The sequence below is a fragment of the Tropicibacter sp. S64 genome, from assembly GCF_049803835.1.
Lineage (GTDB): Bacteria > Pseudomonadota > Alphaproteobacteria > Rhodobacterales > Rhodobacteraceae > Pacificoceanicola.
The window spans coordinates 1-56,989 of sequence record NZ_JBNAGK010000018.1; the positions used below are offsets into that span (position 1 = coordinate 1).

Sequence of the window (56,989 nt, forward strand, 5' to 3'; positions counted from 1 at the left end):
TCAGGATGCGGACCATGGTGCCGTCCATGACCTTGGTCTGGTCCGTGTGGAAGACCGACGAATGCGGGTCATGGTTGAAGTCGGAGCTGACGAGTTTCTTGTCGGTGTAGCCGAGGATGCCCTTGAGCGGGCCGTCGGCGGCATCGCGGATCGCGTCGTTGATCTCCTGCACGGTGGTCGCGCGGGACGCCTCGAAGGTCAGGTCGACGACGGAGACGTTCGGCGTCGGCACGCGGATCGCGACCCCGTCGAGCTTGCCGTTCAGTTCCGGCAGAACCAGCCCCACGGCCTTCGCCGCGCCGGTGGACGTCGGGATCATCGAGAGCGCGGCCGCGCGGGCGCGGTAGAGGTCCTTGTGCATGGTGTCCAGCGTCGGCTGATCACCGGTGTAGCTGTGGATCGTGGTCATGAAGCCTTTCACGATCCCGACGGTATCGTTGAGCACCTTGGCCACCGGCGACAGGCAGTTCGTGGTGCAGGAGGCGTTGGAGACGACGATGTCGTCGCTGGTCAGCACGCTGTCATTGACGCCGAAGACGATGGTCTTGTCGGCACCGTCGCCGGGGGCGGAAATCAGCACGCGCTTAGAGCCATTCTCCAGGTGCGCCTTGCACTTCTCCTTGGAGGTGAAGATGCCGGTGCACTCCATCACCACGTCGATGTGGCTCCACGGCAGCTCGGCGGGATTGCGGATCGCGGTCACCTTGATCGGCCCGCGGCCCACGTCGATCCAGTCGTCGCCGGAGGACACCTCGACCGGGAAGCGGCCATGGACGCTGTCGTATTGCAGCAGGTGGGCGTTGGTTTCGACCGGGCCGAGATCGTTGATCGCGACGACCTCGATGTCGGTGCGGCCGGATTCGATGATCGCGCGCAGGACGTTGCGGCCGATGCGGCCAAATCCGTTGATGGCAACCTTGACTGACATGGAGTTCTCCCTTTGTGCCAAGTGGCGGTGCGGCTGTTAACGCTAACAATCAAAGCCGCGACGAAAAGTCAACGCCGGAGCGCCACAGCCTCGTGTGTTTTCAAGATTTATGCCGGGATGTGTAACAGGAAAGGCCGCGATCGGAAACAGAGGCGTCTCAGCGCCAGAACGCCAGCCACTCGATCAGGTCAAACATCTTCTTGGCCAGGAACAGCAGGTGTTCGCTGCCGTACATCAGATAATCGACGCCCAGGCCGCCGAGGATCAGCGCTCCGAGGACGATGGCGAGTGTATTGGTCATGACGGCTCCGGCGGGTTGCCCTCGTCTTTGCCAGAGCAGGCGCGGGCTGTCACGCCTCCGCTGCGATCTGCGCGGCTTTTTCCGCCACATTGCCCGGCTGCATCAGGTCCTCGACGAAGAGACCGAGGAGCGCGCCGCGTCCGCCGACACCGGCCTTGCGGTAGATCGCGCCAAGCTGCGCCTTGACCGTGCCCTCCGCCGTGCCACGCAGGGTGGCAATCTCGGCGATGCTCATGCCCTTGAGCGTGAAGGTGGCCACGTCCGCCTCTGACGGGGTCAGCGACCAGCCGCGAAACCGGGCCTCCATGATGTCATGAAAGGCGCCTGCCGCCACGGAGAGTTGCGCCTCGAGATGGGCCTTGCGCCGCAGCAGCCGGACGAAGACGCGGATCTCAACCGCCACACCGGCCAACAACCCCAGCGCGGCACAGGCTTCGATGATGAAATGCGGGTGATTGAACGGCGGCCAGGACAGTTCGAACCCGTCTACGGCGACATCAGACAGAAAGACGATCGCGCAAAGCAGCTGGCCCGCGATGAGAATCGCGAGGCCAAGCATCTTGTTGTCCGGTTCGGCAGTCATGACTCGAAGGTTACGCCTTCGGGCAGACGTTTGACACCCGTGACCATGGCACGCGGCAAGTTGACGCCGGTGCGGCGGCTTTCCCAGATCACTGCAGCGACATGCATCACGACGCTGATCTCGGTCCAGGTGACGAGGGCTTCATGGGTTTGCTCGACCCAGTCGACACCCCAGAAGGTATTGGTGGTCATCATGTAGCCGGTCAGCGCTATTCCGGCGATGCTCAGAAGCAGGTTGAAGATCATAAGCCCGCCCAGCGGGGTATGGCCGCGATGCGCCCTGCGCCGGCCCGCCGCCATATCGGCCATTTGTCCGAAGATGCCGGATCGGGTGGGCCAGAAACTGGCGAACCGCGCGGTCCAGGGCCCGATGATCCCCCAAACCAGCCGGAAGGCGAGCAGCCCGGCGATGGTGTAGCCGATGATTTCGTGCAGATCGCTCTCGGCGTCGGTGAACAGGGCATTGGCGGCAAAGAGCCCGACGAGGCTCCAGTGAAAGATCCGCACGAGCGGATCCCAGATGCGGTGGTCCGTCATGGTGTCGCTCCTTGGCATGACTGTGGGAGAGGGTGGCGGGGCAGAGTGCCCCGCCAGAAGCCTGTCACGCACGAGGGGGTGACCGTGCGGGACTGTGACAGGCAACCGGGACCCCGGGTCCGGCGTCAGACTCAGTTCTTGATGCGCACCACGTTGAAGTCGGCGTCGAGATACAGCTCGACGCGAGCGCCATCCTTCAGCGCGTAGACTTCGATCATGCCGTCTTCGCTGTCGATCTTGCGGACTTCATAGCCCTCTTCGGTCAGCTTGGCGCGAAGGGCGTCCTGCTGTTCCACGCTCAGGTCGGTGGACGCGAAGGCGGCACCGGCGCCGAGGGACAGGGCGAGGATCGAGGCGGTCAGAATGCGGGTCATGGGGGAACTCCTGATTGGGTTGCGGTCCGGACGGGGTGTCCGTGACTGAAGCCAACCTGCATCCGGTCCGCCGTGTCCTGCCATTCGTCTTCCGGCACAAACCGGCGGCTTTACCCGCCGGTTTGCGTATCTATGCCTTTGGTTTATGCCTGATTTCGCTCAGGTTTATGCCGCCTGGACGCTGGCCGAACGGGTCAGCATGCCGAACAGGTCGCGCGGGTCATCCGGGTCCGCAAGCAGGTCCAGCGCCACCATCATCCCTGTCTCCAGCGCCTTTTCGCGCACGAACCGCAGGGCGCTGAAGTCCTCGATGGCAAAGCCGACACTGTCGAACAGCGTGATCTGCGCCGCGTCCCTGCGCCCTTCGGCCGCTCCGGTCAGCACCTGCCAGAACTCGGTGACCGGGAAATCACCCGGCATCTGCTGGATCTCGCCTTCGATTCGGGTCTGCTCGGGGTATTCGACGAAGACGTCGGCGCGGGTCAGAATCTCCGGCGCCAGCTCCGTCTTGCCCGGGCAGTCGCCGCCGATGGCGTTGATGTGCACGCCGGGGCCGACCATGTTGCCCGACAGGATCGTCGCGTTCTTCTTGTCCGCGGTGCAGGTGGTCAGGATCTGCGCTCCCTCGATTGCCTCCTCGGCGCTTTTGCAGGCGATCACGCGAAGGCCGGTCCCTGCAAGGTTCGCGGCACATTTTGCCGTTGCCCCCGGATCGGTGTCGTAGAGACGGACCTCCTCGATCCCGAGCATGGTCTGCATGGCGAGGCACTGGAACTCGGATTGCGCACCATTGCCGATCATCGCCATGACCTTCGAGCCTTTCGGCGCCAGATGTTGCGCGGCAAGCGCCGACATGGCGGCGGTCCTGAGCGCGGTCAGCAGGGTCATTTCCGACAGCAGGATCGGATAGCCGGTGTGCATATCCGCCAGCAGGCCAAACGCCGTGACCGTCTGCAGGCCTTCACGCGTGTTCTTCGGATGTCCGTTGACGTATTTGAAGGCGTAATGAGTCTCATCCGCGGTGGGCATCAACTCGATCACCCCGACATCGGAGTGGGCGGCGACGCGGGGCGTCTTGTCGAACTGCTCCCAGCGGCGGAAATCGTCTTCGATGGCACAAGCGATCCCGGTCAGCATCTGCGGCAGGCCGACGCGATGGATCAGCTGCATCATGTGATCGACGGAAACGAACGGCACGAGGGCCTTGTCGGAGGGCATCATGGCGGTGTCCTTTCTAAGGGTCAGAGGCTGCGCGGCGTCGGTCGGTCAAAGACCTTTCGGCCCAGTCCGGAGGCGCAGAGGTCGACCATCAGCTGCGCCGTGCGGCCGCGCTCGTCGAGCATCGGGTTGAGTTCCACGAGGTCCATGGATGTCATCAGGCCGCTGTCGTGGATCATTTCCATGACGAGATGCGCCTCCCGGACGGTGGCGCCACCCGGCACCGTGGTGCCCACTGCGGGGGCGGCGGCCGGGTCGAGGAAATCCACGTCGAGCGAGACGTGCAGCATGCCGTTGGCCTCCTCCACGCGCTTCAGGAAGGGTTTGAGCAGGGCCGTCACGCCGAATTCGTCGATCGCCCGCATGTCGAAGCGGTGCACTTTCGAGGCTTCCAGCGCACCGCGCTCCGCCCCGTCGACCGACCGCAGGCCAAGGATGCAGAGGTTTTCCTCCGGGATCGGGTCATTTACGGGCGGAAATTGGTCGAATCCTGCACGACCTGTGACATAGGCCAGCGGCGTGCCGTGCAAATTACCGGATTCCGTTGTCTTGGGCGTGTGGAAATCGCTGTGCGCGTCCAGCCAGAGAACGAACTGTGGGCGACCCTGCCTCGCCGCATGGGCTGCGACGCCATGCACCGTGCCAAGGCTGAGCGCATGGTCGCCCCCCATGAAGATCGGCAGGCCCCTGGTCATGGCAGCCTCCGCGGCCCGGCTCAAAGCCCCAGTCCAACCGACGGTCAGGCCCAGCTCGTGCAGGTGATCGTCCGTCAGATCGCAGGCGTCCGGTGTCACGTTGCCGAGGTCATGGGCCGTATGACCGAGGTCGCGCAGCGCTTCCGGCAGGCGGGCAATGCGATAGGCGTCGGGGCCCATGAGGCAGCCCTTGCGGGTCTTGCCGCTGTCGACGGGGGCTCCGATCAGAAGGATGTCCAGTGTCATGTTGTGATCCTGTTTTCGCGTTGTCTGTGATAGTGTCTGTGCAAAACGCGCAGGAATTAAGGGTTCATTTTGCCCGAAACGAGAGTATGTTTGCCGAAACGGAGGGAGAAATGGCCGAACTGGATGACGTGGATCACCGGCTGATCGCGGCACTGCGCTTCGACGCCCGCGCCGCTCTGTCCGATCTTGCGGTGCAACTGGGGCTGTCACGCACCACGGTGCGCACCCGCATCGAGCGACTGCGCAGCGCCGGGGTGATCGTCGGGTTTTCCGTTGTGCTGAAAGACGATCTCAGCGCCGACGCGGTGCGGGCGCTGATGATGATCGGGATCGAGGGGCGGGGGGCAGACCGGATCAAACGCCAGATCCTCGGACTGCCCGAGGCACGTGCGGTGCATTCGACCAACGGGCGTTGGGATGTGATCGTGGAACTGGGCGCGGCCAGCCTCGAGGCTCTGGACCAGGTGCTCGACCGCATCCGGCGATTCGACGGAGTCTCGACCTCGGAAACGTCTCTGCTGCTTTCGACACGGCATCCCGGGCGATGAGCGCGCCGATTTTCATCGGCTCGCGCATCTACCGCGGCTCCAGCTACGGACGCCTGCATCCGCTGTCCATCGAGCGGGTGCCTGCGGTCACGGATTTGTGTCGGGCCCTCGGATGGCTGCCAGATGGCGTATACCAGACATCACCCCGGGCAAAACGTGCGGCATTGGCCCAATTTCATACCGAAACTTACCTCGATGCCCTGATCCGTGCAGAAAGCGACGGAGCGGTCAGTGACGCGGTCCGCGAGCGGCACGGTCTTGGCACGCTGTCGAACCCGGTCTTCCCCGAGATGTTTCGACGTCCCGCCACGGCGGTCGGCGGCGGGCTTTTGGCGGCGGATCGTGTGGCCTCGGGCGGCATGGCCTATAATCCCGGCGGCGGGACCCATCACGGTTTCGCCGATCGCGCAGCAGGTTTCTGTTATCTCAACGAGCCGGTCCTGACGATCAGGCGCCTGCTCGCCATGGGTCTTTCCCGCGTCGCCTATGTCGACATCGACGCGCACCACGGCGATGGGGTCGAGGCGGCTTTCGTTGGGTCGGAGCGGGTCCGGCTGATCTCGGTGCATGAAGCACAGCGTTGGCCTTTCACCGGTGGGCTGGATGACGATGCGGGTGGTGCGGCAATCAACCTGCCGGTGCCAAAGGATTTCAACGATGACGAATTCCTGTTCGTTCTCGGTGAATTGATCCTGCCGCTGGTCGAGGCGTTCCGGCCGGAAGCGATCTTTCTCCAATGCGGCGCAGATGCGGTTGCCGAGGATCCGCTGTCGCGTCTGTCGCTCTCCAATCTCTGCCATCGCGCCACGGTGCGCGGCCTTCGATCCCTGTCGCCGCGGCTGATCGTGTCCGGCGGCGGGGGATACAATCCGTGGTCCGTCGCGCGTTGCTGGGCCGGGGTCTGGGCGGAGATTGCCGGGATGGACATACCGGTCCTTCTGCCCGAAGCCGCCCAGACTGTGCTACGCGGACTGTCGTGGTCGCGGAAGGGGACGCCGTCCGAAGCAATGCTCACGAGCCTGTCGGATGCACCACGCGGAGGTCAAATTCGGCACGAAATCCGCAAGTCCGTGCATCATCTGCGTGCGCGGTGGTCAATTCAGGTATGAAATCGGGTGTTTCGCGAACGATTTGAGCGGGTAACGGGAATCGAACCCGTAACTAAAGCTTGGGAAGCTGCCGTGATACCTTTTCACCATACCCGCGCTCGCAGGACGATTGTCTATCCGCGGCACCTGAGCCGTGCAAGAGCCTTTGCGCGTCGTTTCGCAAAATTCGCTCAGCCCCGGCGTCGACGCCGCCCGCCGCCTTCACCCCCGCCGGTATTGAAGCTGACGTCCGGCAAGGTCGCGATAGAGTGCAGTTCCGGGAAGGGATCGGTGGCGTGCGGGATCGCATTGGCGTTGACGAAGTGCTCCTGGAAGCGCGGTTCGATGGCGGTTTCGACCTTGGTGATCTCGCGCACGACCCGCTCGATTTCGCGTCGGGCGCCGACGTTGCACAGCGCGATGCGCGCGCCGGTTCCGGCGGCATTTCCGGCACTGGTGACCTTGTCCAGCGGCACGTCGGGGATCATGCCGAGCACCATGGCGTGCAGGGGCGAGATATGCGCGCCGAACGCGCCCGCTAGCACCACGCGGTCGACCTTGTCCACACCGCGCTCGTCCATCAACAGGCGGGCCCCGGCGTAAAGCGCAGACTTGGCCAATTGTATCGCGCGGATGTCGCCTTGGGTGACGGTGATGCGCGGGCCGCCTTCAGCGGTGCCGTCGTGAATCAGGTAGGCGTGGGTGCGTCCCTCGGGAGTGCAGCGTTCCGTGCCGGTCTGTTCGGCGGAGCCAATCAGCCCCTTGGGATCCAGAAGCCCGGCGAGACGCATTTCCGCCACGGCCTCGATGATGCCAGAGCCGCAAATGCCGGTGATGCCGGTTTGCGCAGTTTCTTCCCAAAATCCGTCTTCATCTGACCACTTGTCGCAGCCGATGACCCGGAATCGTGCATCTTTTGACACGGGATCAATGCGGATCGCTTCGATTGCCCCCGGTGCGGCGCGTTGACCAGAGCTGATCTGGGCGCCCTCGAACGCCGGTCCGGTGGGCGAAGAGCAGGCCAGAACGCGGGTCTTGTCGCCGAGCAGGATCTCCGCGTTGGTGCCCACATCGACGATCAGCGCGAGGTCCTCGCTCTTGCCAGGTTCTTCCGACAGGGCCACGGCGGCGGCGTCGGCACCCACGTGCCCGGCGATGCAGGGCAGGACGTAGACCTGGGCCGAAGCGGGCAGGGCCGCGAGGTCTAGGTTCGCCGCGTTCATCGCCACCGCGTTGGATGTGGCCAGCGCAAATGGCGCTTGCCCCAGTTCCACCGGGTCGATGCCGAGCAGCAGGTGATGCATGACCGGGTTGCAGACAAACACCGCTTCGACGATGAGCGACGGATCGATCTCCGCGTCCTTCGCGATTTCCACCGCCAGAGTGTTCAGCGCCTCGCGCACGGCTCGCGTCATTTCCAGATCGCCGCCGGGGTTCATCATGGCATAGCTGACCCGGCTCATCAGGTCCTCGCCGAAGCGGATCTGCGGGTTCATGATGCCCGAGGAGGCGGTGACCTCGCCTGTTTCAAGGTTCGTCAGATGTGCCGCGATGGTGGTGGAGCCGAGGTCGATGGCGAGGCCAAAGAGGCCTCCCTCATGCAGCCCCGGCCAGAGCGCGGTGATGCGGGGCGGGCGGTCGTCGCCTTTCCAGAGGGCCACGGTAACGCTCCAATTGCCCTTGCGCAGGACTGGCTGAAGCCTGCGCAAGATCGGGAAATCTGCCGTCACGTCGTCGATATCCCATTGCGATTTCAAGGCCTTGCGCAGCCGTTCGAGATCGCCGGTCGGCTCGTGCATGTCCGGTTCCTGCACCTCGACATAATAGAGCCGCGTCGCCGGGTCCATCTCGATGACCCGGGCGGAGGCCGCCTTGCGGACAACCTGCCGATGCACCTGGCTTTCGGGTGGCACGTCGATGACCACGTCGCCTTGCACGGTGGCCTGACACCCCAGACGGCGACCCGCCTTCAACCCGCGCTTGTCCTGGTAGCGTTGCTCGACGCTGTTCCATTCGGACAATGCCGTGTCGGAAACGGTCACGCCATGTTTGGGGAAATCGCCGAACGCCGGCGTGATCTGGCACTTCGAGCAGATGCCGCGCCCGCCGCAGACGCTGTCCAGGTCGACGCCAAGCTGCCGTGCGGCGGTCAGCACCGGCGTGCCGAGCGGAAAGCGCCCGCGTTTTCCGGACGGGGTGAATATGACGAGGGGGTCTTTTGCAGTCATGTCATGTCTCGCGCGTTTGGCCGGACCATAGCCAAGGGCGCGGGAATGGGAAGTGCGCACGCGTCATATCGCGGCCAAATCGCGCCATCCGTGCCGGAAATCCTTCTTAACCACGCCTTATTCATCCCGGAGGATACTGAAAACGCTGGCAACACGCAGGAGCGGAGCGATGAGCGAAGCGCTGACATTCATTCTCGAAAACGCAGGCAGCGTGGCGCGCTATGCGGTGTTGATCGTGGCGGGGCCTTTCCTGTTCAGGCTGGGGCGGGCTTTTCTCAGCGGTTTCTGGCGGTCATACACGGACGGGGCGCTGGCCAAAAAGGGCCGTGCGGCCTTCGATATTCCGACGCGCGACGTTCCGGAAGACAGCGCGGCCTCCCTGCGCATCGACCAGATGTTGGAGGACGCGTGGGACGCGCGGGACTGGGTGCGCCTCGGCAAGACCTTGCGCGAGATCGAGCGGGAGCCGTTCGATGTGGGCTATGGCATCAAGGCGCATGATTATGCCGCCGATCACCTCATCGAGCCTTTGCTTGACGCAGGGGCAGACCTGCCGGATGTGCCGATGGCGGAGGATTTCGGGAAAGTCGACGCGGAACTCGAAAAGATCCGCACGATCGCTATCACCAACCCGCATGTGCCGATGCTGACGGTGCTCCTGTGCCATGCGCTGACCCGCGCGGCGTGGATCGCACACGGGCAATTCTACGGCCGGACGCAGACGGAGGACGGCATGGCGCGGTTCTACCAGTGGAGCGCGGAGGCGGAAGGGCTGATCCTCGACACCGGGCGCGACCCAACACAATCGCCGCTGCTGGCGCAGGCGTGGTATCACTGCGCGCTGGCACATGACTTTGAGGAGGCTGGGCGTGAATTGCGGCGGCGATGGGAGGGCGTGTTGAAGGCCGATCCGGCCAATCTGGCGCTCTGGGAGGAACACGCGCACCACATGCTGCCGGGCTGGTACGGCTCGGAAGAGGAGGTGGGCGCGGTGGCGGACCGGGCGGTGCGGATGACGGAGCAGGATTACGGCAGCGCGATTTACGCGCGGATCATGCTTTCGGTCTGGCCCTGTATCTCGCTGCTGGACGTGCCGGGCTACACGGGCGAGCGGTTCGATCAGGCGATGGACGAGGACATCCGGCACGCGGGTGGCCAGCCGCAAGCGAATTTCTACGCCATGTGGTTCTGGCGCAATGGCCCGCGCAGCGACACCGTACGGATTTTCCGCGAGCATCTGGACGAGGTCTATCTCGACATGTGGCCCGAAGGCGCACCGCGCGACGCGCTTTATGCGGCCTTTGGAATGGCCTTCGGCGGCAAGGCTTCCGGGCGCGGCGGTGAGGCGATCGACGCAGGGGATGCGGTCGCCGCTTGAGGTTGCCCAAGGACGGTGGCCGGCTTCGTCGGAGTGACAGCCGCCGGGTCACAGCCCGGTCATTCCTTGCCAAGCCATCGCAGGATTTCACCCCGGTTGCCGTCGAGGTCGGGCGCCGGGCCACGGGTGGTCGGGTCCGGGGCGTCGGACAGCTTGATCGGGTTGCCCGCCGCCTTGTAGGCCGCGCGTCCGTTCTTGTCCAGGATGTCCACCACCATGTTCCGCGCCAGGATCTGCGGGTCCTTCATCACCTGGTCGACGGTCTGGATCGGCCCCGTCGGGATACCCGCTGCGGTCAGTTTCGCGATCCAGTGGGCGCGGGTGTTGTCAATGGTCACCGCCTCGATCAGCCGTTTCAGCAGACGGGCATTCTTGCACCGCTCCGGGTTGGTGGCAAAGCGCTCATCGCCGATCAGCGGCAGGTTCAGCGCCACGCAGAGCTTTTCGAACAGCTTGTCATTGCCCGCAGCAATGACGAAGAGCCCGTCCGAGGCGTGGAAGGTCTCGAACGGCGTGATCGACGGATGCCGGGCACCGGAGGGCAGCGGGGCCTTCCCGGTCACCGTGGTGATGGCCACCGCGTGTTCGAGGATGGCCAACTGGCTGTCCAGCATCGCCACGTCCACCTTGCGTCCCCTGCCGGTCTTTTCCCGGTCGTAAAGCGCCGCCAGGACCCCCTGCGCGAGGAACATCCCCGCCACGATGTCGCCGATGGAGGCGCCCACGCGCACCGGGTCGCGGCCTTTTTCGCCGGTGATGCTCATCACGCCCCCCCGGGCCTGAACGACCATGTCATAGGCCGGGCGTTTGGCGTCCGGGCCGGTGTGGCCGAACCCGGAGACCGCGCCGTAGATCAGCCGGGGAAAACGCCCGTGCAGGTCTTCCCAGCCATAGCCCATGCGCTCCATCACCCCGGGGCGGTAGTTCTCTAGGATCACGTCGGACCGCGCCAGCAGCACCTCGAAGATGCCGCGATCCTCCTCGTTCTTCAGGTCCAGTGCGATGCTCTTCTTGCCGTGGTTGATGGCGGCGAAATAGGCGCTCTTGCCGTCCTTGAACGGCGGGAAGGCGCGGGTGTCGTCGCCGCCACCCGGGCGCTCGACCTTGATCACCTTCGCGCCCATGTCCGCGAGAGTCATGGAGCAATAGGGCCCGGCCAGCACATGGGTCAGGTCAAGAACGGTCAATCCGGCGAGGGGCAGGGCCATGGCGTGATTCCTGTTTGTCTTGTCTTGCTGCTCGCTGCCAGAAGACAGTGACGCGGGCGTGACGACAAGGGGAACCGGCGCACTCGGCGGCAATTTGCGGCAGGCTGCTCAGCCGCTGACCGCTCTGCGTCGCAGAGCCGCGAGCGCTCCGAACGCCATCACCAGCATGGGCAGGGACGCGGGCAGGGGAACCGGGGCGACGACGCTGTTCAGGACATTGTTCAGGAAAGTCATCGCAGAGGCGTTCGGGGTGCTGCCCCAGACCGGGTTTTCGTCGCTGAAGAAAACCACGTACCCCTGTCCGTATTGCGCGCCGAGCACCGCGCCGCGCCCGGCGACGGTGGCGAAGACATCAATGCTGAGCGGCTGGTTGTTCAGATCGCGGTGCGCCATGTTCCAGGTGAGATAGGAGCTGCTGGACGCGCCGAGCAGGCTACTTGGGGCCACACCGGCAAGGAAAGGATGCGCGATGCCGGTCCAGTTGCCGCCGGAGTAGAATTGCGAAATGTAGTTGAAGCCGAACAGGCCGGACCAGCGGTTCAGGTCCGTCGCATAATTGCCATTGCCGCCGAACTGTACATAGATGCCACCGTCGCTGACCCACTGGCGCAGGTCCGGCACCTCGCTGCCCTGCGGGTAGGTTCGGCTCACGGGCGCCCCGGCCCGACCGTGCATGAAGACATCTATGCTGTCGAGATAGGCTGGCGTGAGGTCCCGCGCGGCGCTGGCGAAGTCATGCCCCTGACTTTGCAGGCCGGCGACCATGCCGGAATAATCGCCGCCGAGGATGGCATCGCCGTAAAGTCGGTAGCCGTCGAGCGAGCCGACGGTCGCAGCGTCCAGATCGGTTGAAGAGAGTGCGCCGACCAGCAGCGCGGCGGACAGGAGCCGTTTCAAATTCATGCGAATAACCCGGTACGTATCAATTGCGGCACTTATAGTCGCAATTGATACATCGGGTCAAACTCCCGAAGCAGCGCGCCGCGCGTGGAACACAAATCCAAGCAGGTTCATCAGGAGTTGCGCCGCAAGGATGCTGGTCGAGCCGGTGGGGTCGTAGTCCGGGGCCACCTCCACAAGGTCGATCCCGACGATCTCGCGGCCCTGCACGGCTTGTTGCAGCAACTCCAGCACCTCGTAGTAGAGAAATCCGCCATGGCTCGGCGTTCCGGTGCCGGGAGCTATCGACGGACAGAAGGCGTCGATGTCGATGGTGATATAGAGCGGCACGCCCTGCGGGATGCGCGCGGCGGTCTCGGGAATGCCCAGCCTGCGCACCTGCCGGACCGAAAGGATGTCGGAACCCATGCCCCGCGCTGCCTCGTAGCCCTCCTTCGCTGTGCTCGACACGTTGCGGATACCAACCTGCGTCAGGCCGCTGACCCAGGGCTTCTCCGCCGCCCGCCGCATCGGGTTGCCATGGCCGCGCGTCACCCCGTGGCGCTCGTCGACGAAATCGAGGTGGGCGTCGATCTGGAGGATGTGGAAGGGGGTACGCCCTTCATAGGCCTCGATGCAGGGGATGTTCACCGAGTGATCCCCGCCGATCACCACCGGCAGGGCCCCGGCCCTGAGAGCCGCCTCGACCCCGGCGCGGATGTTCGCGTGGCTCCGGAGCGTGTCCGTATGCACGATATCCGCGTCGCCCATGTCGACGATGCGCACCTCCTCGCCAAGGTAAGTGACATCGTCCTCGTGGTCATACGCCCCCGCATGACCGAAGGAGAACAGCGTGGACGCCTCCCGCACCCCGCGCGGCCCGAACCGCGCCCCGGCCCGCCACTGGGTGCCCGCATCGAAGGGCGCCCCGAGCACCGCGACGTCCGCGTCAAGGGTTTCCCAATCCGCCACGTAGGGCTTCTTCGCAAAGGTGCAGATCCCTGTGAAGGGCAGGTTCAGCCGCCCCGTGTCATACCCGTGCATGGCCATCGCTCCTGTCAGATGTCTGTGCGCAGAGTGTGCCGGGGATCGGGCGGAGGCAACGGCAAAACCCTTTGGTGCACCGCCGGTTTCATGGCATGTCTGGGTTCGGGTCGGAAAGCCCCGGGGAGAAAGCCATGCGCCTGCTGTTTTTCATTGTGTCCCACGCGGTCATGCTTGGCCTCGGCTTTGCGCTCGGGGTGTATGTCCTGCCCATCCTGACGGCACCGGACTCGCCCGATGCGGCCATGCTCGAAGAGAAGGCGCGGGGCGCAGCCTATCAGGCCACGCTGACCCGCGACCTCAAGGGCAGCGATTTCCTGCATTGGGGCGAGGGCACGATCAGCCTGACCGAAACGGAAATCGTGCATGAGGGCGCACTGGCACCGGGGCCGGATTACAAGCTCTACCTCGTCCCCGAATTCGTGGAGGACGAAGCCGGTTTCGAACGCGTGAAGGCGCAGGCGCTGCGGATCGGCGATGTCAGGACCTTCTCCGGCTTCGTTCTGGAGATCCCCGACGGCGTGGACCTGACGCAATACACCACCGTCCTGATCTGGTGCGAGGCCTTTGGCGAGTTCATCACCGCCGGGACCTATCGCTAGGCCGGCCTGCGACAATCGCGAGAGCGGCACCGGATCGCGGCTTTCAGCCCTTTCCCCTCCCGATGATCCATGCAATAGGGACGTGCCAACCGATCCCCTCCCAAGGAGCCGACCCCATGGAGATTCGCGAGGCCCTGACCTTCGATGATGTTCTGCTTGTTCCCGGTGCGTCCGAGGTGCTGCCCAGCACCGCCGACACCCGCACCCGGGTGACGCGTTCGATTGATCTCAACATTCCGCTGCTGTCCTCCGCGATGGACACGGTGACCGAGGCCCGCATGGCCATCACCATGGCGCAGGCGGGCGGCATGGGGGTCATTCACAAGAACCTTTCCGCCGAGGAGCAGGCCCGGCAGGTGCGCCGGGTGAAGCGTTTTGAGAGCGGCATCGTCTACAACCCCGTGACCCTGACCCCGGACCAGACCCTGGCCGATGCCAAGGCGCTGACCGAGCGCTACGGCTTCACCGGCTTTCCGGTGGTGGACAAGGATCACAAGGTTGTCGGCATCGTCACCAACCGCGACATGCGCTTTGCCGAGCATGACGAGACCCCGGTCAAGGCGATGATGACGCATCAGAACCTCGCCATCCTGCAGGAACCGGCCGACCGCCAACGAGCGATTGCCATGATGAAGGAACGCCGGATCGAAAAGCTGCTCGTGGTCAACGCCAGCGGCAAACTGACCGGCCTCCTGACGCTGAAAGACACGGAAATGGCCGTGGTCAACCCGACCGCCTGCAAGGACGAGCTGGGCCGTCTTCGGGTCGCGGCGGCGTCCTCCGTGGGGGACAGCGGCTTTGCCCGGACCGAGATGCTGATCGATTCCGGTGTGGACATCGTCGTCATCGACACCGCGCATGGCCATTCGCGCGGCGTGATCGAGGCAGTGACAAGGGCCAAGACGCTCTCAAACGGCGTGCAGATCATCGCAGGGAACGTGGCGACGGCGGAGGCGACGCGGGCGCTGATCGACGCGGGCGCGGACGCGGTGAAGGTCGGCATCGGGCCGGGCTCGATCTGCACCACCCGCATGGTCGCCGGAGTCGGCGTGCCGCAGCTGACCGCCATCATGGACTGCGCCCAGGCAGCGGGAGACGTGCCGGTGATCGCCGACGGCGGCATCAAGTTCTCCGGTGACTTCGCCAAGGCCATCGCGGCGGGCGCCTCCTGCGCCATGGTCGGCTCGATGATCGCTGGCACCGACGAGAGCCCGGGTGAAGTCATTCTGTACCAGGGCCGCAGCTTCAAATCCTATCGTGGCATGGGCTCGCTCGGTGCCATGGCGCGGGGCTCCGCGGACCGCTATTTCCAGAAGGACGCGGCCTCCGACAAGCTGGTGCCGGAAGGGATCGAGGGTCAGGTGCCGTACAAGGGCTCGGCGGGCGCGGTGATCCACCAACTTGTCGGCGGCCTTCGTGCGGCCATGGGCTATACCGGCAATGCCACCATTGCGCAGATGCGGCAGGGGTGCCAGTTCGTGAAGATCACGGGGGCCGGGCTCAAGGAGAGCCACGTGCACGACGTGCAGATCACGCGCGAAAGCCCGAATTACCGGATCGGGTAAGGCAGCAGGCGCGCGGTTCGGCTGAAGCCGGCCGGACCCGCCGAAAGGTTCCGGCTTGCCGGCTGACATGGCCGGTCGGGCCGTTCGGCTGGAACTCACAGCAGGCCATGCCCTGTGGCAGTGCGGTCTCGCGGACGGACATCTCGCAGGGAGCCGCCAGGACAAGGGTTGCCCGGCCGGACTACTTGGAGGCGCGGCCCATGAACGAACGCCGGTTTCGCTCGATGTCCCGACCGCCGTTGCAAGGCGATGGCCAAATGGGTGGTGCGTTACAGTGCCGCCAGCATTGACCTGACCTGTCGTGCGGTCAGCATCAGTGAGACGTGCCATCGGTGTCAGCCGACGCTTGGCGGTGAAAAAGAGCTGATCGCCGATTGGAACCTTGCTTGGACGACGGCCAGTGGACATGGGTCCATGGTCCGTGCTTCCCGCACCCCGGGGAACGTGAAAGGCTTCGGTTGGAACCACAAGCGCGTTTGCCGATCTGTTGCGATTTGGAACGCGCCATGTGGCTTGAGCCGCGCAACCGGCGGCCTGGGGAGAAAACGCGCCTCTGACGGTTCGTGAAGACCCGAACGAAGTCCTGTCCATGCATTGCCCGGAAGCAGAGACCAAGCATGAGCGAGTGGGATTTCATGCGCTGTTGGCCGGTCCTTCCGCACTTGGAATTGTCTGGATGACGTCAAGCGCGAAGCTCTGGACATAAACGAAAAACCAAACAAGGAATACAGTGGAGCGCCCCGATGCATCAACTGAAGGGCGCTTGAATTCGACTGACGTGCCCCCGAAAAAAATGGCGGTATTGCCGAGTGAATTAGCCGTCCAAGGCTGCAAGCAGGGCCTTTGCCATCCTTCGGCTCTGGGAGGCACGACAGTTTTCGGGGTCCGCTGCACAGGTGCGCTCGACCCAGGATTCAATCGCATTGGCGGTCTTTTCACCATAGTCGCCGTCCACCCGGATCCCGCCCAGACGGCGCTGCAGCGCACGGATCGTGTCGGCACCGAAAACGTTCTGTTCCAGCCACCTGTGGGTGATGTTCTCCTTGAAAGGGCTGTGGATGGCCGCCATCAGGATGGCGTCGACGGTCAGCGAGACGGGCCTGTCCTGCATCGGCTTGCCACGCAGGGCCACTGCGACGTCGGAGCCGACATTGGTGCGCGGAACCGAATGCTCGCCGTTCGCGGCGTACTCCAGCAAATCCCGGATCACCGCGATGGCCTCGGCGCGGGACAGATCGTCCCCCTGATAGCCGTTGTCCCACAGAGCGTTGCGGGCCTGGATGGCCCGGGGATAGAGCACACCCTTGTCAAGAAACGTCTCGACCAGAGACGCCTCGTAAGGATTGAGCGTCCTGTTCCAGATACTGGCCCCGAATATGCCGCCGATCTCCCGGACGGTGCCTTCATCCGCCTGATCGACAAGCGACGCGATGTCCTCCCGAGTGATGCCGAAACAGGAAGTCTTTCCGGGTTTCAGGCAGGTATCGAAGAGCGGCGACCGGAACATGAAGATGACGAGATCGGGATTTTCGGTGGCTCTGGCACGGTCGATCAGGTCTGTCATCGTCTCGGTGCACAGCTCCGATTGGCAGTCCGCCAGCCGATAGGGCAGATCGCCAAGGCTCAGCAGGTCCGCGTCCTTCAGCGTGTCCATGACCTCGCGAAAACGGACCGCGGAGGTCTGCTGCATCTCGGGATAGAGGACATTGATGGCGAGCAGCGCCAGGGCGACCCGGCTGCGTTGCCAGATCTGCTCGCCCAATTCGACGGACGGGAGCGCGGCAAACCATCTCTCGGCGTAGTCCTTGCACCGGTCCGAATTGATTTCACAATAGTCGATGTATTCCACCACGACCGGCGCACCGTTCGCCGGGGGCGGCGGCTGCATTGCCGGATCCGGTTTCACGAAAATCTCGGAAAACATAGCCTCGATCCCGCTTGTCCAGGCATCGAAAGCGCGGTTGTCGCCTTTTTCAAAGGCTTCGGCGAGCAGGTCCATGCCTTCGAACACGCAATCCGCCTCTGTCTCGCAATCAAGGTCGTGATAGTTCCAGACCAGCATTTCGCCGGCTTTGCGCAGGTTCCATCGGCGCGTCTTGCTGGCGTCGCGGTGCAAGGTGAGGGCGGTCTGCATGCAGTTGTCCTTGCAGAACGCGCCGAAAATCTCCGGGTCGATCTGAATCCCGGAGGCACGCAGCGATTTGCCCCAGTCGTCGTCCGGTGCATTCTCCTCGGCAAGATAGGCGGCGGCCTTGCGAAAACAGGGATCGGGATCGTCCGTGCACCCCAATTCCTTGGTTCGGTACATGTTGGCCCAGGCCATTTCGAGATAGCCGTACCCTTCACCCGCGTCCGCGAGCGCCTGATAGCCCTCGACGGCGAGTCGGACGCAATCGCCGTTTGCACTGCAGGGCAGGACCTCGGCCCATCGCTCCTCGGCCCGGATATTGGCGAGTTCCCAGTAGGACCAGACCGATGCGCCATTGTCGATGGCCGATTGCAGGGCAGAGACGGCCTCCAGAATGCAGGTTGCCGGGTCCGCGCAGATGGCCGGGTCATCGACATTGCGTTTCAACAGGCGCCCAAGGCGGTACTGCGCCCAGGCGGTGTTGTCCGCCGCCGCCGTGCGGTAGGCCCCGACCTGAAATGTCAGGCATGTCCCGGTCTCGTCGCAGGGCAGGGAGATGCGCCCAGTTTCAGAAAGAAAGGCGATATCGGCATTCGCCGCGGCAAAATCGTCCTCGTCGATGAGGATGCGATATAGCGCGAGCGCCTGTTCGTCGCAGGCCTTCCGGTCGCCGCAGACCGGCAGCGCGGCCTCGTTGTAGGCATAGAAGTCCGCACGGGTCTCGCGGGCTTCGGCCCGGTCCAGCAAGGCGAGTTTGTCGAGGAAGCCAAGGTAGAGCGTGACACAGGCGTCGCCGTAGGGGCAGGGACCATCGTCGTCGACGAGGAGATTCCTGATGTTGACAATGGCGTGCGCGTGTCCGAGTTCCAGTGCCTCGGACAGGGCCGAAAACGTCTCTTGGAAGGTAATGGACAGGTCCTTGTCTTCCATGCCAGCCTGAAGGGCGCGTCCATATTGATAGGCGAGCCGCGCGGATGTCGGAGCATTGTCCAGATCGGACTTGCAGGCCGCGATGGCCGTCTTCGCATCGACCTCCTCCAGCGTTCGGCCAATGGACCCGGGGTGGCGGCCCGGGTCCGAAGCATTCGCCGCTTCCAGATCGCATCCGGTCACATTGGTCGGCCAGATGTTCTTGCCGGTCGGATCAACCGGGCCGGTTGGTATGCCGGTCGATTGCTGCTCAATGTCCGGAGTGATCCCTGTTTCCGGCGGATCCACGGGCCGCATGGCCATGCGCAGGTACTGCGGGATGATCTCCATGCGCAAGGCAAGCATCATGCCGGTTTCCGGGTTGTACCCCGTGAAAATCCCGACGAGCGTGCCGCCGATGTACAGACCTGAACCGCTCATGCTGCGAATGCGGTTCTCATCCGGGCTAAGGTCCTGGATCTTGAACCGGAGCCAGTGCGGGTCGATTTCCCTCAGGCTCGCGTCTACGACCTTGTCGATGCCGTCCCGTCGCGTCCTCAACTCCAGAGAGACGTTCTTGTTCAGGGCATCGCGCAGCACATCGGCATAGGCATTGGCGGGTACGGGAACCCATGTCGACGTGCACGTCACCGGCCTTTCCGTGCCTTGAATCCGCGCCCAGGCAATGTCGAAGTCCTCGTAACGATCCTCGATTTCCACACGGATGAAGCCGCTGTTCCGGGGCACCCGGATATTGGCGCGATCCGTGGGTGCTTCGACGGGTGAAAAAACATGCAGGGGCGCCAGCACCCGGCATTCGTCCTGGTATTTGAAGAGATATCCTATTCCGATCTTGTTCCCGGAATGCACTTCAACCCATTCGGCCCGGGCCTTCGTGGCCAAAGAAACTGTACAGATCAAAAACAGGAGAATAAGCTTTTTCATCAGCAACCGTGGCAAGTGGAAATGCGACCATCTTCGGAGACGATTTCATGTTATGCGATTCTTTGAAGATTTTCACCCTGACAATTCTCGTGGCGACGCCCGGACTTGCGCAGGATGGGGGTGCTCCGACCGGGCTGCGGCCAATCGGGGCGGCCGAGGAAGACTGGTTGCCCACGGTGAATTCTTCCGGGGCGCTTGTCGTTGCGGTCCGGGCGCTGCCTGTGGCAAGTGCAGCGAACAAAGCATCGACCGCGCTCGTTCCGGCCCGGTTCGCGGGGCAGACGCTGTGTTATTCCATGCTGGGTGATAACGGGCGGTATTACGGATCGCAAACCCTGGAGGTCTTGCAGGACTGGACCGGAGGCACGACAGCCGTGCCGGTCAATACCAGATATATCGAGAGCCCCAAGGTGCTTGCGGGTTTGTCCCCCGATCTGAGTTTCGGATATCTGATGCTCGGCGCCTGCAATACCGAGGTCGGAAACCGCGTGACGCTGGTCAGCAATTGGGGGCAGGCGCTTGTCGGAGATCCGAAAAGCCTGCAAATCTTCATCGACGACGACGACAACCGCCGTCTGAAGGCCCGTGCGATGCCGGGCCTTCCCCTGGTCGATTGCAGGCGTTCGGTGGGCAAGAGCGCGATTTACAAGTTCGTCTGCGATGTCCCGGTGCCGCCGGAGGCATCGGGGGATCTGGAAATGGAAATCCTGCGCTATGACACGGACATGGATGCGGATGGAAATCCGGTCGAAACGCGCCGCCGGTCGATCTTTCTCGATGTTGCGCTGAAATGACCGAAACCGCCGCGCACGCCCCGATGATACTGAAAGACAAACGGTTCCGGGCGCTGGTCCTGCGGATCGCGCTTTTCCTGATGATAACCGTTCCCTTGTTCGCGCTGTTCTTCCTGCCGCGGGAGACGGCGGTCATGGTTCAGGCGGATACGCAGGAGCTGGGCATCGTGCTTGCCGCGTCCCGGGAAAACCAGATCGCTCTGCCCGCGGGATGGAATGAAAGCGCCGGGATGACGCCGCTCGAGGCGGGGGACATGCTGGTTCCTGCCGGTGGCGCCCGGCTGACACTGCGGCTGCGGCGCTCGGGATTTCTGGCGCTGATGCTGGAGCCGGGACCCCGAAGCAGCCCTGGAGACCCGCTTGGCACGCTGGACGGTGCGGCGATTGCCGAACCTTTGGTGCTCATTTTCAACCCGGATGGGATCGCCGCCTTTGATCCGATCGAAATGTTCGGCGAGGTGACGCTCGGCACGGTTGTGACGGATACGTCTGTGTCCTACCTGAGCAGCGGAGATTATGTCTTCTGGGAGACCGGTCTGCTCAGTGAAGCCTCGGACCCGGTCCGGACCGGCAGCTTTGCCATCGGCAGTCTGGTCGAGATCCAGGGCCGCAATGGCGACCCCTTCGAAGCCCGGCTGTTCGTGGAGCCAGCGGGCAGGCGGGGCGAGGACGATGTCGGCATGTTCGCGATGGTCGACACAGGCTATGGCGCTCCGCGGCTCAAGGTTCATCGCAGCCGTTTGGACAAAGCGCTCGATATCGCGCCGCGCTGGACAGATCGCGCATTGTCGAGCCCTCTGTTGCTCGGATTTTCGTCAACCTTGGCGGCCATTCTTCTGGTTCTGCAATTGGTCGGGTTCCTTCGACCCGACGCGGAGAACACTCTGTAAGCGTCGAGAGTCATCGTCGACGTCGTCATGCAGGCGCGCCCGCGCAAGCCTTGCGACATCGCCACACTGATGCTCTTGGTTCACTGGCATATCAGCCAAACTGACTGCCCGGCATCTTCGGGCAACATAGGTGGTCTTGAATTTCCTCCAGATTGCCGCCGTGCGACGTGATGGCGCTCGTTTCATTTCGGGCGGCGAGGTTCAGGTCCGAAGAGCGTCAATCAGACGCCTATACCGGCGCCATGATCCCATCTGTTGGGTGCGTTTTTCGGTGTCGTGACTGATCCGGCCATCAACCCGTCTTGGGCTTGGCACCTGGCCCGAAATCCCGCGACCACCTCTGCGGGTTCGGTCGCCCCGGAGCGTATCATTTCGCGCGGTATGTACCGCGAGACTCGACACTCAGGGCAGATCTCGCTGTTCTGCTTCTCCTGAAGAAAACGCCCGCCGGATCTTCGAAATCGTCTTCAATACCAAAATCCCGCACGGTGCTCCCCGATGTTCTCGGAGGCATCTTCACCATCAGGGCAAGGGGGGCAGTTCTGTATGCCGTTCACCCCGCAACGGCGGAAATCTTGCATGTCTGTTCAACATCTTAAGTGCCGTAGCCAATCGGCAGACCGCGCAAGGCCGGTAGCGCAACCGGAAACAGTCAAGTCTACGCTACAAAGGCGATTTTCTTCGCCAATACGTCTGCAAAGACCGGCGGAGTCCGATAGGACCGGCAGGACCGTTCTCTCATCTCTCTCGGGATATGGTCAACCCCGGGTGTCGGGGAAGGAAATGTTGGCCACCTGCTCGGCGATCGGATCGGTCGAAAGCGGGTGGCTTTCGCTTTCATAGGCGTCCGCGTCCTGCATTTCCTCCCACTGGCCGCGGCGGTAGACCTCGACCGCGTCGAACTGCGCTTTGTAGCCCATCTTCTCCGAGCCGGGCACCCAGTAGCCAAGATAGACGTAAGGCAGGCCCGCCTCCCGGGCGATGTCGATGTGATCGAGGATCATCCAGGTGCCGAGCGAGCTTTGCCGCAGGGACGGCTCGTAGAAGGAGTAGACCATGGACAGCCCATCATCGAGCATGTCCGTCAGGCACACGGCCTTCAGCGTGTCATCCGCGCTGTCGATATATTCGATGACGCGGCTGCGGATCGGGGTTTCCTCGACCATGGCGGCGAATTCGAACACGTCCATGTCCGCCATGCCGCCATCGGCGTGCCGCGCGTCGAGGTAGCGGCGGAACAGGTCGAACTGCTCCTCCGTGGCCCAGGGCGAAGTGGCGCGGCGAGTCAGATAGGCGTTCTTCTTCAAAGTGCGCTTCTGGCTGCGCGAGGGCTTGAAGCGCTGCACGTCGATGCGGGCCGAGAGGCAGGCGGCACAATCGGAACAGGACGGTCGGTAGAGCACGTTCTGCGAGCGGCGGAAGCCCTGTTTCGACAGAGTGTCATTCAGCTTCTGCGCATTGTCCCCCTGCAGCGCCGTGAACAGTTTCCGCTCCATCCGGCCCTTGAGATAGGGGCAGGGCTGGGGCGCTGTCACGTAGAACTGCGGGGCAATGGGAAGAGAGTGACGCATGGGCAGGGAGACTCGTTGATTGAGCCGAACGGTAACAAGGAAAATTTTCTACGCCAAGCCCCCTGACAAGAGGTAAACCCCGCCAAGGCGGGGTTTCTCTTAAGGTTTGGTTAACCTTTGTCCCGTGTCCGGGGATCAGGCGCGGCGATTGAGGGCGACGGCGTTCATCACCATGTCGGTCAGGCCCTGGCCGCGTTCGGTGAACAGCATCATCGCGATGGAGATCAGTTGCAGCGGAAAGACCGCGAGGGAGATCGTGTAGCCGAGCGTGTGCAGGAAGGCCTGGCTCAGGTCAAAGCGCTGGCCACGGGCGTCGCGGAACTCGATGGCCATCATGCGCATGCCCCAGGTTGCAGAGCCGCCCGCGATGGTCGCGACCCGGTAGAGGAAGCTGACGATGGCGAAGAGCGGGGCAAAGACGAAGGCCGCGAGGCCGACGGTAAAGATCAGGATCGGCACCATGAAGATGCAGACGATGGCAAAGTCGATGACCCAGGCGAGACCGCGCTTGATCGCGACGCCTTCGTAGAAGGCGGCCTGGCGGTCCGGGTCGGGCAGGTGGGTGTAGGTGTCGCTGTACATGGTGATCCTGAATGTAGGGGGTAGGGCGGCCCCATGGAAGGGGCCGCCGGACAGATGCGCCGGATTACGCGTCTTCGGTGTTGCGGGCCTCGTCGGCCATGCGCTTTTCACGGTCGTCCATGAACTGGTCGAACTCGGCCTTGTCCTTGGCGTCCCGCAGGCGCTGCAGGAAGGCTTCGAAGGCTTCCTGCTCGTCCATCAGGCGGCGCAGGGTGTCTTCCTTGTAGGCGTCGAAGGCGGAGTTGCCGCTCGACTTCATGCTGCGGAAGCCGTGGTAACGGTGGGAATGGCCGTGCGAGCGGCAGGACTTGTTGAACATGCGTTTGCTCCAGATCATGTATGCCAGAAGGGCGAGGCCGACAGGCCAGAAGAAGATGAAACCGAGTACCATCGCTGCGATCCATGCGCCTTTACCGCGCTGATCGAGCCAGGCCTCAGCCCGCGAGAACCAGCCGGAGGCGGCGGGAACGTTGGCGGTATAGGTGGCGGTGGTCATGTCTCTCTCCGTTTCAGGTTGTGTATGTGAATGTCTTTCACATCACAGGAGATCGGGATTGGTGGCCCGGGTTGCAAGGGTTGATGTGAATGTTTTTTACATTTGTTTTGATAGCTGTTTTTTATCAGAGTTTTACGGGGGAAATTTCTGACGGGAGTGCGGGGTGTAACCCCGCCCTACAGGCTGTCCCGCCGCGCGGTGGCCGGGTTTGCTCCCCGAACCGAAGGCGCCGATGCCCGCTCTTGCTCCCCAATCGCCCCCTTGCTATCACGCGGCACCCGATGCGGTCTTTGATACAGGAAGTCCTCCCATGCGCGCCGAAGTCCAGAACAACGTCGACAAGGTCGAGAAGTCGCTTGAGCTGCTCAAGCAGCGGCTGGGCTGGGAGACGGCGCAGCACCGGCTGGAGGAGTTCAACGCCCGGGTCGAAGACCCGAACCTCTGGGACGATCCGGCGGCGGCGCAGAAGCTGATGCAGGAGCGGCAGATGCTGCTCGACGCCATGGAGACCTATACCTCCATCAAGCAGGAGCTGTCCGACCAGGTCGAGCTGATCGAGCTTGGCGAGATGGAGGAGGACGAGGAGGTCGTCGGCGAGGCGGAGAAGGCGATTGCCGCACTGGTGGAGAAGGCGGCGAAGAAGGAACTCGAAGCGCTGTTGAACGGCGAGACCGACGGCAACGACGCCTTCCTCGAAATCAAGGCCGGTGCCGGCGGCACGGAGGCCTGCGACTGGGCCAACATGCTGGCGCGGATGTATGTCCGCTGGGCGGAGAAGCGGGGCTTCGAGGTCGAATTGCAGGAAGAGCAAGCGGGCGCAGAAGCGGGGATCAAATCCGCGACTTACCAGATCAAGGGCCACAACGCCTATGGCTGGCTGAAGTCGGAGAGCGGCACGCACCGGCTGGTGCGGATCTCGCCCTTTGGCAAGGGCACGCGCGAGACCTCCTTTGCCGCCGTGGGTGCCTATCCGGTGATCGACGACAACATCGAAGTGACGGTGAACCCGGCGGATATCCGCATCGACACCTTCCGCTCCTCGGGCGCAGGCGGACAGCACGTGAACACCACCGACTCCGCGGTGCGAATCACGCACTTTCCCACCGGCATCGTGGTGACCTCCTCGGAGAAATCGCAGCACCAGAACCGCGACATCGCCATGAAGGCGCTGAAATCGCGGCTGTACCAGCTGGAACTGGATCGCCGGAACGCCGAGGTCAACGCGCTGCACGAGGCGAAAGGCGATGCGGGATGGGGCGCGCAGATCCGGTCCTACGTGCTGCAACCCTACCAGATGGTGAAGGACCTGCGGACCCAGTACGAGACGGCGGACACGCAAGGGGTGCTCGACGGCGACCTCGACGGCTTCATGGAAGCGACGCTGGCGCTGCAGGTGGCGGGCAAGAGCCGGGCGGACGCGCGCGGCGAGGACTGATTGTCGGCACGCGCAAGGCCAGCGATGAAAAAAGGCGCCCCCGGGGCGCCTTTTTTGGTGTGTGGCCGGGCTGGGCGCCGGTCCGCGTTCCTGCGGTAGGGTGGGTTTTCAACCCACCGCCGCGCGTTGGTGGGCTGAAAACCCACCCTACCCAGTCCGCGCTCAATGCTCCTCGAGCATCTGCCCCTTGGCCATGACCAGCAGCGCCTCGCGCTTGGCGCGGATCTCGTCCGCGGTGGCCTTGCCGTCCAGATCGGCGGCAACCTTGCGCACCACGTCCTCGTGACCGGCCTCTTCGAAATCGGCCTTGATGACCGCGCGGGCATAGGCCTCGGCCTCTTCGCCGACAAGGCCCATCAGCTCCGCGGCCCACATGCCCAGCAGCTTGTTGCAGCGCGCTTCGGCCTTGAACTTGATTTCCTCGTCATGGGCGAACTTGTTCTCGAAGGCGCTTTCGCGATCGTCGAAGGTGGACATGGGGCTACTCCCTCGGGATTGAAAATGGTCCGTTTCGATATGCCGTTGCGCGGCCTTCGTTGCAAGGCCCCAAAGCCCGGGCTGCGGCAACGCGCGCCGTTTCAGCGCGGTTTTTCGGGATTTGCGCAGCGCGGGCACCCTGCGTCCCAACGTGCGCTTGCGGCGCCTCGGGACTCGGAGTAAGACGGCGGCAAACGCGCTCGCTCCAGGGCGCCTTTGGCATTTCCAGAAAGGCCGATGATGGCACGTCGCAAGAAGATTTACGAAGGCAAGGCCAAGACTCTCTACGAGGGCCCGGAACCGGGGACGATCGTCCAGTACTTCAAGGACGACGCCACTGCCTTCAACGCCGAGAAGAAGGCGACGATCGAGGGCAAGGGCGTGCTCAACAACATGCTCTCCGAGTTCTTCATGACCGGGCTCAACAACGTCGGCGTGCCGACGCACTTCATCCGCCGCCTGAACATGCGCGAGCAGCTGGTCCGCGCCTGCGAGATCGTGCCGCTGGAAGTGGTGGTGCGCAACTACGCCGCCGGGTCGATGTCCAAGCGCCTGAACATCGAAGAGGGCACGCAACTGCCGCGTCCGATCGTCGAATACTACTACAAGGACGACAAGCTCGGTGATCCGATGGTCACCGAGGAGCATATCGCCGCCTTCGGCTGGGCCTCGCAGCATGACATGGACGACATCGTGGCGCTGGCGCTGCGGGTCAACGATTTCATGACCGGCCTGATGTACGGCGTCGGGATCAAGCTGATCGACTTCAAGATCGAGATCGGCCGGGTCTATGACGGCGATTTCCAGCGGCTCATCGTGGCCGACGAGATTTCTCCGGACAGCTGCCGCCTGTGGGACATGGAAACAGGGCAGAAGCTCGACAAGGACGTGTTCCGCCGTGACCTCGGCTCGCTGACCGATGCCTATTCCGAGGTGGCCAAGCGGCTTGGCGTGATGCCGAAGCAGGCGACGCACCGGGCGAAGCCGACGCTGATCAATTGAAAGCCCGTCTGCGTGAAGTGACGCAGCGGAGCTTCGGGACGGAAAGGGCGGCCTGAGAGCCGCCTTTTTCTATTCCAGATTAGAGGTTTGCGAGGCGTTCTTCACGCGGTTTCGCGGCCACGTAGGGCCTCCAGAAGGGTCGGCCAGACCTGGCTCGGGCGTTGGCGCGTGCCGTTCGCGGCCCAGTGGCTCGGCAGGGTCTTGTAGCGCACGGGGTTGTGCATGGCGACGACCTGCGCCAGCGGAGCGGTGTCGAGGATGGTCAGCGGAAAATCGTCGCGCGGGATTTCGGTCTGCACGAGGTAATGCGCGACGGTACGAGTCAGCACGCCCGGGCCCGTCTTGCCCCAGGCGCTCTCGGCATTGCGTTCGAGCAGCGCCTTGCGCACCAGCTTGGCCGCCGCGATCAGCGCCGGATGCTGCGGCGGGGCGGCGATGAAGTTGTTGCCGAGTGCGCCGCCGAGCGCTTCGCGGTAGACCACAAGTCCCGCGGTGCCCTGCAGCAATCCGTCCAGATCGCCGTACAGCCGGTCGTCCGCGTCGGCCCAGATGCCGCCGTGATGCACCAGCAGGCAGAGCCGCAGCAGGTCCGATTCCTCCGCCGGGTTGCGTGCGAGGTCGAGCGCCCGCACCCAACGCGGGCCGAAATGGTCGCGCAGGAAGCGCACGGCGCCTGGGCGATCCCAGAGGTCATGCGTATAGCCTGGCGCGGCGGCCCAGCTCTGCACCATGTCGCGGACCGCGTCGGGCGGTTCCGGCTTGTCCCAGTACTGGACGATGCGCTTCGGGATCTCCGGCCCGGTTGTCCAGCCCGGCGCGGTGCTCCGCCAGTGGTCGATCAGCCGCAGCGCGGCGATGACGCTTTCCGGGCGCGTGTGGCGCCAGTCCTCGACCTTGTCATAGCCGCCCCGGGCCTTGTAATCGCGCTCCTCCAGTTGCAGCTCCAGCGCCATGGTTCCGGCCAGCCCGCTGCGATGCAGCAACCCGCCCGCTTCGCCCAGCGGATCGCCGATCTGGTCGCGGATGGCGTCGAGGTGGCGGATGTCGGCGAGGCTGTAGACCAGTTTCGCCATGGTGGTGCGGGTCTGCTTGTTGAGCTGACCAAGGTCGCGCAGCCGGGCGTAATGGCGCATCGCTGTGCCGAGATCGTTGCGCATTCCGGCCAACATCAGGCGATGCGTCGTCAACTCACCCTCGGGCAGATGCCCTGCGCCGGCGTCGATGGCCGCTTCGGCGAGGTCCAGACGCCCGAGCTTCAGCGCCCAGAGGATACGGAAGGTGGCCAGCCCCCGCGCCTCCGGCCAGCGCCGCACCGCAAGGCCGAGGTACCGCAGGGCGAGGGCATAGCGGCCCTGTCCGATCAGTGCCGTGGCGAGCATCTGCGCCTCATGCGCGGCCTTCGGTCTCTGGCGTCGCGGGCGCAGCAGCGCCACGGCGCGGTCCCAATCCATCAGCGCCAAAGCCGCCTGCGCGGACAATTCATTGTGCAGGCGCTCGGTCAGATGCGGCTGCAGAGCGGCGCCGATCTCGTCGAGGATGTCCGCGTCGGCGGAGGCCATCTGGCTCGAATAGAGGTAGCGCAGGACCACGGGCGCGGTGGGCGTGTGGGTCAGGATGCGGGTGAGGATCGCCTCCTCCTGCGCCAACTGCCCGAGCTGCCGGTGCGCCCGGGCGAGCGGCACGGCGAATTCCAGCGGCAGGGCGCCGGGGGCGTCCTCCGTTTCGGCGTTGCCGAGCAGAAGGGACAGACCGCGCACGGCGGCCTCGGGCGGGCAGGGGCCGGTGAGCAGGGCGGCGTAATCGACCCGCAGGCCGACGTTCTCGGGATCGCGTTCCAGAAGGCGGTGGTAGATCGGCGCGGCCAGACCGGGGCCGCCGGGCAGGGCGCGCAGGGCGGCAAGCGGTTCGGTGGGGTCCAGGTCCGGCAGCGCGTCCACCGCAGCACCGAGCGCCCGGGCCAGCCGGGCGGGCTGGGCAAGGGACTGGCGCAGTGCCAAATCGAGCGTCAGGAAGCGCGGGAAGCCGCTGACCCCGCCCCGGGCGAACACTGCGTCCAGCGCTTCCGCCGCCTCCGCATCGCGCCCGATGTCGTGCAGCAGTTCGGCACGTTTCAGCGGGGGCCAGAAGTTGTGCGGATGCGCCGCCTCCGCCAGCGACAGCAGGTGCAGGGCGCGGGCGTGGTTGCCCTCGCGGCGGGTCAGTTCGGCATCGAGCAGCCAGAACTTCGCCGGGATCACCTCTGCCAGCGCCGCTTCGTACTGTGCGCGGGCCTCCGCAATGTCGCCATGGTCCAGCGCATGGTCGGCGGCATCGGTGAAGCGTTGCCAACTGGGTGGGGAGGGCACAGGCGTGTCGGCCATCTCGGTCCTCTGCGTCAGGAACGCGGGTCCAGTCCGGCGGCGACGCGGTCCTCGTCGCTCAGCGCGTCCTGCACCTCGATCGCGAGGTTCTTCAGCAGCGGACCGTACCGCCGCCAGCGGGCGACGGAGCTGTCGTAGATCGGCTGGCGCACCTGCGCGACGGAGGCAGTGTTGACCTGGTGGCTGGAGGCGGTGTGGTCGAGCATCGCGGGGCTCCAGTCCAGCCCGACGAACGCCACGAGCTCGCGCATCCGCGCCTCGGGATCGGTGACGATGTCTTCATAGGCCACCTGCCGCACCCGGTCCGGAAGCAGCTCGGCCCAGCGGCTGGCCAGCGCGTCGAACCGCCGCCAGGTTGCACCCAGCGCGGGGAAGGCGGTGCTGAACGGCTGGTTGGCGCCGAAGTTCTGCATGTAGTTGGACAGCAGGTTGTCCATCGGATGCCGCCGCATGATCAGGAACTTCGCGCGCGGCAGCGCCATGGCGAGCAGCGGCACATAGTGGTAATTCGCCGGCATCTTGTCCGAGACATAGCCGGCACGCAGCCCCTCGCCGTGCAGCACTGCGACGTAATCCTCCGCCAGCCGCGCGAAGTCGTCCGGTGTCAGCGCGTCGCTGTCCAGGTCCTTTTCCAGCGCCGCATGCAGGCGCTTGTTGCGGCCCAGTGCGCGGATCGTGGCGGGCAGCTCGCCTCCCGCCTGCACGTCCGGATGGCGCGAGAACATCTGGTCCATGAGCGTGGTGCCGGAGCGGGGCATGCCGCAGATGAAGATCGGGCTGACCTCCGTGACCGTCTTGCTGGCGCAGCGCGAGAGCAGCGCGGGCGTGACGAACTCGAGCAGACGCTCGGTCCGCTCGGCGGCGTTGTCCTCTCCGAAGGCCCTCGGTTGCTGCGCGGTGGCAAGGGCGTTGGCGGCGTTGAAATAGCCGATGGCGGCTTCGTAATTGCCGAGATCGTCCTCCGCCTTGCCGAGTGCGAAGAGCAAGGCGGTGCGCGGCTCCACCGCAATGGAGTCGAGCCGGGACTCGTAGGTCTTGAGCGTGTTGTATTCCGGGCTGTCCGCCGTGGTCTTGCGAATGTGTACAACCCGGGTCAGCGCGGCGATACCGACGGGCGGCTTGTTCGCGATGCCGAGCAGCATGTCCACGGCCTCCGCGATCTTGCCCTGTGCGGCCAGCGTATTGCCGAGGTGCAGCATCGGCTCGGGCTGACCGGGGGCAAGCTCCATCGCGCGGCGGGCGTGGTGCTCGGCGCTGTCGGGGCGCTCGCGGCGGAACAACGCATGGGCGAGGTGCGAATGCGCCGGGGCGTTTTGCGGATCGACGCTGAGCGCGCGGAACAGCACGTCGATGGCGGCGTCGAACTGCTGTGCACGGATATGCGCCTGTCCGAGGTTGAGCAGCACATCGAGGATGGTGCCATCGAGCGAGACCGCCTTTTGCAGGTGCCGGATGGCGCCGGGCAGGTCGCTCTTGGTCAGCAGCGCCGCGCCAAGGTTGCCATGCGCCAGCGCCAGGTTCGGCGCGATCTCCGTCGCCCGCTTCAGCCGCTCGATTGCGGCGTCCATCTGGCCGGACTGCGCCAGGATCGTGCCAAGGTCGACCAGGGCCACCGGATCGCTGGGCTCGGTGTTGTCGACCACGGTTTCCAGCATGGAAATCGCCGTGTCGCGATCGCCCCGATAGGAATGGTTGAGTGCCTTGAGGTGCAGCAGCCGGGGCACGCCCGGATGCGCGGTCAGAAGGCGGTCCAGCATGATGTCCGCTTCCCGATAGCGTCCGGCGGCCTGATGTTGCGCCACGCGCTCGAGATCGGCGTTGACGCTGTCCAGCAGCGCGGCGTTCTGTTGGGCGACGGATGCGGTCATGGGAACTCCCGGGCGTTGGTCTGGGTCGAAAACCTCGGCTTCCAGTGTTAAGCGGCGGGGCGGGGAAAGGAAAGGGTCGAGGTCATGCGGTCCGTCTAGCCAGCCAACGGCGCGACCGCGCGGCGAGACGGCTCCGGAGCGCCGACGGCACCATGCGTGGCGCGACGATCCGGGGCAGCGGCATTTCCCGGATCTTCGGCGCATCAGCCCGCTCGTGCCCGTTCACGAAGGCCGCGCGGCCCGGATTGTCGAGGTAGGTTTCGCAGGCCAGACCCTCCGCGAGGATAAGCTCGTGCGCGTCAGTTTCCACGTGGAAGCAGGTGAACAGCGGCCAACCGCGTACCAGTCGCTGATGATGAGATGGCCTTGCGTCGTGCCCGTTCCCATATCCGGAGCATACCGCGCTTTCTGTTCGTTCGTGTATCGGTCCGAGTACAGGTTCTTGATGCTCAGCGTGAACTGGATGCCGTTTTCCATGAACGTCATCGTCACATCGGTGCCCTGAACGAATTGACCGGGGCCGTCGTCGAATTCAAACAATGCCATGGTTCATCATTCCGTTTGCCTTGGGCCTTGCCATGCTGCTGCGGCGGAGCCGATTGCCGGGAACGACGCATGGAACAGGACGCCTCGGGCCGTTTTGCCCCACGCCATTGTCCAAGTCTGACAGGTAAATGATATTCGGTCTTTGATATGTGTTAAGTTCAAAAAGGATCTTACAAAGAAAATGGCCGGAGGGTGAAGCTCCGGCCAAATCGTGGTTGTGTCTCGGCGCGGTGCCGATCAGGCGGCGACGCGCGGGGCCCGCTGTGCGAGACGGGTCTCGATGTCCTGCGGCACCATGCGCGGGGCGATGATGCGGGGCAGGGCCATTTCCGGGATCATCGGGGCGCCTGCGCGCTCCGCGCCGTTCACGAAGGCGCTGCGGTCCGGGTTGTCGAGGTAGCTCTCCGAGGCCAGACCTTCGGCGAGGATGAGCTCGTGCGCGTCGGTCTCGATGTGGTAGTAGGTGAAGCCTTCCACCGGCATCGTGGCGACCTTGTAGATCGAGGAGCCATTGACCAGGGCCGAGGCATTGAACAGAAGGCCGTCGATTTCCACCGCATGATCCGGCGAGACGTAGAGGTCGCGGGACGGCACGTTCTCGGAAATCGCGCCAGCGGTGATGCAGATCGGGTTGACCTTGCCCGGGTGGGCGGTGCGTCCGTCGATGGGCTGGATGCCAACCCACTTGACGGTGGTCTCGCCGCCATGGGCGAGGGGCAGGGTGTCGCCTGGCTTGAGGTCCTGAACGAGCACGCGGCCGCGGGTGGTCTCGATCCCGGTGTCTTCGAGGTAGCACACGATGTCGGCGTTCAGGCTGTCGATCTGGATGTATCCGTCACCGGAGAGCAGCGTGAACTTGATCGCGGTGAAGGTGTTCGTGCCGGCCTGGTTGATGGTGATGCTGTCGTTCGCCGCGTTGACTGTCGAAACGAAGTTCCCGTTTGTCCCGACGAAGGTGAACCGCCAACTGCCGGTGATCGACCGGCCGATGTTCAAGGTCAGGCTGCCGCCGAAGGACGAACCGGGATTGGTGACATCCAGCGTCCAGACTCCCGCGCCGCCGTAGTCGGTGACCGACAGAAGGCCAACGCTGGGACCGTCGTCCGGATTGTAAAAGGCCACGTTGTGGTTCGCCGCACCGGACGGGTTGGCGCTGGTGCTGAGGGTAAAATTGGTACTGTTGTCGGTAAAGCTAATCGAAGCGTTGGTGCCCTGGTCGCTGAGGTCGCTACCGGTGCTGAAATTGAATAGAGTCATTCACGTCTCCCAATCGCCGGTGCGTCGTTTCGAGGCCCGGGCCTGTTTCCGGATCGCCGACCGGCGCAAGGACCGGGGCGGCTGAATCAACATGAAGAAAGTGTTAACAGCTTTCGCGCGGTAGAACAGTGATTTTGCGCACATCGGGCAAGTCAGGGTGGCATATTCAGCACGAAAAACGGCATTTGGTGCACGATCTGATTTCATCATGGTGAGACTTCGGCCCGGAAAGGTCATTGACCTGCGCCCCCGCATGGGTTTGCCTGCGCACCGGACGCAGACCAGACCGGGACATTCGATGACCGACCTAGCCATTCTGAAGATAGACCATTTCGCCCCTCTGGCCGGACAGACCGTCCGTGTCGCGGCGGAGGGCCAAAGCCTCGACCTCACGCTGGACAACGTCAAGGCGCTGGGTGCGCATACCTCGCGGGACACCCACCTTGAAGTCGGCGGGCGGGTGATCCCGCCGCGCGAAGCCTTTGTCCTTGTCCTGGAAGGGCCGCGCGAGCCGGTGCTGCCGCAGCAAACCTACCCTTTGACGTTCCCGGAGCTCGGAACTTTGGACCTGTTCATGGTGCCGTTCCGGCAGGATCATGCCTGCACGCTGTACGAAATCGGGTTCAGCTGACGGGCGTGGTCAGATCTCGCGCGGGCTGAGGTCCGGCCGCCATTCCATGCGCAGATGGGTCGCTGTCTGGTTGGTCGGGCGGAACCCGAGCCGGCGATAGAGCGATAGTGCCGGATTGCCATGCGCCACGCTGAGCCGCGCGGGCACCTTGCCGCCCCAGGCCTCATTGAGCAGGGACTTGAGGATGTCGGTGCCGATGCCGCGCCCGCGATGGCTCTCGGCGATCGTGAATTCGATGATGTAGAGGCAGTCGTCCTGCCGGTCGAGATAGAGCCGCCCGACAGGCACACCGTCGAGCTCGATCACGAGAAACTTCGCCCCGAGGAACTCCATCCGGTAGGACAGGTCCTGCGCCTTGAACTGTTGTTCGAGGAAGTCCTTCTTGTCCTCCTCCGTCCAGCGGGTGATGCGGAATTCCCATTCCCGGGTGCTGGCGTAAAGCGCCATGAGAAAGGCGCGGTCGCTGTCCTGGACCGGGCGGAAACTGACCTGGCCCTTGGGAAAAAGCGTCTGCATGTCCTTGCTCCATCAAAGAAAACGGCCTCCGCCCGATGGGCGAAGGCCGATGCATCCTGCCAAGCACGTCAGTTGAGCACAAGCTCGATATAGGCCCGCCCGTCCCGGCGCGGCGCGGCGGTCACGTAGAGATCCGCACCGCCGAGCCGCGGATGCGAAATGGTGTACATGCCATGCTGTGCCGCCACCATGGGCGCCATGTCCGGGCCGTCGAAGAGCGCGGTCACGCCTTCGCGGCGCGGCAGCTGCGCGGGCCGCCCCGGGCCGGAAACATGGGCAACGACGCCGACGAGGGTCAGCGCAATCGTGCCGTGATCTGCCGAACGGAAGCGGAAGCGCTGGCCGACGAAGCTGGCGAGTTCGTCGGCGGTGGCGCTTGTCCAGCGTGGCGTCAGCGCCGATGCCGGGGCTGTCCGTGGCGCCGGGTCCGACAAGGCCGAAGCTGTGCCCGGCAGGGCGGCCGCGGCCGCGCAGACCGCTGTACCCGCAACCGCGGCGCGCCGGGACATCCGTGTCTGATTGGTCATGATCTGTCCTTTCGGGTTCGGTGACGGATCAGTTCCGCGACGGGAAGATGCCTTGAAGCGCAATGATGAAGTTCACCGTCAGGAACGGCGGCATGTTGTTGTGCGCCTGGTTGCCCCCGGCGTTGGCTACGGTGATCGAGGCCGGATGCAACTGGACGTCGGCGGCGGCGGCCTGGGCGCGGTAGCTTGCGCTGCGGCTCGCCAGCATGTTGTTCGTCGGGTCGTCGAGATTGCCGGCGCGAGTCTCGGCGTTCAGGGCGGCAGTATGTGTGTGCTGCGGCATCTCGCTCGCCTGCAGCGTGACGGTTTCCGTTCCGCCCCAGGAGCCGAGGGCTCGTGGCGTCAGGCCCGGACCTGTCGAGCCGCCCGAGTGCGTCGGAAACCGGCCCCGCATGTCCGGCAGGGCAAAGGTCGTCCGACCGTCGCCACCGTACGTGGTCCCGAGGATCGAGAAAACTGCGGTATTCTGGCTGATGGGGAGCAACTGCCCGGAACAGAAGCTCCAGCTGCGCGGTGCGAAGTTGCCGCCGAACATGACGATCTCGCCGAGAAATGGTTCTGACATGGAACGGTCCTTTTCAAATGGCTCTGCCGCTTTTGCCAGACGTGGTCTTTCAGGTCGCAGCGAGATGTTAACCTTTCGTTAACAGATACTGCCGGGCACTCCGACCTGTAAAGTGTTGTTTTGGTTCGGCTATCGTATTGGTTGAACGCAAATTGATCGAATCGCGCAAAAGAAAAGGCCCGCGCGGGGCGGGCCTTCGGTTCCTGGACGCTCCGGGCGCCGGCGGTCAGTTCCGGGACGGGAAAATCCCGTAGAGACAGACCTGGTAGTTCATCACCAGGTACGGCTGCATGTTGTTGTGTGACTGGCTGCCGCCGATATTCTGTTCGACGATCGAATCCGCGTTGAGCGAAACATCCTCGGCCGCCGCCTGGGCCCTGAACGCGCCGGTGTGGGCCGCCAGCATGTTGCCGGTGGGATCGTCAAGGTTGCCGGCCCGCCCTTCCGCCCTGAGGATCGGCGTGTGGTTGTGATTGGGGATTTCGTTCAATGTCAACGTGACGTCTTCCTGGCCACTTTTCTGGCCTATGACCCGCAGCGAGAGGCCGGGGCCATGTCCCTCGTGGATCGGCACCCGGCCGCGCAGGTCGGGCAGGCCGAAGGTTGTCTGTCCATCGCCGCCGTAGATGGTGCCGAACAGCGAAAACAGTGCAGAGTTCTGCGAGATCGCGATCAGCTGACCATCGCATTTCGCGAAGTTGCGCTGTGCGAAGTTGTACCCCACCAACAGGATTTGACCGATGTATTCCTGACCCATGAATTCCACTCCCTGAAAAGTTTTGACGTAACGACAGGTGTAGGTGACCACACGCTAGGGTGTAAAGAAATCTTTGCTGTCTGCGTGTTTAGTTGTTCTCTCTCAAGCGCAGAAATGGGTCCTCAGAGTTGATCGGGCCTCGTTTTGGGGGCCGTCGTACATGCGTTTGGCGATCAAGGATCGAGACGATCCGGCAAGGCGCAGAATCAACCAAAGGGTGATCTCTGTCCTTCAGCCCGGATGTGTGGCGCGATCCTTCGACAGATGCGCGTACGCCACCTTGGGGTATCGGCCGGTCCGGCGCCGCGGCGGCAAAGGTTTCGGAGTTTATCCAGTACAGTCAGAGCGTTGACAGGAAATGTCCCGGTTGTCATGATCGTCTTGGCGGATCGGCGCACCGCCCCGGCGCTCGCGAAACCCGGGATTTCTTTCCGAACGAAGGAAACCATTATTATTTTGTTTACTAATTTTATCGACTCTCGCGGGCGTATGATTGACTGCTTGGTGTGCCGTGTTCTGGCATAGCGGGGCCGCAAGGATGGATTGTATAGCTTTCGCGTTGAACACTGAGCCGTCGTTGGTGTCTTTCCGCTGCCTTCTGGTTGTTGTGCCTGACGGAGTTCGGGCACATGCCTGAACCGATGCACGTCACGATGCAGTCCGCCGAACGCGAACTGCGGGCCACGCTGTTCAGCCTTGCCAGCGCGATCAAGTCGATGACCGGCGCGGATGGCGTTGCGCTCGGCATCGACGGCGACGTGAACGACGGGCGCCCGCTGCGTATAGGATCATGCAACGACTCGGCGGTGCGGGCCCGCGTCTTCGGCCTGCTCGAGGAATCGCTGCGCGAGAATGCCCCGGTGCGCAGCTTCAACGGATCCAAGCTCTCGGAAATGCGCCAGCAGTTCGTCGAGGACGACGACCTGCTGTTTGCCATGTCGGACAGTGTGCCGGATATGCCGGTGATCGCAGGCGGGCGGGGCGCGCCGTTCATGTTCCACATGATGGTTCTGTTCTCGGACCGCATCTGTCTGTCCGAGAAGGAAGAGCACGCCTGCGACATGGGCTGCGACCTGTTCCGGTCGCTGATCAGCCAATGGAAGGAGCGGTGCCTCGCGGAGGTCGACCGGGAGACGACCTTTCAGGAACTGCTGCGCTATCGGCGACGGGCCGAACTTGACGGGCTGACCCTGGTGGAGAACGCGGCCTCGTTCCGCGCGATCTGCGAGCATCGGATTGCCAATTGCAGTGGCGAGCTAGCGCTCGTGCTGATCGACCTCGATCACTTCAAGTCCATCAACGACATCTACGGCCACCAGTTCGGCGACACCTATCTGAAGGCGATCGGCCGGTCGCTGGGTGGCCTTCGGGCGCTCGACGCCATCGTGGGTCGGATCGGCGGTGATGAATTCGCGGTACTGATGGAAGCCAGCAAGATCACCGACAGCTACCTGCAAGTCATCCTGCACCAGATCAATGCGAAGGTGCAGCGCGACCTGACCAAGCTGAAAAAGCCCGGTCTGGGGCGGATGAGCATGGGCGTGAGCGTCTATGAACGCCACGGCGAGACGTTCGACGAGCTGTTCCAGCGGGCTGACGCGGCGCTCTATGCGACGAAGGCCGCCGGGCGCAACGGGGTGGTGATCTTCGACGAGCAGCTGCACGGGCAATACGACCGTCGCTCGCTCGGGTTGCGTTTCGAACGGGCGCTGGAGCGGGGCGAGATCATCCCCTACTTCCAGCCGATCATCAACCTGCAGACCGGCTTGTGCCACGGGGTGGAGGCGCTGGTCCGCTGGCTCGATCCGGAACTGGGGTTGCTCACGCCGGCTTCCTTCAGCGGCATCATGAGCGATCACAGCCAGGCGGAGAAGCTGACCCGCACCATGGCGCAGCAGGCGCTTGCCATCCTGTCAAAGGCGCGCGGGGTTGGCCGCATGAGCAAGGCGGTGCTGACGTTGAACGTCACGCATTTCGACCTGATGCGCCCGGAGTTCGTCTTCGACATCCAGGAGTGGCTGACCTGCAGCGGCGTCGACTGGGAGTCGCTGAAGATCGAGGTGACGGAGCAGACCATGCTCGGCGACATCGAGGGGCAGGTCTTCCGGACGCTGGCGGAAATCCGCACCCGCGGCGCCCGGGTGGCGCTGGACGATTTCGGCACCGGGTACGGCGGGCTGGAACACCTGAAGGCGTGGCCGGTCGACGTAATCAAGGTTGACCGCAATTTCATCTCCGCGATGGAAAACTCTGTCCGGGGCAGGGCGGTGGTCAGCGGCTTGTGCACCATCGCGCATGATCTTGGTCTCGGGGTCATCGCCGAAGGGATCGAGACCCGGGAGGTCCGCGACATGCTGATGGAGATGCATTGCGGCTTCGGCCAGGGCTATCTTTACAGCAAGCCGGTTGCGGCGGATGAAATCTGCGAGGTCTGGGACCGGATCAACGCGGAGGCGCAGCCGGACGTGTACGCATGCACGGCGACCGCCCGGACAACGAAAGAGGAAGAGGCCATCATCGCCACCCGGAAATCGGCGGCGGCGAGCCGGCGTTGACGACCTGCAAACCCGGCTGTCAGGCCGGGTTGATGTCTCCCCCCTGACGGAAGATCGCCAGCACGCCGTCGCTGCTGTCCTTGCGCGAATCTTCCTGGGTGCGGTGTACCTCGACGCGCATGGTCATGCCCTCGTGCTGGCCCGAAAAGAACTCCGATTTCCCGGTTTCCAGCACCCGCCGCGCGACGGTATCGAGATTGATGAAGTCCAGCCGCGGGCCGATGACCGAAATCTTGCGCCCGAAGTCGTGGGTTTCCAGCCCGAACCATTCCCCGATCAGCAGGCTGTGGCGCTGCACCAGCAGGTTGGAGTCCAGAAAGATCGTGCCGATGCGCAGCGTCTCCAGCACGCTTTCGGTCTGCTGGTTCAGGGTCGAGAGCATTTCGATCTTGCGCTCGTGTTCGGAACTGACGGTAATCAGTTCCTCGTTGACCGCGTGCAATTCCTCGTTGGAGCTCTGCAGTTCCTCGTTGGAGGCCTGCAACTCCTCGTTGGAAGCCTGCAACTCCTCGTTGGAGGCCTGCAGTTCCTCGCCGCTGGCTTCGAGACGCTCGGTGACGTGCTGCAGCGTTTCCTCGGTGAACTTCAGGTCGCGTTCCAGCTCCTGAACCCGCCGCGCAAGGATCTCCGTGTCGTCGTTGTTGGTCATCGCCAGCGGCTCTTCCTCGCCGTGGAGCGAGCCGGCATCGCCTTCGAGCAGGATGCGCAGCAGGACGAGGATCGGTTTGACCTTCATGTCGAGCGCTTCGACCACCAGCGTGCATTTCTGCTTGCGCCCTTCGCCGAGGTCGATGGTCACAGAGCGCGACAACGACGCGCTCTCTCCAAGGCGTAGCTTTTCCAGACCGACGCTGATCGGCGTGTGCAGGTCCGGATGCACGATCTCGTCGACGGTCCAGTCGGCGAGGTTGTTCTTGGTGTCGATGAAGGCGGAGGCGGCGCCGAACCAGCTGAGCACCTCGTTGTCCGCGGTGATCAGGATGGAGGACGGCGCATAGCGCTTGAGCAGGCTGTTGTAGCTGCGCATGAGCGCATCGCGGTTACGGCCCGTGTTGTTGCGGCTGACGGTGGTCAGCACGCGGGGCGAGTCGTCGGTGTTGCTGTGCTCGGCGTGCGAGATGCGGTGCGCCAGACCCATGCGATCCGAGATGAAATTGGCGCTGAACGGGCGGCTGGAGACGACCTTGCGGAACAGCCGCCAGCGGGCGTTGATGGTCTCGAAATCCGAGCTGAGCTCGCCCAGCGTCTCGGAGGGCCCGAGCGCCAACACGCCGTTCTTGCGCAGCCCGAAGAGGAACATCGAAACGACGCGCTTCTGCGCGTCCTGTCTGAGGTAGATCAGCAGGTTGCGGCAGGAGATCAGGTCGAGGTTCAGGAAGGGTGGATCGTTCAGCACGTCGTTGACGGAGAAGATGATCTTCTGCCGCAGCGCCGGCTCGACGATGAAGTTGTCGCCATCCTGCCGGAAATAGCGGCGGCGCAGCTCCTCGGGCACCTTGTCCAGCGCCGCGCTGCCGTAAATGCCGGCGGAGGCGATGTCGATGGAGCGGCGGTGGATGTCCGTGGCGATGATGCGGAAATCCTGCAGGTGGCCCGCCTGCCGCAGCGATTCCGACAGTTCGATGGCGATGGTGTAGGCCTCTTCCCCGGAAGAACAGCCCGGCACCCAGATCCGCAACGGCCGGTCGGCGGCGTATTCCTTCACCATCGGGTCGAGCACCTCCTCGCGCAGGGCGATGATGCTGTCCGGATCGCGGTAGAACTCGGTCACGCCGATCAGCAGGTCATGGTACAGCTCGTCCAGAAGCTGATCGTCCTTGCCGAGTTTCTCGACGTATTTTTCGAGGCTCTGTTCCCCGCGCAGGCTCATGCGGCGGTTGATGCGCCGGTTCACGCTGATCGACTTGTAGGAGGAAATGTCGAGGTGGTGCTTGCGCTCCAGCAGGGACATGATGGTGCGCGAGGCATCGCCGCTGAGCGGCAGGTTCTCCCCGGCGCCCTCCGGGTTGGTCAACGCACGGTGGATGATGGCCGGAATGTCTGCAGCCTGCGCCACGTGATCGACCACGCCGAGGTTCATCAGCGAGCGCGGCATGGAGGTGAAGGTCGCCTCGGACGGGGCCTGCACGATGACGGTCGCCCCGGCGGCATGCAGCAGCTGGCCGCCCATGCTGCCGTCGGCACCGGAGCCGGAGAGCACGACCGCCACGGTCTTCTGCGGATGCCGCGAGACCAGCGACCGGAACAGCGAGTCGATCGGCGAATGCGGCAGGCGCGCGTCGGTCTCATAGGGGCTGGTTTCAAAGTAGCCGCGCTTGTCGACGGTAGCCAGGGTATTGGGGCGGTTGAGGAATATCGTGTTTGGTTCGAGTGCCTGGCCGTCCTCGATGTGCTTGATCGTCATGGTCGAGCGCCGTGAAAGCAGGCTGTCCATCATCGAGCGATAATCCGGCGACAGGTGCTGGATGACGATGTAGCACCAGCCTTCGTCCACCGGCGCGTTCTGGAAGAAGGCCTCGAGCGGCTCGAGCGCCCCGGCCGAGCCGCCGATGGCGATCACCGGCACTTTCGCAGGATCGAAGGGCGCGGCAGGTGCGGCGCGCGCGCTCGAATCCTGTGCGCTTTTCTTTGCCGATTTGGCGGATTTCTTGCTAGAAGTCATGGTATCCCGTCCAGCGACGTGCCAACGGTTTCAGCGTAGGGGTAATCGCCTCTCCAAACAAGGCGTCAATGGGAAATTAGCACTGATGAGGACTGCGTGGCCAACATCCTGATTGCAGATGACGATCCCGATTTTTTGCAGGTCTTCCAAAGGGGTTTGACCGCCATGGGCCATCACGTGCACTGCGTGAGCGGCGGCAAGTCGGTCCACAGGCTGATCGAGGCGAACCCCGGGCAGTTCGATATCGTGTTTCTCGATTTCGTCATGCCCGGCGGCGGCGGCGTGAGCACGCTGCACAAGCTGCGCTCCGTCGATGGCAACATTCCGGTGGTTTTCATCACGGGACACGTGGACGCGCTGGATTCCCCCTTGTTTACCATGGGGTTGGGCATGACGCAGGCGCGGGTGTCCAAGACCACGCCGCTGGCGGACCTTGACAGGCTGGTGCGCAGACTGACGGTGACCGGCCCATGATGGACCGGCTGGTCAGCCTGCATGACCTGATGGACCGCCTGTTCGGAGGTCTGCTGACACGGGTGCAGGGCTGGCTGGCGCTGGCGGTGCTGGTCATCAGCTTGGCGGTTCTCGGTCTCGGGCATCTCGCCGGGTTGGAGGTTTTCGTGCGGGGTTGGCCGGGCATGCCGGCGATGGTGCCGGAGACGGCCATCGGCCTCGCGGCACTCTCCCTTGGAGTGATTCTCTGCCTGAAATTGTCTGAAAATCAGGCGCGACTTCCGGTCTTGTCGATCAGCCTCGGGGTGATCGTCTTTTCGGTGCTGAAACTGTGGGGGACGCTGCGCACGCTGGCGACGCTCGATCTTTCAGCGGACCACGTCGCCATCGGAACCGCCCTGTGTTTCCTGCTGAGTGCCCTTGCGCTTCTGAGCAGCATCGTGCGCGACACCATTCTCGCCCGGTTGGTGCGGTTGTCGGCGGCGACCGTGTCGATGACGCTCTGCCTGTCCAACCTGGCGCTGCTGATCACGGGAACGCCGGTGATCTGGCGCGATGCGGTGCTGGCGGGGATGTCGCTTTACACCGCGCTCTGCTTTGTCCTGCTCAACATCACGTTCCTGCTCGACCTCGTGCAGCGTCCGGCCCCCGAGGCGGATCGGGCGCCGCGCGGTCCCTTGGCCTATGTCATCGTGCCGATGGCCGTGGCGCTGCCGTTCGGGCTCATCGCCATTCTCATCTCGCAACTGGGGGCCAACAGCGAGGTGCAGCGGCAATCCACCAGTTTCCTGATCTTTGCCTTTGCACTCGGGCTGGTGGTTCTGAATGCCACTCTGGCGTTCCGGCGCTGGATGCTGGAACAGCTGCGCGTGCGCGAGAAGGCGCGGCTCGACGCGGTCATTGACGCCATCGGCACCGCGCTCTTCGTGGAGACCGACAAGGTGTCGCCGATGGTCATGAATGCCACGGCGCGCAGGATGGTCGGCCCGGAGATCAGCGCCAAGGCGTGGCTGGAGACCGCGGCCTTCCACGCCCCGCACAGCCGCGCTCCGTTGACCGGGGGGGCGCATCCCTTGGCGCAGCTGCAGCGCAGCGAGCCTGGGCGGGAGGTGCACGCGGCCTGGCTCGATCCCTCCGGCAGCGAGCGCTACCTGCGGTTCTCGCAGCGCGTGATCGCCTTGTCGCCGGACACCCCCGCGCTGCGGCTGATCGAGGTGCAGGATCAGACCGAAAGCTGGCGCACGCGCGAGATCCAGTCGCGCAGCGAACGCATTTCGGAAATCGGCGAGTTGGCCAGCGGTCTGGCGCACGAAATGCAGAACATCTTCGGGGTCGTCCGCCTTGCCAGCGACCTCGGCAAGATGCTCGAGTCGTCCGAGACGGTGCGCGAACAGTTCGTCACGATCAGTCGCGGCTGCGACCGTGGCACGCGGATGACCGAACAACTCCTGCGCCTCAGCCGGACGAAAACCGAGGTAACGATGTCCGTCGACCTGTGCGAGACCGTCTCGGGGCTGGTCGATGTCGGACGCGCCAACCTGCCGGAGAAGATGACGCTCACCGCGGATCTGCCGGAGGGGCCGCTCTGGGTCCGATGCAACGTCTCGGCGCTGACCGCGGTCGGCATGGAGGCGATCCTGAACGCCCGCAATGCCATGCTCGACGCCGGGCAGGAGACCGGGCGGATCACCATTGCGGTCGAACGCGGGCACCTGGGCGAGGATTTCGGGCTGGTCCCCAGTTTCGACCTGTGTTTTCGCGATACCGGCCCGGGGATGGGTCCGGAGGTGCTGAGGCAGGCAACACAGCCGTATTACACGACGCGCCGCGCCGCCGGGGGCAGCGGGCTGGGGCTCTCGGTTGCCAGCCAGTTCGCGCTGCGCAGCGGCGGGAGGCTGGTGCTCGACTCGCGGCCCGGCGAGGGCACGGAAGTGCGTCTTTGCCTGCCGGTCGCCGACCCGGAGACCGTGCCGCCGGGCAGCGCAAGTCCCGTCGCACCGGAATCCGCTGATGCCGCCACCGCACCGGCTCCGGCGGATCTGACCGGGCTGCGCATCCTGATGGCGGGCGATCCCGAGGCCACGCCCGAGGACCTGCCGGTCCGGCTGGAGATGCTCGGCGCGGACATCACGGTCAGCCATACGCTGTCCGAGACCATTGCCCGCATTGAAACCGCCCGGCCGTTCGACGTGGCCGTCATTGACGCGCAACTCTGGGGCGGGGCGACCGCGCAACCGAGCATTCTGGCCATGGCCATCGAGCAGTTCGGGCCGAAAGGCATCATCCATCTGATCCCCTCGGGCTGGGTCGGGCAACGCTCGGGACCGGAGACGGGATTGACCGTCTACCAGCCCGCCCGGCTCGATATCCTGGTGAACGCCATCCTGATCGCCGCCCGGCACAGGCCGACCGCCCGCTGAGGCACGCGGGAGCGGCAAGGGGCCAATCCTGCCGTCGGCGCGGTTGACGCAGGGCGGGCGCCGCGTTCCTTGCGAGAATTTCCGGAATTCCGTGCCTGACTTGATCCGCGTCAAGGCGTGACATTCAAATTGCCGCATGCAAGGGGCATGGACCAGCCATTGCCCCGGAGGACATGCGCGTGACAAACCCTGGAAAACTTCTGCGCCTCGTGCTGGGCGCGGTGCTCATAGCGACGGCGGCGCGGGCCGAGACACTGCGCGTGGCGCCGAGCCGCCTCGTTGAATGGAAATCTGTCTATGGGCAGGTGGAGACCCGCAACCGGGTTCCGGCGCGGGCGCGGATCGGCGGGACCGTGGTTGATCTCGATGTCAGCGAGGGCGATGCGGTCACTGCCGGGCAGCGGATTGCGCGGGTCGTGGACGACAAGCTGGATTTCCAGCTGGCCTCGCTCGACGCGCGGCTGGAGGCGGCGACGGCGCAGCTGGAGACCGCCACGGCGGATCTGGACCGCGGCGAGGAACTGATCAAACGCGGCGTCATCACCGCGCAGCGGCTGGAGCAGCTCCAGACGGCGGTGGACGTGATCCAGGGCGAGATCCGCAGCCTCGGTTCGGAACGGCTGGTGATCGAGCAGCAGGTGGCCGAGGGGGAAATCCTGTCGCCGGAGGCGGGCGTGGTGCTGACCGTGCCGATCTCGCGCGGCTCCGTCGTGGCCCCGGGCGAGGCGGCGGCGGTGATCGCTGGCGGTGGCGTATTCCTGCGGCTTTCGGTGCCAGAGCGACATGCCGGTGATCTGGTCGAAGGGGCAGAGATCGAGATCGGCTCGTCGGCGGGCCAGACCGGCACACTGGTCAAGCTCTATCCGCAGATCGAAGGCGGGCGGTTGCAGGCGGATGTGGAGGTGGGCGGGCTTGACCCGCGTTTCGTCGGGCGGCGGATGCCGGTTCGGCTGCCGGTGGGGGAGCGGGAGGCCTTGCTGGTGCCGGAAGCGGCGCTTGAAAGGCATGGCGGGCTCGATTTCCTGACCATCGCCGAGGAGGGGGCCGAACGCAGGCGCGCCGTGGTGCCGGGGGGCACGGTATCGCGCGAGGGCGAGGCATGGGTGGAAATTCTGACCGGGCTCGCGGCGGGCGAAAGCGTGGTGCTGAAATGACGGACCGGACCTCCGGCACAGGCACGCTCGGCATCGCCGGACGCCTGACCCGCGCCTTCATCGCGTCGCCCCTGACGCCGCTGTTCCTGCTGGCGTCGCTCGCCGTGGGGCTGATCGCCCTGTCGAGCCTGCCGCGTGAGGAAGAGCCGCAAATCTCCGTGCCGCTGGTGGACATCCGCGTGATGGCCGACGGGCTGGCCGCGGAGGACGCGGTGAAGCTGATTACCGAGCCGCTGGAAACCATCGTCAAGGGCATCGACCAGGTCGAGCATGTCTATTCCGACACCCGCGACGACCGTGTGATGGTCACGGCGCGGTTCGTCGTCGGCGTGCCTGCGGAGATGGCGATCCTGCGGGTGCGGGACAAGCTGCTGGCCAATCTCGACCGGATTCCGGTGGGAATCCCGGAGCCGCTGGTGGTCGGGCGCGGGATCAATGACGTGGCCATCGTTTCCCTGACCTTCTCGCCGGTCGAGGGCGAGGACGCGGTGACAGCCGCCGACCTGACGCGCATCGCCCGCGAAGTGCGGGTGGAGCTGGCGAAGATCGACGATGTGGGTCTGACCTATATCGTGGGCGAGACCGACGAGGCGCTGCGCATCGCGCCCGATCCGGAGCGGCTGGCGCTCTACGGGGTGACGCTGCAACAGCTTGCGGCCAAGATCTCCGGCGCAAACACCGCCGCGCCCGCCGGGCAGCTGCGCGACGGAGGCGAGCAGATCGGCCTTGTCATCGGCAAGACCCTTTCGACGCCGGAGGAGATCGCCAACCTCGAACTGACCACCCGCGACGGGCGCACGGTCTATGTCCGGGACGTGGCGGATGTTGCCTTTGTCTCCGATCTCGACGAGCACACCGTCGCCACATGGCAGCGCGGCCCGGAGGGGGACGTCACCCGCCGACCCGCCGTGACGCTCTCGCTGGCGAAGCGGGCAGGGGCGAATGCGGTGACCGTCGCCGAGGAGATCCTGCACCGGGTCGAGGGGATGGAAGGCGGCTTGATCCCCGACAGTGTCGAGATCGAAATCACCCGCGATTACGGCGAGACCGCCGACGAGAAGGCCAACGAACTGCTGTTCCACCTTGCCCTTGCCACGGTCTCCATCGTGGCGCTGGTGCTGCTGGCCATCGGCTGGCGCGAGGCCATCGTGGTGGCCGTGGTGATCCCGGTGACGATCCTGCTGACGCTCTTTGCCGCCTATATCATGGGCTACACGCTCAACCGCGTGTCGCTCTTTGCGTTGATCTTTTCCATCGGCATCCTTGTCGACGACGCCATCGTGGTGATCGAGAACATTGCCCGGCACTGGGCCGGGAAGATCGGCGGGCGCGATACGCAGGACGCGGCGGTGGCGGCGGTGGCGGAGGTCGGCAACCCGACCATCGTGGCGACGCTGACCGTGGTGGTGGCGCTGCTGCCGATGCTCTTCGTTTCCGGGCTGATGGGGCCTTACATGTCGCCGATCCCGGCCAATGCCTCGGCGGCGATGATTTTTTCCTTCTTCGTCGCGGTGATGATCACGCCGTGGCTGATGAACAGGATCGCGGGCCGGGCCTATGCCGCCCACGGCGGCCATGCGGACCACGCGCAGGGCGGGGCCCTTGGCCGGGCCTATGCGGCGATCGCGCGGCCCTTGCTCCGGACCAAGACCGGCAGTTTCCTGTTCCTTGTCATCGTCGTGGTGCTGTCCTTTGGCTCGCTCGGGGCGCTGTATACCCGTGACGTCACGGTGAAGCTGCTGCCGTTCGACAACAAGTCGGAGCTTGCCATCGTCATCGACCTGCCCGAAGGCGCCTCGACCGAGGCGACGGATGCAGTGGCCAGCGCGGCGGCGCATGTGGCGCTGGAGCTGCCCGAAGTGCTCTCGGCGCAGAGCTACGCGGGCACGCCCGCCGCCTTCAACTTCAACGGCCTCGTTCGGCACTACTTCCTGCGCCAAAGCCCGGAGATGGGTGAGGTGCAGCTGAACCTTGCCGCCAAGGGCGCGCGGGAGCGGACGAGCCATGAGATTGCGCTGGACCTGCGGGCGCGGCTGGCCGGGCTGGACCTGCCGGACGGCGCGGTGGTCAAGGTGGTCGAGCCGCCCCCCGGCCCGCCGGTGATCTCGACCCTGCTGGCGGAGGTCTATGGCCCGGATCAGCCCACCCGGATCGAGACCGCGACACGGGTGCGGCAGGCGTTCGAGGCGGTACCGTTCATCGTCGACGTGGACGATAACCTTGGTGAGCGGCCGCGCAGGCTGCGGGCGCAGCTCAATGTGAGCGACTTGGACTTCTACAAGGTGCAGGAGGCTGACGCGCTCGACACCCTGCGATTGCTGAACAGCACCACGACGGTCGGCTATTCGCATCGCGGCGAGGGGCGGCGACCGATCCCCATCGTTCTGGCGCGGGCAAAGGCGGACCGGACCATGGACGAACGCGCTCTGGCGATCCCGGTGCCCGCAAACGCCATTCCCGGCGCACGCGGCGTGGTGGAACTCGGCGATGTCATCTCGATCACCGAGGAACGCGCTTCCTTCCCGATCTTCCGGCACAATGGCTATGACGTGGTCATGGTCACGGGAGAATTGGCGGGCGTCTTCGAGGCGCCGCTTTACGGGATGCTGGCGGTGGCGGATGTGCTCGATGGCATGGACTGGACCGACGGCGAAAAGCCTGTGATCCGCATGAACGGTCAGCCGGAAGAGACCGATCATCCGGTGCTCCTCTGGGATGGCGAGTGGGAGGTCACGTGGGTGACGTTCCGCGACATGGGCGCGGCCTTCGGCGTGGCGCTTCTGGGGATCTATATCCTTGTCGTGGCGCAGTTCGGCAGCTTCCGCCTGCCGCTGGTGATCCTGACGCCGGTGCCACTGACCTTCCTCGGCAACATGGCCGGGCACTGGCTCTTCGGAGCGCCGTTCTCCGCCACCTCGATGATCGGCTTCATCGCGTTGGCGGGGATCATCGTGCGCAACTCTATCCTGCTGGTGGATTTCATCCGCCATGCGGACCCGGAGGGCAAGGTCACGGTCGACGTGCTGATCGAGGCGGGGGCGACCCGGTTCAAGCCGATCCTGCTGACCGCACTGGCGGCGATGATCGGGGCGGTGGTGATCCTGACCGACCCGATCTTCCAGGGTCTGGCGATCTCGCTGCTGTTTGGTCTGATCTCCTCCACGGCGCTGACCGTGCTGGTGATCCCGGCGATATACCGTCTTGCGAAGACCTGAAAGAGCGGGGCGGGCGCACCTGCGTCCGTCTCGCGCCGTTCCGGGGATGGTTCCTCGGCGTGCCGGTGCCGACCGGGATGGTTCCGGATTGTGCAGAGCGGCAAAAGCCGCCAAACAGGGGAAAACACCAACCACAAAAAGGGGCAGGCATCATGAAAACCACATATCTTGCCGCGCTGAGTGCGCTTCTGCTCGTTGCGGGCTGTGGCAACACGGTCGGCAACACGATCGGCAGCGTGACAGGTAGCCGCACCACGGTGCACAGGGTCGGGCCGGACGATCTGCTCAAGCTGCGGAGCGGACCGGGGCTGGAATACAAGGTGGTGCTCGGACTGCCGGATGGCACCGCTCTGCTGCGCCGCGAGTGCGTGACGGAACTCGGCCAGCAGTGGTGCCGGGTCTCGCTGGCGGATGCCGCGGGTGTGTCCGGCTACGTCTCCGCCGACTACCTGCGGTAGATGTGATTTCTCAATACGGCGTTCGTTCGGTTCATCCCTGCATGGCTGAGGTTGGTAACGACTCAAGCCCATCAGGGAGAACCGAATGAGCGCGCATCAGAATGCCCGATCCTCGGTACGGTGTCCCCTTGGGCCGGGGGCACGCGTCAGGCCTGTGCCGGGCTGGCAACCAGCAGCACCTCGAAGGTGACGAGGACCGGCCCCTGTCCGCGCGCCAGATCGCCCGCATGGAGATGGCCCACCGGATCGACGCAGGCGAGGGGCAGGGCCCTGCAGATCCCGTCTTCGATCCGGCAGCCATCGAGCAGCAGGACCTCGGACAACGGCGTCCGCATGGGCGGCGCATCGGTGAAGCCGGCGCCGATGAGGCTGCCGAGACCGTGGATCGTGGCGTCGGCGAAGCCGGCCCCGGCGCAGGCGGTTTCCAGTGCCGGGCGCAGGTCCTCATGCGGTCGGATGGTGAGCAAGGCGGCATTGGGCGCCGATTGCCAGGGCCGGGGCTCGGGACGGAACAGCGGGAAGTTGGTCTCCGGGTCCGTCGCAACAGCCATCCGTGCGCCGGTCAGCAGCCAGAGCGAGACGGTGCACTCCTCCGCCAGCGTGCAGTGATCGTTGAGCAGGTGGCCCATGGCGGGGGCGTCCTCGGTCCACTTCGCATGGGTGTGCAGGAACCATGCGCCGTCCTTCATACCCACCGAAGCGGTGGCGCGGTCCAGCGTGATGCCGCCGGTGCGGTGGGTCTCGCTATACCAGGCCGCATGGGCGTCATCCGCGGGACCATCGGGCATGACGTAGTGCATCTGTGCGAGCCGGAGCCCGTCGAGGATCGCACAGGCGCCGTCCGCGCCTTCGGCGTCCACCGCCTGCGCCACCGCATCGAGCAGCGTCATGCCTTTGGGCAGCGTCGCCCTGGCATGGCGGGCATGACAGGGCACAAGCGTCTGCCGCGCCGCCTGCACCGGGCCGGGATGGGTTACCCAGTCGTGGCTGTCTCCCTCGGGCATCGGCGTGGCATCGGCGCGGCGCGGGGCAGGGATCGGACGCATGGTCAGGCGCTCCGGGGGGCGGCAGGCGCCGGCATCAAACCCCGCGCGGTCAGTTCCTCGCGCACCAGCTTCTTGGTGATCTTGCCGTAGGCGGTCTTCGGCATCTCATCGAGGAAAACATAGTACCTCGGTGCCTTGTACTTCGCCACCCGCCCGTCGAGCCAGGCCCGCAGCGCACCCTCTTCGATCCGCGCCCCGGTCTTGGGCACGCAGACACACAGGCCGACCTCGCCCCAGCGCTCATCCGGTACGCCGAGGATGGCGACCTCGCTGACACCGTCGACGGTGAGCAAGATCTCTTCGATCTCGCGTGGATAGACGTTGGAGCCGCCGGAGATGTACATGTCCGACGAACGCCCGGTGATGTAGAGATAGCCCTGCGCATCCAAATGCCCCAGATCGCCGGTGCGGAACCAGCCGTCCCGGAACGCCTTGGCATTGGCGCCGTCGTCGTCGAGATAGCCGGGAAAGACCGAAGGGCCGATAACGCAGATCTCGCCGGTCTCGCCCGGGGCCAGAACCGTCCCGTGGTCGTCCTGGATGGTGACTTGCAGGCCGGTGCGCTCCACGCCGCAGGTGCCGGGGCGGGCCTCCGGGCTGTCCTCCAGAAAATGATCCTCGGGTCGCATCACGGTGATCGCGCCGGTCACCTCGCCAAGCCCGTAATATTGCACCAGCACGGGTCCAAGCGCCTGCAAGGCCCGTTTCTGGTCGGCGCGGTACATTGGAGCGCCCGCGTAGATGACGTGGCGCAGGGTGGAATGGTCGAAGCGGTCGACGGCAGGGTCCTCCACCAGCATCTTCACGATGGTCGGCACGGTGAACATGTTGCTCACACCCCAATCCTGAACCATCTGCCAGGCCTGCGCGGGATCGAAACGGCCCTGCGGCAGGATCACGCTTTTCGCACCCGCTGCGATCTGCGCCATCGCATGCGCCGCCGCACCGTGGCTCAGCGGTGCGACCACGAGCGAGGCATCGCGCGAGGACAGCCCCGGCATCAGGTCGTTCATGTGGTTGAGGATGGTGAAGGTCATCTGGCCATGGGTCAGCACGACTGCCTTGGGCCGCCCCGTAGAGCCGGAGGTGAAGAACAGCCAGCAGGGTTCATCCCGCGTGACCTCCTCGTTGGGGTAGCCCGTGCCGAGGTGGCGGGCGATCAGGTCCTCGTATCGGTGCGCCTCGGGCAGGGTGCCAATGGCGACGATGTGGTCGACAAGCGATGCGCAGGCCTGCGCGTGGCCGGGGAAGGCCTCCTCGACGATCAGCACCTTCGCGCGGGACTTCTCGCACTGGTAGGCGACCTCGTCCGTACCCTGCCGGAAGTTGGCGGGGGCCCAGACCAGACCGGCCCGGAAGACCGCCATCATCACTTCCAGCATCTGGTTGTTGTTGGCGGACTGCACGAGCACAGTGTCGCCCTTCGCCAGCCCCAGATCGTGGCGCAGCGCAAACGCCAGCGCACTGACCCGGGCGTCGAACTCTGCCCAGGTCCAGGTTTGCCCGTCATAGACGGTGGCGACGGCCCCCGGCTGCCTGCGGGCCTGTTTGGTCAGGAAATAGGCGATGTTCGGCACACGGGTGCTGCTGGGCCAGGGCGCAACGCTCATTTCACGCGCTCCAGGATCGAGGTGTAATTCGCCACCGCCGCGCCGCCCATGTTGAAGACCCCGGCCAGCGTCGCGCCGTCCTTCTGCATCTCCCCGGCCTCATCGGCCAACTGCATGGCTGCCATGACATGCATCGACACGCCCGTGGCGCCCAGGGGGTGGCCCCGCGCCTTCAGCCCGCCAGACAGGTTCACCGGCAACTTGCCATCCGCCTGCGTGATGCCCTCGCGGATCACCGTGTGGCCCTTGCCCGGCTCCGCCAGCCCCATGGCCTCGTACTCCAGCATCTCGGCGATGGTGAAGCAGTCGTGGGTTTCCACGAGGTCGAGGTCATCGAGTGTGATCGCCGCCTGTTCCAACGCCCCGCGCCATGCCCGCGCTGCCCCGGCGAAGGAATACGGCGCCGTACGGCGCGACAGCGCCATGAAATCGTTGGCGTGGCTGTGCGCCCGGAAGGCCACGGCCTTCTTCATGCTTTGCGCGGTTTCCGCGTCGCAGACCACCATCACCGCCGCACCGTCGGAGATCAGCGAGCAGTCGGAGCGCCGCAGCGGACCCGCGACCACCGGGTTCTTGTCGCTGACCGTATTGCAGAAGGCAAAACCGAGGTCCTTTTGCATATGCGCCACGGGATTCTTCATGGCGTTGCGATGGTTCTTGGCGGAAATCATCGCCAGCGCGTCGGACTGGTCGCCATAGGCCTGGAAATAGCTCTGCGCGATATGGCCAAAGACGCCCGCGAAGCCGGGGGAGAAATGACCCTCTTCGGCATAGTAGCTGCCGCGCAGCATCAGCGCGGCGGCGTCGGCGGGCGGGATGGTGGTCATCTTCTCGACACCGACCACAAGCGCGATGCGGCCGCGTCCCGATCCGACGAAGTCCAGCGCCGAGTAAAGCGCCGCGGAGCCGGTGGCGCAGGCGTTCTCCAGCCGTGAGGCGGGCACATGCGCCAACTCCGGCACCGCCATGCCGACGAGACCGGCCTCGAAACTCTGGGTCACGAACCCGCTGTTGAAGGTGCCGAGGAAGATGCCGTCGACATCCGCCGCGGTGATCCCGGCGTCCTCCAGCGCGGCGGGGACGGTGGCGGCGATCAGGCTTTCGGTGTCAGGGCAGTCGTCCAGCTTGCCGAAGCGGGAATGTGCCCAGCCGATCACGCAGGGTAAATTGCTCATCACGGTCTCCTTCAGGTGGCGCGTTTGGGGGAAAGGGGTCTGAGGCGGGCTTCGACCTTTGCCGCCTCGCTCTTGAGCATGGTGGCGAGGCTGTCCTGCCGGTTCCCGGCCATGCGGCTGTCGATGGCGGCGATGGAGAGAGCCCCGATGGCCGCGCCGGACGGGCCGCGTACCGGCACGCCGATGGCCCAGGAATTGGCGACATACATACCGGGGTTCAGGCTCCAGCCCCGCGCACGCGCTCTTGCCAGTTCCTCCCGCAGGAAGGCATCGTCGAAACCGGGAAACTGTGCCGTGCGCTCGGCGCGTGTGGTCTCGATCACCGCTTCGGCCTCGGCTGCGGGCAGGGCGGAGAGGATCGCCATGGCCCCCGCGCCGACACCCAGAGGATGCCGTGCGCCGGGCTGCAGCACATGGGTGCGGATCGGAAAGCTGCCTTCCTCCCGGTGCAGGCAGACGGCATGGGCGCCGCGCCGGATCGACACGAAACTGCTGTCGCCGCTGGCATCCGCCAAATGAAGGAGGCTCTCCATCGACACGTCCAGCAGCGTGTTCCGCCGCGCCGCGCTCGCCCCGGCGATCAGGCATTCGGGACCGGGGAAATAGCCGCCCTCGGGGCTCTGCTCGACATAGCCGGAGCGGATCAGCGCCAGCAGGATGCGTCGGATTGTCGGCCGGCTGAGGCCGGTCTCGCGCGTGAGGACGGGCATCGGCACTTCCTCGCCGCCGTGCGACGAGATCAGCGACAGCAGCATCAACGCGCGGTCGATGCTCTGGCTTCCGGCGGCTGACTTCTCCTTGGTATCCATATAATGGACATCCTCCCTTCCACTTTTATTGCCCTGATTCCGGAGTAACTCAAGTGAAAATTGGGAAATGGGCTTCTTGCTGTTAAGGGCTTTACAGAACGCGATTCCAAAACCTATGGTAACGCAGGATTGAATATCCACATTGTGGATGCGGTGGGTATCACGGATCGTCCAAGTTGCAGAGGGGAGGCTGTACGGACATGACACGCGGCACAGCCATCGTGACCGGCGGCGCGGGAACGCTCGGGTTTGCCATCGGGCAGGCGCTGCGGGCGGAGGGCTGGCCGGTGCTGCTGGTGGATCTCTCCGAGTCCGTGACGGAGGCCGCAACACGCATCGGTGCGGAGGGGTGGCAGGCGGACCTGACCGACGCCGACGCCCGCATGGCGCTGGTAGGAGCCGTAGGCAAGATCGGGGCGCTGGTCAACTGCGCCGGGATCGGCCGCGTGGTGCCGTTCTTCGACACCGACGAGGCGCTCTGGGACGCCATGCTGCACGTCAACCTGACCGTGCCGATGCGGCTGTCGCAGGCAGTTGCAAGGCGGATGGCGGAGACCGGCGGTGGCAGCATCGTCAACATCGCGTCCGTGTCGGGACAACAGGCGAGCCGGGGCAGGGTGGCCTATGGTACCTCCAAGGCCGGGCTGATCCACCTGACGAAACAGATGGCGGTGGAACTGGCGGAGCATGGCATCCGCTGCAATGCCGTCGCGCCGGGGCCGGTGGAGGGGCCGCTGGCGCGGCATCACCCGCCGGAGCAGCGGCACCGTTATCTCGAAACGATCCCGCAGGGCCGCTACGCGCAGGCCCCGGAGATTGCAGAAGCGGTGCGGTTTCTCGTCTCGGACGGGGCGACGCATATCACCGGGCATTGCCTGAACGTGGATGGAGGATGGCAGGTCGCCGGGGTCTGACCCGCGCCTGCCGCACAACGAAGAGGCCGGCGGGGAGCCGGTATACAGTGGAGGAGAACACATGAAACTCAAGTTCCTGGCGACCGCAGCGGTCGTGTCGACCCTGGCCGTGCCCGCGCTGGCGCGGGACATCGAGATGCAGTCGATCTATCCCGGAACGCTGCCGCTGCTCGGCTCGTCCGGGGCGGAGCTCGGCGGGCGGGTCTCGGCGATCACGAACGGCGAGCTGAACTTCGTCTTCCGGAATCCGGGCGAGATCGTTGCCGGCAACGAGATCTGGGACGCGCTCTCGACCGGCGCCATCGAGGCGGCCTGGTACAGCCCCGGCTTCGCCGAAGGCGTGGTGCCCTCGGCCTCCCTGTTCACCGCCTTCCCCTTCGGCCCGGATGTGCGCGAGTACACCGCGTGGTGGTACAACGGCGGCGGCTACGAGCTGTGGAACGAGATTTCCGCGCCCTACAACATCCATTCCGAGCTGTGCTCGATCCTCGCGCCCGAGGCGTCGGGCTGGTTCAAGGAGCCGATCAACTCCCCGGAGGACCTGAAAGGCAAGAAGATGCGGATCTTCGGCCTTGGCGCCGCCGTCATGGAAAAGCTGGGCGTTGCGGCGCAGTCGATGCCGCCCGCGGACACGATGAGCGCGCTCAACCTCGGCACCATCGACGCCGCGGAGATGTCCTTCCCGGCGATCGACTACGCGCTCGGCATGTATGAACACGCCAAGCACCTGTACTTCCCCGGCTGGCACCAGCAGACGTCGCTGATCGTCTTCATGATGAACACCGACAGCTGGAACGCCCTGTCCGACCGCGACCGCGCCGCGATCCAGGAAGTCTGCGCCGCGAACGTCGCACGCACCACGGCGCAGGGCGAGGCCATCGAACTGGAACCGCTGGCCAAGATGCAGAACGAGCATGGCGTGACCGTGCACCGCTGGAGCCCCGAGATGCTGCAGACCTTCTCCGACACCTGGGACGAGGTCGTCGCCGAAAAGACCGCCGAAAGCGAGGAGTTCAAGCGCGTCTGGGATCACATCCAGGCCTTCCGCGCCGATTACGCCCAGTGGAAAGAGCTCGGCTACGTCGACTGACCTGACCTGCGTGCGGGGGGCAACCCTCGCACGCAACCCGGAGCAATGACATGCAATCCTGCCTGACCTTGTCGCGCTGGCTGGCGCTGCCCTGCCGGTGGTTCGCGGCGCTATGCGGTGCGCTGCTGCTGATCCTCGCGGCGGTGATCCTTTATGACGTGATCGGACGGCGCTTCTTCGCGACCGGCTCGTTCAAGCTGCAGGAACTGGAATGGCACCTGCACGGCGCCATCGCGGTGCTCGGCTTCGGCTATGCCTATCTCAAGGACGCCCATGTGCGCATCGACATCTTCGTGACCCGGATCGGCGAGCGGCGGCGGCTCTGGCTCGAACTTTTCGCCATCGTGCTGTTCCTGCTGCCCTTCATGGCTTTGCTGCTCTGGTACGGCTACGACTTCGCCGCCCGGTCCTTCGAGCGCGGCGAGACGTCGAACGGCGGCGTCGGACTGTCGCATCGCTGGATCATCAAGTCCACCATTCCGATTGCCGCCGTGCTGACCATCCTCGGTGGCCTCTCCGTGGCGTTGCGCTGTGTCGTGGCGCTGTTTCGGCCTGACCTGCGCGCCAACCCGTTCGAGGCGGACTGATGGAGATTCTCATCGACTTCCTGCCGGGCTTCATGTTCCTGGCGCTTGTCTTCGGCCTGTTCTCCAGCCTGCCGGTGGGCATCATGCTGATGGGTGTGACGCTGATCTTCGGCACCATCGCGCTTGGCCTTGGCGAGATGCGCACCGCGCAGCTGACGCTGCTGCCGAACCGGATCTATGGCGGCATCATCGAGAACCCGGTTCTGGTGGCCGCGCCGATGTTCGTCTTCATGGGTCTGGTGCTGGAAAAGACGCGGGTGGCGGATGACCTGCTGATCGCCTTGCAGAAACTGATGCGGGCGGTGCCCGGGGGGCTGGCGCTGGCGGTGACGCTGGTGGGCACGATCCTCGCCGCCGCAACCGGGATCATCGGCGCGTCGGTGGTCATGCTGACCGCGCTGGCGCTGCCGACGATGATCCAGCGCGGCTATTCCCCGGCGCTTGCGGCAGGCACGATCGCCAGCGCCGGAACGCTCGGCATCCTGATCCCGCCCTCCGTCATGCTCGTCTTCATGGGCGATCTGCTGACCCTGAACCTCGCCAAGCTCTTCGTCGCCGCGCTGCTGCCGGGGCTGACACTGGCGGGCTTGTACCTCGTCTACATCGTCGTGATCGCCGCGCTGAAGCCGGAGATGGCCCCGAAGGCCCCCCGTGACGGCACCGAGAAATTCGACGGCTGGGGCGAGATCCTGCTCTCGCTCGGCCTGCCGTTCCTGCTGATCGTCGCGGTGCTCGGCTCGATCCTCGGCGGCATCGCAACGCCGACCGAGGCCTCCGGCGTCGGCGCGGTGGCGGCGCTGGTGCTCGGTCTCGTCCGGGGACGGCTCAACCGGGACGCCCTGTCCAACGCGCTCGACGGCTCGGTGCGCACCATCGCCATGCTGTTCTTCATCTTCGTCGGCGCGACGGCGTTCTCCTACGTCTTCCGCCTGATCGGCGGAGAGCATTTCATCGTCACGACCGCCCGCAGCCTGTCCTTCGGCGACTGGGGCCTGCTGATCATGATGATGGTGATGATCTTCATCATGGGGTTCTTCTTCGACTGGATCGAGATTACCCTGATCATGCTGCCGATCTTCGCGCCCATCGTGAAGATCATGCACTTCGGCGACCATGTCGCGGCGGCGGACATGATTTACTGGTTCGCGATCCTCGTGGCGGTGA

The 56,989-nt window shown here is 64.7% G+C and carries 49 protein-coding genes and 1 tRNA gene (1 of these 50 cut by a window edge); 20 read left to right on the forward strand and 30 right to left on the reverse strand.

The genetic code is table 11. The features are described from left to right. The 7 genes from gap to rocF form a co-directional block, all read right to left on the reverse strand. The coding region (gene gap, locus ACP159_RS22675; protein WP_425102012.1) for a type I glyceraldehyde-3-phosphate dehydrogenase at positions 1-928 on the reverse strand (928 nt) is incomplete at its 3' end. Positions 929-1,085: 157 nt separating this feature from the next. Next, on the reverse strand, positions 1,086-1,229 hold the full coding sequence (locus tag ACP159_RS22680) for a hypothetical protein (protein WP_425102013.1): 144 nt from the start codon (positions 1,227-1,229) through the stop codon (positions 1,086-1,088). A 49-nt stretch (positions 1,230-1,278) separates the two neighbouring features. Then, positions 1,279-1,812: a helix-turn-helix transcriptional regulator gene (locus ACP159_RS22685; RefSeq protein ID WP_425102014.1), complete on the reverse strand. Its 534-nt coding sequence runs from the start codon at positions 1,810-1,812 to the stop codon at positions 1,279-1,281. After that, positions 1,809-2,348, reverse strand: coding sequence for a cytochrome b/b6 domain-containing protein (locus ACP159_RS22690; protein ID WP_425102016.1), 540 nt, complete (start codon positions 2,346-2,348; stop codon positions 1,809-1,811). Before ACP159_RS22690 ends, ACP159_RS22685 begins: the two co-directional genes overlap by 4 nt. Positions 2,349-2,479: 131 nt before the next feature. Further along, a complete protein-coding gene (locus tag ACP159_RS22695; protein WP_425102017.1) occupies positions 2,480-2,722 on the reverse strand; it encodes a PepSY domain-containing protein in 243 nt (80 codons plus the stop codon). Between the two features lie 165 nt (positions 2,723-2,887). Next, positions 2,888-3,943, reverse strand: a complete 1,056-nt coding sequence (locus ACP159_RS22700) for an ornithine cyclodeaminase (protein WP_425102018.1) — start codon at positions 3,941-3,943, stop codon at positions 2,888-2,890. Positions 3,944-3,963: 20 nt separating this feature from the next. Then, entirely contained in the window at positions 3,964-4,881 is a 918-nt protein-coding gene (rocF, locus tag ACP159_RS22705) for an arginase (protein WP_425102019.1), read from the reverse strand. A 119-nt stretch (positions 4,882-5,000) separates the two neighbouring features. On the opposite strand from rocF, the gene ACP159_RS22710 reads away from it, so the two are divergent. Together ACP159_RS22710 and ACP159_RS22715 are read left to right on the forward strand one after the other, a co-directional pair. Next, positions 5,001-5,429 (forward strand): Lrp/AsnC family transcriptional regulator, encoded by a 429-nt coding sequence (locus ACP159_RS22710; protein WP_425102094.1) that lies wholly within the window; start codon positions 5,001-5,003, stop codon positions 5,427-5,429. Further along, the gene (locus ACP159_RS22715) at positions 5,426-6,538 is read left to right on the forward strand and encodes an acetoin utilization protein AcuC (RefSeq protein ID WP_425102020.1); all 1,113 of its coding nucleotides are present in this window, start codon (positions 5,426-5,428) and stop codon (positions 6,536-6,538) included. The genes ACP159_RS22710 and ACP159_RS22715 overlap by 4 nt, the downstream gene beginning before the upstream one ends. 25 nt (positions 6,539-6,563) lie before the next feature. Here the strand turns inward: ACP159_RS22715 and ACP159_RS22720 are convergent. Then, positions 6,564-6,634 (reverse strand) — tRNA-Gly (locus tag ACP159_RS22720). A 74-nt stretch (positions 6,635-6,708) separates the two neighbouring features. Further along, entirely contained in the window at positions 6,709-8,745 is a 2,037-nt protein-coding gene (locus tag ACP159_RS22725) for an ASKHA domain-containing protein (protein WP_425102021.1), read from the reverse strand. A gap of 169 nt (positions 8,746-8,914) precedes the next feature. Here ACP159_RS22725 and ACP159_RS22730 point away from each other — a divergent pair, with 169 nt between their 5' ends. Further along, positions 8,915-10,123, forward strand: coding sequence for a hypothetical protein (locus ACP159_RS22730; RefSeq protein WP_425102023.1), 1,209 nt, complete (start codon positions 8,915-8,917; stop codon positions 10,121-10,123). Positions 10,124-10,182: 59 nt separating this feature from the next. On the opposite strand, the gene ACP159_RS22735 is transcribed toward ACP159_RS22730, so the two are convergent. The 3 genes from ACP159_RS22735 to speB all read right to left on the reverse strand — a co-directional run bounded on the left by ACP159_RS22735 (position 10,183) and on the right by speB (position 13,260). Beyond that, positions 10,183-11,331: a CaiB/BaiF CoA transferase family protein gene (locus tag ACP159_RS22735; RefSeq protein WP_425102024.1), complete on the reverse strand. Its 1,149-nt coding sequence runs from the start codon at positions 11,329-11,331 to the stop codon at positions 10,183-10,185. A 108-nt stretch (positions 11,332-11,439) separates the two neighbouring features. Further along, positions 11,440-12,234, reverse strand: a complete 795-nt coding sequence (locus ACP159_RS22740; RefSeq protein ID WP_425102025.1) for a VPLPA-CTERM sorting domain-containing protein — start codon at positions 12,232-12,234, stop codon at positions 11,440-11,442. A 57-nt stretch (positions 12,235-12,291) separates the two neighbouring features. Then, on the reverse strand, positions 12,292-13,260 hold the full coding sequence (speB, locus tag ACP159_RS22745) for an agmatinase (RefSeq protein WP_425102026.1): 969 nt from the start codon (positions 13,258-13,260) through the stop codon (positions 12,292-12,294). 128 nt (positions 13,261-13,388) lie between these two features. On the opposite strand from speB, the gene ACP159_RS22750 reads away from it, so the two are divergent. Beyond that, the gene (locus ACP159_RS22750) at positions 13,389-13,856 is read left to right on the forward strand and encodes a DM13 domain-containing protein (protein WP_425102027.1); all 468 of its coding nucleotides are present in this window, start codon (positions 13,389-13,391) and stop codon (positions 13,854-13,856) included. Between the two features lie 116 nt (positions 13,857-13,972). Further along, on the forward strand, positions 13,973-15,421 hold the full coding sequence (gene guaB, locus ACP159_RS22755; protein WP_425102028.1) for an IMP dehydrogenase: 1,449 nt from the start codon (positions 13,973-13,975) through the stop codon (positions 15,419-15,421). Positions 15,422-16,235: 814 nt separating this feature from the next. On the opposite strand, the gene ACP159_RS22760 is transcribed toward guaB, so the two are convergent. Beyond that, positions 16,236-19,403: a peptidoglycan-binding domain-containing protein gene (locus ACP159_RS22760; protein WP_425102029.1), complete on the reverse strand. Its 3,168-nt coding sequence runs from the start codon at positions 19,401-19,403 to the stop codon at positions 16,236-16,238. Positions 19,404-19,450: 47 nt separating this feature from the next. Between ACP159_RS22760 and ACP159_RS22765 the strand changes: the two genes are divergently transcribed. Next, positions 19,451-20,197 (forward strand): hypothetical protein, encoded by a 747-nt coding sequence (locus tag ACP159_RS22765; RefSeq protein WP_425102030.1) that lies wholly within the window; start codon positions 19,451-19,453, stop codon positions 20,195-20,197. A gap of 23 nt (positions 20,198-20,220) precedes the next feature. Beyond that, positions 20,221-21,087 (forward strand): hypothetical protein, encoded by an 867-nt coding sequence (locus ACP159_RS22770; RefSeq protein WP_425102031.1) that lies wholly within the window; start codon positions 20,221-20,223, stop codon positions 21,085-21,087. Between the two features lie 758 nt (positions 21,088-21,845). Here the strand turns inward: ACP159_RS22770 and ACP159_RS22775 are convergent. The 3 genes from ACP159_RS22775 to ACP159_RS22785 form a co-directional block, all read right to left on the reverse strand. Next, positions 21,846-22,658, reverse strand: coding sequence for an arginyltransferase (locus ACP159_RS22775; protein WP_425102032.1), 813 nt, complete (start codon positions 22,656-22,658; stop codon positions 21,846-21,848). Positions 22,659-22,793: 135 nt separating this feature from the next. Next, positions 22,794-23,240, reverse strand: coding sequence for an RDD family protein (locus tag ACP159_RS22780; protein WP_425102033.1), 447 nt, complete (start codon positions 23,238-23,240; stop codon positions 22,794-22,796). Positions 23,241-23,304: 64 nt separating this feature from the next. Next, on the reverse strand, positions 23,305-23,736 hold the full coding sequence (locus ACP159_RS22785) for a DUF2852 domain-containing protein (RefSeq protein ID WP_425102034.1): 432 nt from the start codon (positions 23,734-23,736) through the stop codon (positions 23,305-23,307). A gap of 310 nt (positions 23,737-24,046) precedes the next feature. Between ACP159_RS22785 and prfB the strand changes: the two genes are divergently transcribed. Further along, positions 24,047-25,171: a peptide chain release factor 2 gene (gene prfB, locus ACP159_RS22790; RefSeq protein ID WP_425102035.1), complete on the forward strand. Its 1,125-nt coding sequence runs from the start codon at positions 24,047-24,049 to the stop codon at positions 25,169-25,171. 162 nt (positions 25,172-25,333) lie between these two features. On the opposite strand, the gene ACP159_RS22795 is transcribed toward prfB, so the two are convergent. Next, positions 25,334-25,648, reverse strand: a complete 315-nt coding sequence (locus ACP159_RS22795) for a DUF1476 domain-containing protein (protein ID WP_425102036.1) — start codon at positions 25,646-25,648, stop codon at positions 25,334-25,336. 240 nt (positions 25,649-25,888) lie between these two features. On the opposite strand from ACP159_RS22795, the gene purC reads away from it, so the two are divergent. Beyond that, positions 25,889-26,650, forward strand: a complete 762-nt coding sequence (gene purC / locus ACP159_RS22800; protein WP_425102095.1) for a phosphoribosylaminoimidazolesuccinocarboxamide synthase — start codon at positions 25,889-25,891, stop codon at positions 26,648-26,650. A gap of 101 nt (positions 26,651-26,751) precedes the next feature. Here the strand turns inward: purC and ACP159_RS22805 are convergent, their stop codons facing one another. The 4 genes from ACP159_RS22805 to ACP159_RS22820 form a co-directional block, all read right to left on the reverse strand. Further along, positions 26,752-29,010, reverse strand: a complete 2,259-nt coding sequence (locus ACP159_RS22805; RefSeq protein ID WP_425102037.1) for a glycosyltransferase — start codon at positions 29,008-29,010, stop codon at positions 26,752-26,754. A 14-nt stretch (positions 29,011-29,024) separates the two neighbouring features. Then, entirely contained in the window at positions 29,025-30,878 is a 1,854-nt protein-coding gene (locus ACP159_RS22810; RefSeq protein WP_425102038.1) for a tetratricopeptide repeat-containing sulfotransferase family protein, read from the reverse strand. Between the two features lie 82 nt (positions 30,879-30,960). Then, positions 30,961-31,188 (reverse strand): hypothetical protein, encoded by a 228-nt coding sequence (locus ACP159_RS22815; protein WP_425102039.1) that lies wholly within the window; start codon positions 31,186-31,188, stop codon positions 30,961-30,963. A 473-nt stretch (positions 31,189-31,661) separates the two neighbouring features. Continuing rightward, on the reverse strand, positions 31,662-32,681 hold the full coding sequence (locus ACP159_RS22820) for a Hint domain-containing protein (protein WP_425102040.1): 1,020 nt from the start codon (positions 32,679-32,681) through the stop codon (positions 31,662-31,664). A 298-nt stretch (positions 32,682-32,979) separates the two neighbouring features. Between ACP159_RS22820 and ACP159_RS22825 the strand changes: the two genes are divergently transcribed. Continuing rightward, a complete protein-coding gene (locus ACP159_RS22825) occupies positions 32,980-33,312 on the forward strand; it encodes a DUF6916 family protein (protein WP_425102041.1) in 333 nt (110 codons plus the stop codon). A gap of 9 nt (positions 33,313-33,321) precedes the next feature. Here the strand turns inward: ACP159_RS22825 and ACP159_RS22830 are convergent, their stop codons facing one another. The 4 genes from ACP159_RS22830 to ACP159_RS22845 form a co-directional block, all read right to left on the reverse strand. Beyond that, positions 33,322-33,828 carry an N-acetyltransferase family protein gene (locus ACP159_RS22830; RefSeq protein WP_425102042.1) on the reverse strand — a complete coding sequence of 169 codons (507 nt, stop codon included), beginning with the start codon at positions 33,826-33,828 and terminating at the stop codon, positions 33,322-33,324. 68 nt (positions 33,829-33,896) lie between these two features. Further along, the gene (locus ACP159_RS22835; RefSeq protein WP_425102043.1) at positions 33,897-34,355 is read right to left on the reverse strand and encodes a DUF6916 family protein; all 459 of its coding nucleotides are present in this window, start codon (positions 34,353-34,355) and stop codon (positions 33,897-33,899) included. A gap of 28 nt (positions 34,356-34,383) precedes the next feature. Next, complete coding sequence (locus ACP159_RS22840) at positions 34,384-34,920, reverse strand: phage tail protein (RefSeq protein ID WP_425102044.1); 537 nt, start codon at positions 34,918-34,920, stop codon at positions 34,384-34,386. A gap of 226 nt (positions 34,921-35,146) precedes the next feature. Next, positions 35,147-35,677 carry a phage tail protein gene (locus tag ACP159_RS22845; RefSeq protein WP_425102045.1) on the reverse strand — a complete coding sequence of 177 codons (531 nt, stop codon included), beginning with the start codon at positions 35,675-35,677 and terminating at the stop codon, positions 35,147-35,149. Between the two features lie 629 nt (positions 35,678-36,306). Here ACP159_RS22845 and ACP159_RS22850 point away from each other — a divergent pair. Then, positions 36,307-38,232: a putative bifunctional diguanylate cyclase/phosphodiesterase gene (locus ACP159_RS22850; RefSeq protein WP_425102046.1), complete on the forward strand. Its 1,926-nt coding sequence runs from the start codon at positions 36,307-36,309 to the stop codon at positions 38,230-38,232. A 19-nt stretch (positions 38,233-38,251) separates the two neighbouring features. Here the strand turns inward: ACP159_RS22850 and ACP159_RS22855 are convergent, their stop codons facing one another. Next, entirely contained in the window at positions 38,252-40,894 is a 2,643-nt protein-coding gene (locus ACP159_RS22855) for a CheR family methyltransferase (protein ID WP_425102047.1), read from the reverse strand. 96 nt (positions 40,895-40,990) lie between these two features. Here ACP159_RS22855 and ACP159_RS22860 point away from each other — a divergent pair, with 96 nt between their 5' ends. The 5 genes from ACP159_RS22860 (at position 40,991) to ACP159_RS22880 (ending at position 48,594) form a co-directional block, all read left to right on the forward strand. Next, the gene (locus tag ACP159_RS22860) at positions 40,991-41,368 is read left to right on the forward strand and encodes a response regulator (RefSeq protein ID WP_425102048.1); all 378 of its coding nucleotides are present in this window, start codon (positions 40,991-40,993) and stop codon (positions 41,366-41,368) included. After that, positions 41,365-43,767: an ATP-binding protein gene (locus ACP159_RS22865; RefSeq protein WP_425102049.1), complete on the forward strand. Its 2,403-nt coding sequence runs from the start codon at positions 41,365-41,367 to the stop codon at positions 43,765-43,767. The genes ACP159_RS22860 and ACP159_RS22865 overlap by 4 nt, the downstream gene beginning before the upstream one ends. 179 nt (positions 43,768-43,946) lie before the next feature. Next, the gene (locus tag ACP159_RS22870; RefSeq protein ID WP_425102050.1) at positions 43,947-44,921 is read left to right on the forward strand and encodes an efflux RND transporter periplasmic adaptor subunit; all 975 of its coding nucleotides are present in this window, start codon (positions 43,947-43,949) and stop codon (positions 44,919-44,921) included. Continuing rightward, complete coding sequence (locus tag ACP159_RS22875) at positions 44,918-48,136, forward strand: efflux RND transporter permease subunit (RefSeq protein ID WP_425102051.1); 3,219 nt, start codon at positions 44,918-44,920, stop codon at positions 48,134-48,136. Before ACP159_RS22870 ends, ACP159_RS22875 begins: the two co-directional genes overlap by 4 nt. 152 nt (positions 48,137-48,288) lie before the next feature. Continuing rightward, entirely contained in the window at positions 48,289-48,594 is a 306-nt protein-coding gene (locus ACP159_RS22880; RefSeq protein WP_425102052.1) for an SH3 domain-containing protein, read from the forward strand. Between the two features lie 146 nt (positions 48,595-48,740). On the opposite strand, the gene ACP159_RS22885 is transcribed toward ACP159_RS22880, so the two are convergent. The 4 genes from ACP159_RS22885 to ACP159_RS22900 are packed head-to-tail and all read right to left on the reverse strand — an operon-like array spanning position 48,741 to position 53,234. After that, a complete protein-coding gene (locus ACP159_RS22885) occupies positions 48,741-49,640 on the reverse strand; it encodes a hypothetical protein (RefSeq protein ID WP_425102054.1) in 900 nt (299 codons plus the stop codon). Positions 49,641-49,642: 2 nt separating this feature from the next. Beyond that, positions 49,643-51,250, reverse strand: coding sequence for an acyl-CoA synthetase (locus ACP159_RS22890; RefSeq protein ID WP_425102055.1), 1,608 nt, complete (start codon positions 51,248-51,250; stop codon positions 49,643-49,645). Then, positions 51,247-52,425, reverse strand: a complete 1,179-nt coding sequence (locus ACP159_RS22895; protein WP_425102056.1) for an acetyl-CoA acetyltransferase — start codon at positions 52,423-52,425, stop codon at positions 51,247-51,249. Before ACP159_RS22895 ends, ACP159_RS22890 begins: the two co-directional genes overlap by 4 nt. A gap of 11 nt (positions 52,426-52,436) precedes the next feature. Next, on the reverse strand, positions 52,437-53,234 hold the full coding sequence (locus tag ACP159_RS22900) for an IclR family transcriptional regulator (RefSeq protein ID WP_425102057.1): 798 nt from the start codon (positions 53,232-53,234) through the stop codon (positions 52,437-52,439). A gap of 200 nt (positions 53,235-53,434) precedes the next feature. Between ACP159_RS22900 and ACP159_RS22905 the strand changes: the two genes are divergently transcribed. From ACP159_RS22905 to ACP159_RS22920, 4 genes are all read left to right on the forward strand, one after another. Further along, on the forward strand, positions 53,435-54,148 hold the full coding sequence (locus ACP159_RS22905; RefSeq protein WP_425102058.1) for an SDR family NAD(P)-dependent oxidoreductase: 714 nt from the start codon (positions 53,435-53,437) through the stop codon (positions 54,146-54,148). 61 nt (positions 54,149-54,209) lie between these two features. Further along, positions 54,210-55,238 carry a TRAP transporter substrate-binding protein gene (locus tag ACP159_RS22910; RefSeq protein WP_425102059.1) on the forward strand — a complete coding sequence of 343 codons (1,029 nt, stop codon included), beginning with the start codon at positions 54,210-54,212 and terminating at the stop codon, positions 55,236-55,238. Between the two features lie 50 nt (positions 55,239-55,288). Then, positions 55,289-55,825, forward strand: a complete 537-nt coding sequence (locus ACP159_RS22915) for a TRAP transporter small permease subunit (protein ID WP_425102060.1) — start codon at positions 55,289-55,291, stop codon at positions 55,823-55,825. Beyond that, positions 55,825-56,989: the 5' portion of a TRAP transporter large permease gene (locus ACP159_RS22920; RefSeq protein ID WP_425102061.1), read on the forward strand. Its footprint extends 200 nt past the window's final position; only the first 1,165 of its 1,365 coding nucleotides appear in the window; the start codon lies at positions 55,825-55,827; its stop codon lies off the right edge, out of view. Before ACP159_RS22915 ends, ACP159_RS22920 begins: the two co-directional genes overlap by 1 nt.

What these genes read in the sequence shown, in the direction of transcription:
- ACP159_RS22680 (WP_425102013.1), bottom strand. Translation starts at nt 1,229, where the DNA reads ATGACCAATACACTCGCCATCGTCCTCGGAGCGCTGATCCTCGGCGGC.
- ACP159_RS22685 (WP_425102014.1), bottom strand. Translation starts at nt 1,812, where the DNA reads ATGACTGCCGAACCGGACAACAAGATGCTTGGCCTCGCGATTCTCATC.
- ACP159_RS22690 (WP_425102016.1), bottom strand. Translation starts at nt 2,348, where the DNA reads ATGACGGACCACCGCATCTGGGATCCGCTCGTGCGGATCTTTCACTGG.
- ACP159_RS22695 (WP_425102017.1), bottom strand. Translation starts at nt 2,722, where the DNA reads ATGACCCGCATTCTGACCGCCTCGATCCTCGCCCTGTCCCTCGGCGCC.
- ACP159_RS22700 (WP_425102018.1), bottom strand. Translation starts at nt 3,943, where the DNA reads ATGATGCCCTCCGACAAGGCCCTCGTGCCGTTCGTTTCCGTCGATCAC.
- rocF (WP_425102019.1), bottom strand. Translation starts at nt 4,881, where the DNA reads ATGACACTGGACATCCTTCTGATCGGAGCCCCCGTCGACAGCGGCAAG.
- ACP159_RS22715 (WP_425102020.1), top strand. Translation starts at nt 5,426, where the DNA reads ATGAGCGCGCCGATTTTCATCGGCTCGCGCATCTACCGCGGCTCCAGC.
- ACP159_RS22725 (WP_425102021.1), bottom strand. Translation starts at nt 8,745, where the DNA reads ATGACTGCAAAAGACCCCCTCGTCATATTCACCCCGTCCGGAAAACGC.
- ACP159_RS22730 (WP_425102023.1), top strand. Translation starts at nt 8,915, where the DNA reads ATGAGCGAAGCGCTGACATTCATTCTCGAAAACGCAGGCAGCGTGGCG.
- ACP159_RS22735 (WP_425102024.1), bottom strand. Translation starts at nt 11,331, where the DNA reads ATGGCCCTGCCCCTCGCCGGATTGACCGTTCTTGACCTGACCCATGTG.
- ACP159_RS22740 (WP_425102025.1), bottom strand. Translation starts at nt 12,234, where the DNA reads ATGAATTTGAAACGGCTCCTGTCCGCCGCGCTGCTGGTCGGCGCACTC.
- speB (WP_425102026.1), bottom strand. Translation starts at nt 13,260, where the DNA reads ATGGCCATGCACGGGTATGACACGGGGCGGCTGAACCTGCCCTTCACA.
- ACP159_RS22750 (WP_425102027.1), top strand. Translation starts at nt 13,389, where the DNA reads ATGCGCCTGCTGTTTTTCATTGTGTCCCACGCGGTCATGCTTGGCCTC.
- guaB (WP_425102028.1), top strand. Translation starts at nt 13,973, where the DNA reads ATGGAGATTCGCGAGGCCCTGACCTTCGATGATGTTCTGCTTGTTCCC.
- ACP159_RS22760 (WP_425102029.1), bottom strand. Translation starts at nt 19,403, where the DNA reads ATGAAAAAGCTTATTCTCCTGTTTTTGATCTGTACAGTTTCTTTGGCC.
- ACP159_RS22765 (WP_425102030.1), top strand. Translation starts at nt 19,451, where the DNA reads ATGTTATGCGATTCTTTGAAGATTTTCACCCTGACAATTCTCGTGGCG.
- ACP159_RS22770 (WP_425102031.1), top strand. Translation starts at nt 20,221, where the DNA reads ATGATACTGAAAGACAAACGGTTCCGGGCGCTGGTCCTGCGGATCGCG.
- ACP159_RS22775 (WP_425102032.1), bottom strand. Translation starts at nt 22,658, where the DNA reads ATGCGTCACTCTCTTCCCATTGCCCCGCAGTTCTACGTGACAGCGCCC.
- ACP159_RS22780 (WP_425102033.1), bottom strand. Translation starts at nt 23,240, where the DNA reads ATGTACAGCGACACCTACACCCACCTGCCCGACCCGGACCGCCAGGCC.
- ACP159_RS22785 (WP_425102034.1), bottom strand. Translation starts at nt 23,736, where the DNA reads ATGACCACCGCCACCTATACCGCCAACGTTCCCGCCGCCTCCGGCTGG.
- prfB (WP_425102035.1), top strand. Translation starts at nt 24,047, where the DNA reads ATGCGCGCCGAAGTCCAGAACAACGTCGACAAGGTCGAGAAGTCGCTT.
- ACP159_RS22795 (WP_425102036.1), bottom strand. Translation starts at nt 25,648, where the DNA reads ATGTCCACCTTCGACGATCGCGAAAGCGCCTTCGAGAACAAGTTCGCC.
- purC (WP_425102095.1), top strand. Translation starts at nt 25,889, where the DNA reads ATGGCACGTCGCAAGAAGATTTACGAAGGCAAGGCCAAGACTCTCTAC.
- ACP159_RS22805 (WP_425102037.1), bottom strand. Translation starts at nt 29,010, where the DNA reads ATGGCCGACACGCCTGTGCCCTCCCCACCCAGTTGGCAACGCTTCACC.
- ACP159_RS22810 (WP_425102038.1), bottom strand. Translation starts at nt 30,878, where the DNA reads ATGACCGCATCCGTCGCCCAACAGAACGCCGCGCTGCTGGACAGCGTC.
- ACP159_RS22820 (WP_425102040.1), bottom strand. Translation starts at nt 32,681, where the DNA reads ATGACTCTATTCAATTTCAGCACCGGTAGCGACCTCAGCGACCAGGGC.
- ACP159_RS22825 (WP_425102041.1), top strand. Translation starts at nt 32,980, where the DNA reads ATGACCGACCTAGCCATTCTGAAGATAGACCATTTCGCCCCTCTGGCC.
- ACP159_RS22830 (WP_425102042.1), bottom strand. Translation starts at nt 33,828, where the DNA reads ATGCAGACGCTTTTTCCCAAGGGCCAGGTCAGTTTCCGCCCGGTCCAG.
- ACP159_RS22835 (WP_425102043.1), bottom strand. Translation starts at nt 34,355, where the DNA reads ATGACCAATCAGACACGGATGTCCCGGCGCGCCGCGGTTGCGGGTACA.
- ACP159_RS22840 (WP_425102044.1), bottom strand. Translation starts at nt 34,920, where the DNA reads ATGTCAGAACCATTTCTCGGCGAGATCGTCATGTTCGGCGGCAACTTC.
- ACP159_RS22845 (WP_425102045.1), bottom strand. Translation starts at nt 35,677, where the DNA reads ATGGGTCAGGAATACATCGGTCAAATCCTGTTGGTGGGGTACAACTTC.
- ACP159_RS22850 (WP_425102046.1), top strand. Translation starts at nt 36,307, where the DNA reads ATGCCTGAACCGATGCACGTCACGATGCAGTCCGCCGAACGCGAACTG.
- ACP159_RS22855 (WP_425102047.1), bottom strand. Translation starts at nt 40,894, where the DNA reads ATGACTTCTAGCAAGAAATCCGCCAAATCGGCAAAGAAAAGCGCACAG.
- ACP159_RS22865 (WP_425102049.1), top strand. Translation starts at nt 41,365, where the DNA reads ATGATGGACCGGCTGGTCAGCCTGCATGACCTGATGGACCGCCTGTTC.
- ACP159_RS22875 (WP_425102051.1), top strand. Translation starts at nt 44,918, where the DNA reads ATGACGGACCGGACCTCCGGCACAGGCACGCTCGGCATCGCCGGACGC.
- ACP159_RS22880 (WP_425102052.1), top strand. Translation starts at nt 48,289, where the DNA reads ATGAAAACCACATATCTTGCCGCGCTGAGTGCGCTTCTGCTCGTTGCG.
- ACP159_RS22885 (WP_425102054.1), bottom strand. Translation starts at nt 49,640, where the DNA reads ATGCGTCCGATCCCTGCCCCGCGCCGCGCCGATGCCACGCCGATGCCC.
- ACP159_RS22890 (WP_425102055.1), bottom strand. Translation starts at nt 51,250, where the DNA reads ATGAGCGTTGCGCCCTGGCCCAGCAGCACCCGTGTGCCGAACATCGCC.
- ACP159_RS22895 (WP_425102056.1), bottom strand. Translation starts at nt 52,425, where the DNA reads ATGAGCAATTTACCCTGCGTGATCGGCTGGGCACATTCCCGCTTCGGC.
- ACP159_RS22900 (WP_425102057.1), bottom strand. Translation starts at nt 53,234, where the DNA reads ATGGATACCAAGGAGAAGTCAGCCGCCGGAAGCCAGAGCATCGACCGC.
- ACP159_RS22905 (WP_425102058.1), top strand. Translation starts at nt 53,435, where the DNA reads ATGACACGCGGCACAGCCATCGTGACCGGCGGCGCGGGAACGCTCGGG.
- ACP159_RS22910 (WP_425102059.1), top strand. Translation starts at nt 54,210, where the DNA reads ATGAAACTCAAGTTCCTGGCGACCGCAGCGGTCGTGTCGACCCTGGCC.
- ACP159_RS22915 (WP_425102060.1), top strand. Translation starts at nt 55,289, where the DNA reads ATGCAATCCTGCCTGACCTTGTCGCGCTGGCTGGCGCTGCCCTGCCGG.